Consider the following 57671-nt stretch of genomic DNA (forward strand, 5'->3'; position numbering starts at 1 on the left):
TCACCACCGCTCTAACCATCATAAAGGATCAGATCGCAAGACTCGAAAAAGGTTCAACTGATTTAGGCAACAACGCCCATTCTAACAATAAATTTCATACCGGATAGGTGTCATCATTGAGTGGACTAATACTTATGAGTAGTTAGTTGTATATCTGTGACTTGAATCTCACTCACACTTTCAAGGACGCAAAACGGTAAATGTACTTGCTATGCTTCGTAGTTAAAAAGTTGTTAGGCAGCGTTTTTAAATCAAAGTGTTATATGGACACACATATAAGGAAACCTGAATGTACAAACTGGAAATCTTCTGTCAGCCAGACCAAAAAGACAAAGTGTTGAGCACGCTGCATGAGTCGGGTGTCGATAGAATAGGTAACTACGATCATTGTTGGGCGATTGGTTCTGTGACCGGTTCGCACCGTGCGCTATTAGGGTCTAGCCCTGTTTTTGGTGCGATTGGTGATGTTGAAAACTACCCATTGATGAAAATAGAAATCAACATTGAAAAGCAGTATGTAGAAGGCATTGTTGCTCAGCTAAAAGAATGTTTGGGCTGGGAAGAACCTTTAGTGAATGTGCTCAAACTGTATAACCAAGAATTCGATTTCAGTTAAAAGGGAAGGTAATGAAAATAGCCATATTGGATGATTATCAAAATGCTGTAAAAGATTTGGCGTGTTTTCATATCCTGAAAGAGCATGACGTTATCGTATTGAATGAAACAATCAAAGATCCGGAAGTGCTGGCTGAAAAAATTGCCGATGTGGAAGCGCTTATTTTAATACGTGAACGTACCGAGGTAACGGAAGCGTTGCTTTCGAAGTTGCCAAACTTAAAACTGATCAGCCAAACAGGGAAAATAAGTAATCATATTAATCCTAATCTTTGCCATCAATATGGTGTGGATATCGCAGAAGGAAAAGGTTCACCCATTGCCCCTTCTGAACTTTGTTGGTCGCTAATTATGGCGGCGTACCGTCATATTCCCTCTTACGTTTCTCAACTCTCTCAAGGGATCTGGCAACAGTCCGGATTAGGGTTAGGTCAAACCTTACATGGTAAAACTCTAGGTATTTGGGGCTACGGAAAAATTGGCCAGCGTATTGCCCAATACGCTAAAGCGTTTGGAATGGACGTTTTGGTTTGGGGAAGCGAATCCTCACAGGCAAAGGCGGTAGAACATGGCTTTGATGCTGCGGAATCTAAGCAGTCATTTTTTGAAAGTGCAGATATCGTTTCTTTGCACTTAAGGCTTAATGATGCCACGCGAGAAATTGTAAAACGTTCTGATTTATCGGCGATGAATTCAGGATCGTTATTTGTGAATGTCAGCCGCGCAGAACTGGTAGAGCAGGGCGCTTTGCTTGCAGAACTCACTTGTGAACCGTCGAAATTTGCTGCTCTTGATGTCTTTGAGAGTGAGCCTGCTACTCCAGAAAATGAACCATTAATCGCGCTACCTAACGTGCTGGCAACTCCTCATTTAGGTTATGTGGAACAAGGCAGCTATGAGCTGTACTTTAAGATCGCATTCGAGAACGTGATAGCGTTTGCAAACGGACATCCGCAAAATATCGTAAAGAGTAATAAATCATGAACACTATTCTTCCTCCCGCACTAAAGCTTGGTGACAAAATTGGGTTTTTCTCTCCGTCTTCTCCTGCAACGGTATTTGCGCCCGAACGTTTTGAGCGAGCTAAGAAATATTTATCAGAAAAAGGGTATGTCTTGGTTGAAGGTCGCCTAACAGGTCAATCAGACAGCTACCGTTCTGGCTCTATTCAAGAGCGAGCCGATGAACTGAATGCACTAATTAGAGACCCGGAAGTGCGCTGTATAATGTCGACTATTGGCGGCAACAACAGTAATTCACTGTTGCCTTACATCGACTACGATGCCCTATTAAATGACCCTAAAATTATCATCGGTTATTCAGATGTAACGGCTCTCTTACTTGGTATTTATACCAAAACTGGGCTGGTTACCTATTATGGCCCCGCACTCGTGGCTTCTTTTGGCGAGTTCCCCCCTTTAGTCGACGAAACTTATGCTTCATTCACTCAGTTGCTTCGAGGCTTTACCGGGCTGCCGTATGTGTATGACATGCCCCCCTCTTGGACAGATGCTCGGATAGATTGGAAAACGCAATGTGAAGCCAAGCCAGTTAATCCAAACGAATGGCAGTTTTTAGGTAACGGTGTTGTAACGGGTAGGGTGATCGGAGGAAATCTGAACACAATGGCGGGTATTTGGGGTAGCCCTTATATGCCAATCATTAAGCAAGGAGATATCCTACTTATAGAGGATAGCTTGAAAGGCATTGAAACGATCGAGCGTTCATTTGCTCATCTTAAAGTCTGCGGTGTCTTCGATAGGATATCCGCGATAATTCTAGGAAAGCATGAATTATTTGATGATAAGGGAACAGGTAGGTCGCCATTGGATGTACTGAAAGAAGTGTTAAGCGAGCAACCAGTACCGATACTGAATGGTTTCGATAGTTGCCATACTCATCCAATGCTGGTCACTCCGATAGGCGTTGAGATGTCTATTGATTTTGATAAAGAAACTCTCCAAATAGAAAGCAATTGGATTGCTAGCTAGGCGTTAGCTGAAACGAAAAGAACCTAGCTGTGATGCTTAGTAAACTGGCCCCTAAAATCGGAAGGGGTCATTTGCTTCTTCTCTTTAAACTGGCGGTTAAAGTTAGACAAGTTATTGAACCCCGAGCGCTCTGCTACTAGTGATACCGGAATATCGGAATTGACTAACAATTCGCACGCCTTACCTATTCGAAATTTCTTTAAATGCTCCGAAAAGCTTTCTTTGAAGTGCTTTTCAAACAATCGATAAGCGGAGCTTTCGCTCATGTGAAGCGTTTTGCAAAAGTCGCTAATCTTTATCGGTTCATGGTAATGGCTTTCAATGAATTGCCTTGCAGCTTCAACTCGGCTAAAGCTTTCATCCGGCTGCATTGCTTGTTCGATACCATAGCTTGATGATGATAGTGATGAAGCTGTTTTATCATCCGCTAGCTGTGTTAATGCATCAATCACATTAAGAAGTTGCTGGTGGGCAGAAAGCACTCGGTGGTCTTTCATTTTGTGAAACAGTATTTCCCCCATTTCTTTAGAAAACTCAAGACCATGATAAGAGCGTTGAAGCATGGGCTTGATATGAGCGAGCTCTGGCGCGGCTTTGATCAAATTGTCTATCCAGCTTTGAGTGAACCACAAAATTAACGTGTTATGTGGTTGAGAGGCATGCGCAAACGAACGACCCGAAAGCATGTGAGGTAAGCCAGGTCCAAAAAGCAGTAGGGTATTATGGTCGACTTTTCCAATGTGATCGCCTGCAAAAAAATTACCTTCAAAGCAATCCCCAGGGTCTCGATAAAGGACCAGTTCATATTCCACATGATAGTGCCACGCACAGGCATAGCCCTCTTTAGGCACGTCACAGACATATTCACGGATTTTCCAATTGAAATGAGGTTTATCCCCAATGGCTTCAACAAAAGGTCTCATTCGTTTTCCTTTCTAGGGCTACTTACTTAGTGACTTATATACCCATTACTGTATGAGGCTGTCAAAGTGTAATGATATTTTGAATGAATAGTATCGACACACGACAGATTTCTACCAATCATGTGCATTATATTCAGTAGACTTATTGCACTTACATCGGATACGCAGATTTTGATAAATCTGCGCATGCCGATACTTAGAGTGGCCACTCTTTTAAATTTAAATTTATTAATATCAATGCATTGTGCCTTTTGTACATAAGGGTGCAGCAGTGAGGATCTTGCTATGTGGACAAATAGAACCGCAATTCTGTTCTTGTTTACGACATTCGCGACTGGGCTTTGCGGGTCATTTTTCTTCCCCTTATCTAGCCTGTTTATGGTGGAAGCGTTAAATGCTACGCCCGCAATGCTGAGTGCCTTTTTAGTGCTCTCTGTTTTCAGCTCCGTGGTGGTCTCTCAATTTATTGCTTACCGCTCAGATAGAGGGTGGAAAAGAAAACAAATACTGCTCGTTTCATTTTTTGGCTACTTAGTCACGGTGCTTGGCTTTTCGTTCATCCGCGACTATTACTTGGCAGTGGCCGTCTCAGTGGTATTTGGCAGTGTGACCGGGGCGATTTATGGACAGGCGTTTGCGTTGGCACGTGAATACGCTGATAGGTATTTAAATGATCAAGCGACGACATTTTTGTCTACCTTGAGAGCGGGAATGGCACTGGCGTGGGTATTTGGGCCACCAATCGCTTTCATCATTAAGGCAGAATATGGATTTTCAGCGACCTTTTTGATGTCTGCGGGAATGATCGTAGTCACAATTGCTATTGTTTTCTTTTTCCTTCCTGACGGGGAAATGAAAGAGGAAAAAGTAGAAGATGCACCCACTGCAATTCCCTGGTATCAAAGAGCATCGGTTGTGTTGTTTTGCTTATCCATGCTGATGACCTTTTTTGCTAATGGTTTGTACTTAACAGCGATGCCTTTGTATATCACCAAAGAATTAGGGTTAAGTGAAAGCTTACCAGGCACTTTTTTGGGTATTGCAGCGCTTTGTGAGATCCCAATTATGCTTGCCGCTGGCTGGTTGGCAGCGAAATATGGTGGGAACCGAGTCGTTGGGGTTGCCTTGGTTTGTGGCATGGTATTTTTCATTGGCATTATTAAAGCGACAGAAGTCTGGCAATTGATCGCGATGCAAGTATGCAACGGGATATTTGTGGGGATTACCGCTTCATTAGGCATGGTCATTTTACAAGACATGATGAAAGACCAGCTTGGTGTTGCATCAACGCTATTCTCGAACGTGTTGCAAGGAAGTACGTTGTTGGCGAGCATCTCCATTGGCATTGTTGGCGGAATGTACAACTATTACAGCACGTTTTATTTAAGCTTAGGTGGAACCGTATTAGGGCTGGTTTTCTTGGCTATGGCTGCGCTAAGAAATCGCAGCACCCGTGGTATTGCCCCTGCTTATTGATTGAGTAGGCTGGCGAGCTTTTGTCTTGTGGACTCAGACAGCTCTGCTTCTTTATACAGAGCTTCTGCGACCGCCTGATTCTCCGGCGTATTTTGGGAACCCGACATCAGATATTCAAATAGCATCTCTTTTGTCGGTGTCGGAATGTCGCTACTCATAATCCGGTTACGAAGTTGGTGTTGATAATTTGAATCAAAAGGCAGCAAGTCTGGTGTAGACAAACGTGCATTCACTATTTCTCGCACTACATTTGGATTGCTGTCTTTTATGGCTTGTTCACGAAGTGCTTGCTTCATCTCAGGGTTTCTGGCCAATACCCTCGCAGCCACCATCCTTTCATCAAAATGCTCACTTTTTAAATAATTGGATACTTGGCTATCAAGTGCGCGATCGTCTAGGTTATCAATGGAAACCAAAGTGAGATAAGACGCCCCTTCTGACTGCAAATTTTTACTTAGGTATTGGGCGACGTCACTGCGTAAAGACTCGGATTGGCTTCCTAAAATACCGATGTTGAGCAAGGCAGTTTCAGATATGATTTGATTGCTGTTGTCGCTGGCAGCTTCCAACGCTTGCAAAGCATGAATCGTATTCACATCCCCCATTTTGGATATCGACATAATGGCGCGTAGCCGGTTTTCTTCATCTAATGAATTGTCTTCTATCAATTGTGAGAGGATATATTCCCCTTCTGGGCTTTGTGAGCGCTCCAGCGCAAAGATTAAAAGCGATTGTTGGTCGTCCGTTAGGTTTTGGTTCTGAAGCCAATCTTTCACGCTGTTAAAACCCTGACCAGCTAGATAAGCGCCAATAAGATGGGCGCTGTCTAGGTTGGGTGAACCTGTATATAATTCGAATTGTTCCAAAAAGTTGGCTTCATTCACTGCCTCGTTATTGCTGGCAGTAGCCACGTCTAACCCTTTTAAATATTGATTAACGTTACTTGCGTATTGGTTCATCGACCAATTGAGCGCTATCGTGCTTTTTAGCGGTGAAATATTGGTCTGTTGAACAACGGTCAGTTTTTGGTTCTCATAATCGACGGTACGCGTATGGGTATGCGCTAATGTTTGCGGGAAGCCAGCAGTATCGTGAGTTAACTTCCATTTGTCTTGCTGTTCGATTACCTGATAACTCTGCGAGTCGGATACAGTCCCAAGCCAGTCTCGCTCTAAACTAGATGCATCTTGTCGGACGAAGAAAAAACGGTGCTTTCCATCTGCTAGGGCGAGTGTTTTACTCCCCGAAAAGTAAGAAAACTGAGTCAGTGTGGTATTGATAATGGTCAGCGGGTGAGAAGCGTTTAGCCCCAGTAAATCTACGTTTTCAAAAGACCCCTGAGAAAATTGCGCGGTAAACGTTAGGCGCTTAGGGCGATCTTCCCCTTGTGGGTCGGCTGCCCATTGAATGTTGTATATTTGCCCTAGATATACATTTGGCTGATCGTCGGTCGGTTTCAAAGCCATATTGAATCGGTACGTCATTTCACCCAATTGAGTTTTTGGATTACTCATGGTTGTTGTGAGATCCACATGATAACGATAAACAGGATCGGATTCTTGCGCTTCTTCACTTTTAGCAATTGTTGAGATGGAAGCCGGTTCGCTGTTTTTTTCGGGCGTATAAACTGGAATACTCTCGGAGTTGTCTTGCGTTTCAGGTTCTTCCTGAAATACAAATACTGATGCGCCTACAGCTGCAACAATACCCAGAGATAGCAATAAAATTATCCGTTTCATGTCTCCCCCTCTATCGACGTATCACTTAATTTCACCATACCAAAAGGGAGCGAGCGGTGCGCTCGCTCCCGCTTTGAGTCTTATATATACGTAGTCTTATCGTAAATAGTGTGACTAAATTCCCATATTGGAGACCAGCTGATGAGCGTTGTCTCTGCATTAAGAATGTTCCATACGCCAAACAATTTCACCTGACAGTACAGCCCTATGTTTCCACTCCCGCCTTTTGCACTGGCATCCCATTTAAGCCGCGTGTAGTACTGAAAATCCGTCGAGCTCCCTTCTTTGTAGGTTACGCCAGCCTCTGCATGCGCTTTTGTGCCAACATTCACTAGGTTGATCGCGCCCTTAACGCCTTTTTCTATAGTTTTGACGCCAAAATTCAGCATGGCATAGCCTTTGGCTGTCGCATCGCCAGCTACAAATGGGCGGACGGACGCGTAAACAAAGTCTGGTCGACGCTGTCCATTTATTTCGATTGGCGTGTTTGGTTTGTCAAAGCCACCCACTTCCAAGCCTGCGGCAAAATCTGCCCCTGTTTTCAATACAGCACCAATTTTTACGCCCAGCTTGAATACGCCGGCTGGATCGATCGGTACTTCAGGAATCGGGACTTCAGGAGCGGCAATAGTGTGAGAAAACGTGCGTTTAATGTCTGCCTTTAATAGAGCGTTACATGTCGGGCTAATAGAAAGAGGGGTAGTCGCATTCACGGTTAGAGATAGATGCAGCCCACGCACGCAGTTGAGTTCTTGGGGGTTAAACGATAGGTTAGTGTTTCCAAAGACGGTTCCAATTTTTGTATTATGTGGGCCGACATTTACAGTGAACTTGTTGTCTGTGTTTCCTAGTATTTTCCCTCCCGTATAAGTCACATAACCAGAGGCATGCCGCGTTTGTTGAAACCGACCCACAACGTTATGCACGTTTGCTGAGTGTGTTTTGTTTAAAACGGTTCCAGCATTAACAGTACCAGCGTAGGCAGGGAGAGAAAATATCCCTATTGCCAAGGTACCGCAGACAGCTAATGCCATATTTGAGGCTTTCTTCATTGTCTTATCCTTAATATTAATCCTGTAAGCTAAAGTCAAGAGACCAATGTTTGAATAACAATAAAGGTGTAAAAGGTCTAAATTGAGAACTGCATTTCAAACACCCATTTAACCTAATCAGATTTATATTCCAGTCAACAGGTAACTAACTTATTGTTTATTATAATTAAGATAATAAGCCTATACTTTGGGTGGTATTTTATTCCATTGATTATAAAGAGCTTTATTTAATTCTCTTCAGGAATTAAATGGTTGAATATATTTCAACTAATGTGAGTGAAATCAAATTAAAAATAAAGATTGATAATTATGTTCATCTTGTTTTTGTTTATTAGCTTTACCTGTATTTCATTACGTTAATGTTGAAGTTAATAAAGTGTTTAGTAATGGTAAATAATAAACAACTTCGTTATGCATACTATTGTTTATTATTTGATGGTTATCATGTTTCTATTTAATGTGACTTTAATTCAATATATTAATATTAAATCAATACAAACTTCTTATAACCTTTGAATTATAGTGGTTTTATTTCCCCTAGAATTCTCAAATTTGAATTTCCCTCCAGAAGTTAAATGATTTTGATATATGAAGAAGTGAATAAAATCTGTACCTTGAGGTCACTTGGGTATGTAAACATCCCTTTTTTAGTGACACCCTAAATTAGAGTCTTCCAGCAATTTCAACTTAGCAAGATATTCCCAAGGGGTCAGGTCACCCAGCGAGCTATGGGGACGTTCATCGTTGTATTCTTGAACCCAGCTTTCTGTTAGCTCACGTGCCTCTTTTAACGTTCTAAACACATACATGTTGAGTATTTCATCTCGATAGGTCCGGTTGAACCTTTCAACAAACGAGTTTTGTGTGGGCTTGCCTAGCTGTATGAATTCGAGTTGTATGTCATGTTGTTCCGCCCATTCAGCTAAAGTCGTTGAGATAAACTCTGGACCGTTATTCATACGTAACTGACTCGGATAACCTCGCCAGGCGACGATGCGTTCCAACACGCGAACAACTCTTTGGGCGGGAAGATTCAAGTCAATTTCAATGGTCAGCACTTCACGGTTAAAGTCATCGATAACATTGAACGTCCTGAAGCGTCTACCTGAAGCGTCTACCACACATCAATGAATCGCTCATGAAATCCATTGACCAACATTGGTTGAACGTTTCTGGCACACAGAGAGGTGCAGGCTCTCTTGTTGGTAACCGCTTCTTTCCACGACGGCGCTTATTCAACTTCAGTTCGCAGTAGAGTCGATGTACTCGTTTGTGGTTCCAGCGATACCCCCATCGTTTAAGCACTTTGAATAACATGCCAAAACCATATGCAGGATAACGTTCAACGGCTTCTTGCAAGGCGGCAATCACAGGGGTATCTCGGTGTTTATCTGGTCGATACCGATAGACCGAGTCACTGATACCGACTAAACGACAAGCCCTACGCAGACTCACACAGTGACAATTCTTGACATAATCCACCCACTCTCGCCGAATCGCGGGCTTTACAGCTTTTTTTCGACGATATCCTTAAGGATTTTATGGTCGAGGCTCAGTTCAGCAAACATTTGCTTCAGGCGTCGGTTTTCATCCTCAAGCTCCTTCAGTCGCTTCACGTCTGAGGCTTCCATGCCGCCGTACTTGGACTTCCAGTTGTAGTAAGTGGCATCTGATATGCCATACTCTCGGCAGACCTCTTTGACCAACCTGCCAGCCTCAACTTCTTTCAGAATCTTGACGATTTGCGTTTCTGTATAGCGTGACTTTTTCATCAGCGTTCTCCATTTGGTTTAGTTTAAACCGAAGAACTCTAATTCTAAATGTCCCTAGTTTAGGGGATGATTACAGGTATATTACTTTGATTTTTATGGAAATCTAATTGATGATTAGCCATCAGTTAGATTGTTCTTATCTTTAGTTTCCAAGGAGAAGACTTCAAAAATGCGGGTATTAGTTTCAGGTGCTAACGGATATCTTGGTCGGCATGTTGTTCGTTATATGGAGTTACTTGGATATAGCGTGTCCCGATACTTGAGAGAAGGTCAGTCTCATCGCGATGGAGTACATTCGTCGGACACGTCTTTTTACCACTCTTTTGACTTGGTGGTGAACTGCGCAAGGCCGCATTGGTCTGAGTTTTCACCGAATGATATTGCTCTTGTTGAGCGAAGTACGTTGGCAATACTTAATAGGTTCTGTAAAGCTGGAGGTGTAAAAATTCATACTTCTGGTGTTTGGCTTTTCGGACATGCAAATGAACAAGAATTGAAAGAAAGTATTCTCAAGCCCTTTGATATCGTAACGCCAGATAAAAAAACGATAGAACAAGCGAGGGATAGTGGTTGGCAAATTGTCTATTGTCCTAGTTTGATTTATGGCGGTGAACATTGTCAGCTAAAAAGAATCATAAGGGATTTTGAATCGGGTCAGATCAATATTGCGATGCCTTCCACTGGCTTCAATCAATATGCGCATGTTCAAGACATTGCTGAATTTTATGGTGAGTTGGCATTTTTAGGGTGTGAAGAATCCGATATTTTTGTCGCTGAAGAACAAGGTTACAGCCCACTTGAATACGCATTAATGTTGAAACAACGTGGGGTTGTCCGTGAGATCATAGAATGCAATAGAACGGAGTTTCTAAAACAATTTGGGCAAGACGCATTGGATATTGAGCACTTGAATTTGAAATTGCCAATTCACCCAAGTTTCACCCCAAAACATAGACTTAGAGATTACATTTCTAACGAGCTTATGCTTGAATAAAATGAAAGAAAATAATGCAAACCTCGATGCTCGGTCGTTCTAAATACGACAGGATGGCTCATTGTTTAATGAGGGAAATTTGGTGAGAACGATTTGGGCGGATACATCTTGGTAGATAAGAGAACAAACGGAAGGAGGCGGCGTGAAAATACTCATAGAGCAAGAAACGGCTTTACATCAACCTAGTGTTAGGAATAACCGTGATGAGGTGACTAGGCTGTTGCATCCCGACTTTGTCGAAGTTGGGAAAACAGGGATAACCTATCATTTTGATGATGTGTTAGAAGAAGTGAACGAGGACTCTGAACCTGTGATTCACTCTCAGGATTTTTTGTGTGTCACGCTTAAACCCTCTGTTCAGCTACTGCTTTATAAAACGGCTTTGCAGGATCAACAAGGCGGTTATTTTGATTACGCTAAACGATCGTCAGTTTGGACTTTCTCTGGTGAGAGTTGGCAACTTATTTACCATCAAGGAACGTTATGCTCTGAGTTTGAAATTAAGGATTAAGCTTGGTTTAGGTTTAGGTGCGTAAACTGAATTAAAGCAAGTAGTGAGTACTGCCAGTAGGTTAGAACACAAAGCAGTCAATTGGGGTATAAGTTAAACACAAGGAATCGTGAAAATGGGGAAGCAATTTTCAGAGTTAAATGAAAAGCATATTGAATTCATAGCCGAGCAAAAGATGTATTTTGTCGGCACAGCGAGTGAAACCGGTAGCGTGAACGTATCGCCTAAAGGCGGAGACTCTCTTCGAGTGATTGACAATAAAACCATTGCTTGGCAAAACTTGACGGGGAGCGGAAATGAATCAGCGTCTCATGTTATCCAAAACCCTCGAATGACGGTTATGTTTTGTGCCTTCGAAGGTGCACCTTTGATTTTACGAGCGTATGGACGTGCGCGTGTACTGCATCAGGGAGACGCGGATTGGGAAGAGTACATCGGGAAATTTCCCCCAAGCGTCGCAACTCGACAAATCTTCCTACTTGATATTAATCTGGTGCAATCTTCTTGTGGGATGTCTGTGCCCTTTTACGATTATGTTGCAGACCGAGATGAATTGGCTAAATGGTCTGAGAGACAAGGAAAAGAAGGCGTTGAGAAGTATTGGTTGAAGAAGAACCAGAAAAGTATCGATGGTTTCGAAACAGAGATAGCACAACGTGCTGGGTTATCAAAAGAAGCTTAAGTAATCGGCTCCAGCATTGCTGGAGCACTGTTTTTTACCTGCCTAATCCAACCTTAAAACCCTGTGTTAACCTCGGTTCACTCAGTAAAATTAAGATCGTTATTTTACCGTCGCTAAATCTTGAGTAATCTCTCTCCAGTCCGCTATTTCTTCTTTGTAGTGAGACAGTTGCTTGCTATCCATTAAGTTAATAACTTGCGCGATTTTATCGCTGGCTAATTGCCGATTATGTTCCAGTTTTACTTTGAGTGATTCGGTGTAAAAGCTATCAGGATCATCTAGGATGCGAATAAACATAGATTGAAAGTACTGGACTTCGTCGCGGCGATTGAACAAGGTTTCCATCTCAATGTACATTTTGTCGTTGTGATCTGCCCAATCGAAGTTCGTAATTTTAACGTCTTCAGACCACGACTTGATGATCGCCTTCTGTTTGCTTGAAAGCGAGCCTAACCATGTATCGAGATTATCTTCCATTCTCTCTTGATACACCTCTCGGATCTCTGCCTCGTCCATATCTTTGTATTTTTCGCGATATTCTTCATGATCTTTCGCCGTATTTTCTAGCAATTCATCTACTTGCTTTTGATCTAGTTGGCTGACAAGCGCATAAAGGTTTGGTGACGCTTTCGCGATGACTCGCCTGGCGTGCTGTCTGAATTTCTCGGTATGCATAAATACATAGGCAGCATCGACGGTTTTTGGATCCATCGATTCGAGCTCGTTAAGGTGTTCTATATAGGAAGGGAGCTCTTGAGTTTTGTGCCACTCAATCAGTTGCTGCAAACTAAGTTCAATAACGTCTTCTTGTTCGGAGTTAAGAGAAACGTAATCGTCTATGTATTCCAGAACAATCCAATCCAAATTGCTGTATACGAATTTGGTTGTGCATCCAATTAGCCCAAATGCGAATACAACAGGTAAAAGACGTTTCCAAAACATAGCGATTCCTTGCTAACGAGTCATTGAGGGGATGTGTATAAATATACTTATTCTACGACAGCAGAGATCAATTGGTGTTCCCTGACTTATAGGGGTGTTAATTTCATTATTAGCTCAACAATCCTTCACGATTGGATTACGCATAGCGTTTTATAACTGAGATTAAATTAATAGCGCCCAAGGTGAAACAGGTTTTATATTGCCATTGATTGCAAACTGCATTTGCAAAATGCAAACGCAGTTGTATTTTATGGCGAAATTATGAGAGATAAGTTCGGATTTTAACCGAAAATGTGACGTGAAAAGTTGGCACGGTAGATGCATTAATAAGAGTGACCCTTTTTAAAGCCGAGGGTCACCTAGCCAACTGACGTTGTTAGTGAACCGATATTTGTTCACAAATGATTTAGCCACCCGCGTTTTGCGTGTGGCTTTTTTTTCGTCTGTAGATTATCCCCATCCAATTTTTCTCAATCTTGACAACGAATAGATTCAATTCTATTGTACACCTTATGGTAAACATTAATGACGAACAATTGAGCCACGTCTTTATGGCTCTCGCAGATGAAACACGACGTGAAATGGTACGTCAGTTAGCTAATGGGTCGTTGCCCGTTAAAGAGCTGTCGAACCCAAACAACATTTCTAAATCTGCGGTAACGAAACACCTTAAAATTTTAGAGCGAGCAGGGTTGCTGACTCGGCAAGTGGTTGGGCGTGAGCACATATGCTCTTTGAACCCCGATCCATTGGTTGAAGTGAACGAATGGCTAGCCTTCTACCAAACTTTCTGGGAAGACAAATTTGATGCACTAGAATTTTACCTAGACAAGCAACTAACGGAGAGCGAGTAACGATGTCGGCTCATCGCGGTTATGCAGCTTTAAAATTACAACGAGAATTTCGTACTGATGGTAAAACTCTTTTTGAGGCGTGGACGCAATCGGCGATGCTCAGTCGCTGGTTTGGACCCAAAGAGCACGATGTACTGACGGCTAGCATTAATGCCGTGGAAGGCGGGCAATACAAGATTGTTCTGCGTTCGCCAGAGGGTGGTGAGATCAGCCACTTTGGCGAATATGTTGTCGTCGACCCACACGTACACCTTGTTTTTACTTGGGTGCTTGCAAACCAAGATTGCAGTGGCTGTGCGGATCAAGACACATCCACGTTAGTGACTTTGCGGTTTGAGCCGTTGGATTCGAAGCTCACTCGGTTGACCTTGCTTCATGAAAAGTTACCTGACCAGAAAGCCTACGAAGGGCATAAGTTCGGCTGGTCGAGTAGTTTAGACAGCTTAGAGAATATTCTTCAAAGCAGCAGCCAATAAGTATTTGTCGAAACTAAGCACTGGATTAGTGCTTTTTTTTGAAGTGAATAGTACACCTTTTGGTGTACATAACTAAGGAAAGTAACATGGAAAATATACATCACCACATTGTCATTGAATCGACCCCTGAAAAATTGTTTCAAGCGATCACGTCTTCTGAAGGCTTGTCTTCATGGTGGACAAAGGCAGAAGCGACACAACAGATAGGCGAGAATCTTTCGTTTTTCTTTGGTCCTCAATGCGACCACAAAATGGAAATGCAGCTGATCTCATTAGAAGCGAACCGAAAAGTGGTTTGGCAATGCGTAGAAGGACCATGGGCAGATATGGGGCATTTCTCTTTTGTCATTAAAGAAGACGATCGAGGTGCAGCGCTGAGCTTTACTCATGAAGGGTGGTCAGAGATGGGCGCCTTTTTCGGACACTGTAACTGCAAGTGGGGGTTATTTCTTGGTTTTAGCCTAAAAAGCTACTTAGAAACAGGGAAAGGAGTGCCTCACCCAAATGAGCAAAATATTTAGAGTAGTGATACGAAAGCGACTTTGTAGCCAACATATTTGGCTTCATCGACCCCCCCCACTTTCGAGTTTGAAAGTGGGGAGGTTTTGAATCCAGCATCTTGAGGTCACTTGGGTATACATCACCATTTAATAAAATATGAGTTGATTTGTTTCGATATTTAGAACAAAGATTAGGAGAACTGAATTTTTGTGCTTAGGAGTACTTCCGTGAAACTTCAAAATACCTCTCTTTTTAAACAACAGTGTTATATCAATGGGCAGTGGATCGGGGAGGCTGCAGAAAAGCAACCTATCTTCAATCCCGCCACTGCAGAAAAAGTGGGTGAAGTGCCTGTACTTGGTAGAGAAGAAGCTGAATATTGTATAGAAGTCGCGAGTAAAGCACAGAAAGAATGGAAAACACGCACCGCCAAAGAACGATGCAATCTATTAAAAAAATGGTTCGATTTGATTCAAGCAAACAGCGACGACTTAGCGACGATCATCACGACAGAACAAGGCAAATCGATTAATGAAGCGAAAGGCGAGGTGGCGTATGCCGCCAGTTTTATTGAATGGTTCGCGGAAGAAGCCAAACGCGCCTACGGAGAAACCATTCCCGCCCACAAAACCGATGCCAGAATTGTAGTAACCAAAGAACCCATTGGTGTTGTCGGAGCCATCACGCCTTGGAATTTTCCCGCAGCCATGATCACACGAAAATGCGGTCCGGCCTTAGCGGCAGGTTGCAGCGTGGTCCTTAAGCCTGCTCCAGATACTCCTTTTACTGCATTGGCTCTCGGTGTGCTGGCGGAAGAGGCTGGTATCCCAGCTGGTGTCTTTAATATTATTACTGGTGATGCAGCAGGGATAGGTGGCGCACTGACCGATAGCAAAACCGTTCGAAAAGTGTCGTTTACTGGGTCTACCCAAGTTGGGAAGCTTTTAATGTCCCAATCGTCTGGCTCAGTGAAAAAACTGTCTTTGGAGCTTGGCGGAAATGCCCCTTTCATTGTCTTTGAAGATGCAGATATCGACGCAGCTGTTCAAGGCACGGTGATTGCGAAGCTGAGAAATGCCGGCCAAACTTGCGTGTGTGCCAACCGTATTTTTGTTCATCGTGATGTGCAAAGTGAATATGTCGCTAAGCTCAAGGTCGCGTTTGAAAAGTTGAGTGTCGGTAATGGCATGGATCCAACCAATCATATTGGGTCAATGATCAATCAAGGCGGTATCGACAAAGTGTACGCTCATTTAAACGATGCGCTAGAAAAAGGCGCAACGCTAGAACTCGGCTCGAAGCAAAGACCAGCCGATCTTTTCTGCTCTCCCATGATTGTAACGGGAATGACCGATGACATGAGAGTAGCAAGTGAAGAAACGTTTGGACCTCTTGCCGCGATATTTACGTTTGACAGCGAAGGTGAAGTGATCGAACGAGCGAATCAAACGGACGCAGGTTTGGTGGCGTATTTTTACTCGCAGTCGCTAAGAAGAAGTTGGCAGGTCTCAGAACAGCTGGAGGCTGGCATGATTGGCATAAATGAAGGGTTGATCTCTACCGAAGTAGCGCCCTTTGGTGGGGTAAAAGAATCTGGGCTTGGTCGTGAAGGTGCGCGCCAAGGCATTGAAGATTATCTAGAAACTAAGTATATGCTGATGGGCGGGCTATGAGATTAACTGCTGAGTGTATTGGTGAAATTTGCGACAATGTTACAATTTTTTAACATTTATTGTAAGTTGTGACATTATTGCCTTAGTAATTAAATAATTTGCTTCTATTCTTGTTGTTGTTTTTATAACACACAAGAGAAACTATAAAATGAAGAAGTTAATCTGCTCTCTAGCATGTCTTATGGCATGCGTTTCTACAGGCGCCTCAGCCGCCATTTCGCAACACCCCGTTATCCTTATTCACGGTTTTAATGCCGACCAGTTGAGCGAGAAACCAAACGCTCAACAGGTGGCATTAGCGGGTGAAGAAGGTTGGCGATCGTATTGGCTTTCTCGCTCTGATGAGCGTATCGATTGGCCTTCTCATGAACGGATCCAAGGCAAAATTGCATCAGATTATGTTTGGCCAAAACTTCAATCACTTTCTCGCAACAACACCTGCGCGAACGGCTGTATTTTTGTCACACATTCTACGGGTGATCTCATTGCACGACACATTTTGGACAACCAAAAACGCTGGCTTGAAAACGCAGGCTTAACGCCACTCAACATCGTCGCAACAGTAGATTTTGCGGGTGCAGGCGGTGGTTCAGAATTGGCCGATATTGCGATTAATGCAGCAGAGGGCGGCGGTGCAGGTAACTGGACACTTAGACAAGCTCTGTCATTGTGGTTGGGCATGGTACCGACATCGGGCAATACCGGTGTCTTGAACGATTTAAAAGTGGCAAACGCGCGACAGCTTTCCGCGGTACCAGATAGCCGAGTCCCACGAGTACGTATTGTTGGTGACAGCTCAGATTTCTGGGGGCTCACTGCTGGCTTCTTACCAGGGCACGATGATGGTGTAGTCGCTGCGCATTCCAGTTGTGGTGCAAAATCAGCTGGCAGCTACAACAGTTGCTCTGCATTTGTCGGGCTTAATGGCAAGCTTACTGCTCAGTCTCGTGGTGTAACCCGCTTTATGGCGCAGCATTACCCTTTGCTTATGGGTGAGGATTATTCTCACAGCTCCCTTATCGATAACAAGCACGAAGGCAAAGTGACGACGGCACGCGCCAATTTAAGCTTAAGTAACGGCAAAACCATCACTGTTAATACAGAAGATCAGAGCTCTTGGTGGTCGAGCAGCGTGTATCGTTATGTCCAACACTCAGACTCCCAATCTATGTCTCAGTTAACGTTCAACTTGCTTGAGAGCGCGCAGTAAAGGTGTCTTATATTGAGTATTGCACAGCAGGTAATCGGGTTCTGTGATTTGGCAGAGCCCTGTTTTTCTCTTTCTTTGACCGAGATTCATTTATGAAAGTGTTTGGCTCTGCATATTTGTCAGGAAATGTTTATGTTAGAAGCTTTGTCATTATTGTAGCCATTATTCTAGTGGCCTTGGTGACGTATCTGTCGTATGACAAAGACACCATTAAGGGCAGTAGCTCCGAAAAATACAGCCAACCCAAACAAGAAATGGCGGTGAAACCCAAAGAAAACATGACCGAGGTCCCCCAATTTGAGCAGCCCGATCAGGCTACGGATCTCGCAGAGCAGCCAATTGAATTAGAGGCACCAATAAAGCAGCAATTTTCGTTGATAGCGAGTGCTTATAGCGAAGAGCTGAAGCACCCTTCGTACTCTCCGCCGCTTAACGACGACAGCCCAATTACCCTTGATCCTAATCGATACCATAAAGTGGAATTGCCTATTTTAGAGGGTAAGCACAAAGCGGCATTGAGGCTGGAACAATATCGTTATTTCTACCCTAACCCGGTTCGCATCGCGATAGATTCACCACTTGAGATCCAGCAAGTATCGTTTGATTTATGGGGAGTCGAGAACGGGAAAAGCATTGCTAGCCAAACCGTTAACCGCGCAGAAGCTACATTTAAATCGAGCGAAGATTGGCCAGAAGAAATCCGTGTAAAAGCCAAAGTTACGTTCGCACAAGGGGATGATGTTCTGACAGGCGATTTTCGCTTCTACGTGCCAGTTGGAAAAATTACGGGCGTAGACACATTAGGTAGCGAAGGTCCCGACATGCTTATCCCTGTTCAATTGGATGTCAAAAAGAGTGGGACGTTCCGACTTCGAGCCAGCTTATTCTCGGCAAGCGGTAAGCCAATTGCATCGTTACGTGAAACAAAGACGTTAGCAGAAGGCAGCCAAGAGATTCATTTGAAGGCGCACAGCAGTGTTTTAAAGAACAGCTTGTTAAAGAACAGCACCTTAAAAAATGGTACTCAAAAAGGCGGGAATACCGAGTTTGAATTACGTTATCTTCAATTGGAAAAACTGTCTGATTTTCCCGGTCAGAAAACAGGTTTTGGCGTCAGCACGCAACCGTCGTATTCGTTAGGGTTATTTGATGTTTCCCAACTGAGTGATGAGCCATACCAGCCGTCAGAACAAGAGAAAGCACGCCTCGAATTCCTAAAAAAATTAGGGCAGTAAACACCGTTCAGTAAGCATTGAAATCTCAAAATGTGGATTGTGCCTAATTCACAGTGTGGTGTTATGTAACAGATTGATTATTTTTGATAAAGTCGTCCGATACGTTTCGGAATGGGTTAGGGCGACAACATGAAATTGATAAGGAATTCGCGGCTTCGTTATCAAAAGGACAAATCCGATAAAGTCTACGAAGTGGATCTTGTCGAGCTTACATCAGGCGAGCCTTCAAGGTATTTGGTGAATTTTCGGTACGGTCGAAAAGGCAGTACATTACGAGAAGGCACCAAAACCCGAGATCCAGTCACACTTGAGCAAGCGGAAAGGCTGTTTGATAGTGTGGTTGTTTCGAAGGTAAACAAAGGCTACCAAGATCAGAATGCACTCTCGTCCTACACTTCTCTCCAACCTAAGCAACCGATCTCCCAATTTAACCACAACACGTTAATCAATCGCATTGAACAAGAATCCAGCCCGTATGAGCTGGGTCGGCAGATTTGGCGTTTACGCCCCGTGGCGAATCCCGAAGTGGCGTCCTTGATAGCCAATAAGCTAGGCAGTGATACTTGGCAATTGGAATACGCTATTTTGTGGGCATTGGGAAGAGTAGGTAGCGAAGCGAATATCGATGCCATTAAACCTTATCTATCCCATCAAGATGTTCGTCTCGCCACCATCGCATTGGAATCGCTAATTTCACTCTCGCCTAAATCTGAGCGCAAACGCATTTACGTGGAGATCAGTGGCTTCGAACTCATTTCTGTGGAAGAGTTTGTCACTCAAGTTGATGATTTTATTGCCCAAAGAGCGGCGAAGGAAAGCATTAATCTGTTGTTGAAGAAAGCGTATCTTCAATCCGTTTTTGATGAAGAGATGCATCAGTCATTACGAGATGTTCTCGCCAAAATTCCATACGCCCCCAGTGCCTTCCAAGGTATTCGCTACATTCTAAAAATGAGTGAATTCCGGCTGGATGCCAATATGTTTGCCGCCGCATACTATCGTTTGGAGCAAAGTAACCCGTATTTCCAAAGAGCTTGGAAATACCATTACTCGCCTAAACATGGAAGGCTGGACATTGAGAATGAACTGTCGTCCCCAGAATCTAAACTCGCGCACTCCCAACATACTCATAACTACCTGATTCGTAGACAGTGGCGAGTGTTAAAACAATTGGGGGTTAATGAAAGCCCTGATTTCGTTCGGCTTGCGACGCAGCTTTTACTTCAATTTAAAGACAGTGACGGCAAGAAGCCCAAAACGTCAGAAATCTACGAATACGATCAAAATTGGCGTCGTCACGTGAAGGTCGTGAATCACTACGATGAATTTGCTCGTTACTCCACATTGAATGCGTTGCTGAGAAGTGAGAACCCGCGTTATAAACGAAGCGATGCGGGGTACGTTTGGAAACTGAGCCCTGATGTTGTGTTTGAAGGTCGGGGTGAAGCGTTTGCTCATCTTTGGGACCAAGTTCCTCATAGTTTGCTTGAGTTAGTACTAGGTAGCCAATGTGAACCCGTATGTGATTTTGCTGTTCGCGCGTTGCAAGACAACACAAGTTACTCCGACGCGTTGAGTGACGATATTTTGGTGGGCATATTGGTTCGTCCGTACACTGCCTGCCAGAACTTTGCGTTACCACTGTTAGAAACCTACTTAAAGCACCACGCCTTAAGCACAGAATGTTTGATTACGTTACTCAACAGTGACGTAGAAGTCGCTCAAAATCTGGCCTTAGATCAATTAGATAAAATCCGAGACTTGTCGAAGTCAGTCGATGTATTGGCTGCGCTTCTTTTGATGGGGCAACCATCAGTACACAAGTGGCTCGAAGAGCGAATGAAGCGAACAGCGCTGTTTAGAAGCGCTCAGAGTGAACTGCTCATGAGCCTTGTCTTAACGCTAACGGATCCGCACTCCGAGAGTAATTCCATTGAGACATTCGAGCATGCGGAGTGGTTATCCAAATGGCTTAATTTACATTGTAAAGATGCTATTTCAACGCTTTCGTTATCACAAATTGAATTACTGATTCTCTCTCAACATTCACCGAATGTGCTGATAGGTTGCGAATTTTTGATGGCTGTTGATGTGGAGTGGGCACAGATACCCGCCACGATTTTTGAAGTGATTGAAAACAGCCGTTCTCATAAAATTCAATCATACAGTGTCGCTTTACTGTCGAAACAAAGTGCCGAAGAGCTGGTCGACAATTTATCTTATCTGCTCAAACTGCTACTCAAAAACAACCTATCACAGCGCCAAGCTATCTTGAAAACGTTGCCCGCGACTTACCAGCGTGGCAGCCAGCACCGCCCTCTTGTTTTTGGTAAGTTGGTTGATCTTCTCCACAAGCGCGAACTTGATAGCGATTTACAGCAAATGATTATCGGCTTTATTCGCCAAGAGTTTGAACGTGAGCTTTCGTTGAACTCTCTGGATGAAGTGATGAGTTTGGCTACCGCAGCATCGGCAATGGCACATGATCTTGCTTATGACGTTTTTGCCGACAGTTATAACGCACGCCAGTTAGAGCGAACACTCACGGCAAGCCAATGGTACTCGCTTGCTCAAAGCAGCACCTTTGCCCTTAGAGCATTAGCCATTGAACAATACGAGCGAACACCAACAACCTTATTGAATGCGAATGAATCGCCAGAAGAGCCGGAACCTGTATTAACGCTACTCAATAGCCAATGGCAAGATGTACAAGAGTTTGCGTTCGAATTTTGCCGCAGTCAAATGACGTCAGAGCATTGGAACCCAGAGTCGATTGTTGCCGTATGCGATAACCCTGACGAGCGAGTGCAAGCCTTTGGGCGAGAACTTTTACAACGCTTCTTTGATGAATCGGAAGGCAAACAATACCTGCTTAAACTCAGCCAACACCCTGCTGCAAACGTCGAGCTGTTTGTTACCCAATTACTGGCACAGTACGCCGCAAATGATGAAGGTATGTTATTGGCACTGAAGCCCTATTTTGTTTCGGTGCTGAGCCGAGTTAACCGTGGCCGTGTAGCAAAAGACAGAGTATTGAAATTTTTAACCGAACAAGCGGATTGCAGCGCTCTGGTTACGGAAATGGTGTCGGATATTTTGGTACGCCAATCGTTAACATCGGTTCAAAAGGACAAAGCCCAAATCCTCAAAGCCATGTTGCACTTGAAAAAGACCAATACCCATCTCGACATGCCCATGAAAGTGACTTCTCCTCCCTCAGTTATATCTAAAGAAGGCAATAAGTCTAAAGAAAGCACTTGGTCCAATGGGGGTGGTTCAACACCAGAGAAGAAAGCCACGGAGAGCGAATCATGAAAGTAAGTTATCAATACGCATCCAAAAGCCAAGTTCGCTCTGGCTCCCAATCTACGGATGTTGCCTTTTCTCCCGATACATCGAGAGCACCTACGTTTTTCGTTGGGGAAGTAAAGGAAAAACGCGCTTTCAGAGAGGCGATTTCAGCTCTCCATGATGTGGTGATTTCAGATATGCGGTTTGCGCCAAGAAACCGAGACGAATACAAGATTTGGTTGGCGCAAGAAGAGGAAAGGTTACTTGCAGAATTTGTTAGCCGCCATGGCGAAGTAAAAGAAGAGTTAGAGGCGGTAAAAGCCGAACTTTCTTCGATGGGCAAAGCGTCCAGCGAGATCATGGCTCCGTTCTATAAAGCGCAAGACCAATACTTCAAATACCTATACAAGCACGATATGGATGCTTGGTATGTGCTCGACCCAGTAATTACCGTTCACCCTGATCAGGTCTTTTTTGAGTGTTTTTCCGAAGACGAATCAAGCTATGGAAAACTCAGCTGCAACTACGACACCTTTGAGCACGTCAGCGATAAGGAATATGGGACAACGAACATTGATTATTCCCAAGGGCTATACGACGAATTCCAAAAAATTCGTGACTATCGGAAGACGCAGCTAAAAGTCGACCCTGATGGATTTAATGTACAGACCAGCGGCAGCGACGCCTTTGAGGAAAAGAAAATTGATTTACCCGACTCTTGGGTAAGAGGCTTCTTGCAAGTTAGCTCCGCCATGACACTTCCGATGGTGAAATTCTGTCTGCATCCGATGGATATTCACAACATTTGCTCATTACTTAAACGCAAGAAGGAACGGGTCGGTCCGCGCTCCATGCGTTTCGAGCTGGTGCCAAACAAGCCCATTCAGATTGTGATGGAACCTTGGGGGGATGTCGTCACCTGCGCACGATCCTTATACCGTGGAGATGAAGCGCGCACTATTCGAACATGGGGGCGTCGACGTATTTTGATTCTAGAGCGTTTGTTGCCCATCGCTGATAGCTTCGACGTTTGCTTGCTTGGCGATGGGATGCCGTCGTTTTATGTCGCGAACATGGGTGGGATGACTTTTACATTGGGTTTATCAGGGTGGAGCGCGAACGATTGGTCGGCGGCAGGGCAGTTCGATCTATTAGCCCCAAGAGATACCGTTGACGAGCTAACCAGCCAGCGAGTCTATTTGGCGCTTCAAGAGACTCAGCAAGAGAGTGCAGCAAGTTTAGCCTCTCGGCTAGCGCTGGATGTGAGTGTGGTGAAATCGGCATTGGCACAATACAGTCAACTTGGGCAGGTGTTGTACGATTTATCGTTAGATGTTTATCGTCTTCGTCATCTTTACAATCAGCCCATCGCGTTAGAAGAAATCCGTTTCACGAATGAACGAGAGCAAAAGGCGAACAATTTCGTTGAGGCTAACTTGGTGTCGGTTACACAGCTAAACCAAGGTTCAAAAGGCACTGAGATCATTGGGCTGACGCTTGATAACGGGAAAGAATTTCAGTCTAAGCTTCGAATCGACCAAGACCAGAGATTGGTTGAAGGTGAATGCCAGTGCCATTTTTGGCACAGTAATAAATTGAGGCAAGGACCGTGTGAGCATATGTTAGCGCTTCGCTTACAAGCCACAAGAGAGCAACATACAGAGGTGACGGCATGATAGTTATCTCCCTCTCAAAATTCAGTTCTGTCTCAACTTTTTTACTTGCAGAACAAAGAACTAGCAATACAATAGAACACTACAGCAGCGCGGCAGAAGAACCTTGCATCTCGAATGGTGGATCACCATTCAGGTATAAAGACTGCCCACGCATCACTGATGCTATCTTTACTGAGCCGTACAGTCACCTATACCGCTATTGCGGTGTGACTTCACAGAAGTCAATGAGCGGTATAGGTAACGTACGGCATCGAGTTGATAACCTCAGTACTAAGAACTCTTCGAAGGAATATCTTGTCGCGCTGCGTTCCTTTTTTCGTTTCCCCGAACCTTGCTTAAAGACGTTCCGTTTAGGTGCACCCCATCTAAAAATAAAGCTGAAACCGTCGCTTTCACAGACTTATATGTTGCGCGCCATCCTAGGATTCACGGCTGAGGAGGTGGCTTATGTCTGATTCTTCCACTCGCTCAACGTCTCGCTCAAACTCTTCCAACGCAAGCCATCAGGAGGCTTCGGTGACCGATTCTGCTCCAAAGCTGACGCGTCAGCAAATTTACGATCGCATTCGAGAAAGCAGCAAGGATGAATACATTCTTCAAGAAATGATTCGCCTTGGGTTCTGGAACAAAGATGACGAACAGCCAAGTCTGACTCAAGAATTTATTGAGCGCCGCTCCGAACTCACAAGAAAGCTTAGGGAGCTAAGCGATCTAGATTCGTTATACGCTGACCCTGAAAAAGCATTAGAAGCTCTGCATAAAGAACGCAAAAAAGCGGCGTTAGAAAAGCGAGAGCAAACTCGTCAAGCACTGAACCAAAAACGCTATGACCGAGCATTGGCTTGGTATAACCAGCAAAAAGAGACTTTCACTTGGTTAGGAGATGACGTTTCTCTCGGGTTAAAAAACAAAGAGAACGATGATGACAGGCTTGAAGAACGAGAGTTGCCAACGTTTGAAAACATCGCAGCCCTAGCCGGAGCAATGGGTATCTCGGTTTCAGAACTTCGATTTTTGGCATACCAAAAAGACGTATCGAACGTCAGTCATTATCAACGATTCAGCATTGCTAAGAAAACGGGTGGGCTTCGCCATATTTCGGCGCCAATGCCGCGGTTAAAGCGCGCGCAATACTGGTTGTTAGACAACATCCTCGCAAAGTTGTCTGTGCACGATGCTGCCCATGGTTTCGTGACGGGCAGAAGCATTGTGTCTAACGCCCAGCCACATGTCGGTAAGGCGGTGGTTATCAACATGGATCTGAAGGACTTCTTCCCTAGTATCAGCTACAAACGGGTAAAAGGATTGTTTCAATCCCAAGGGTACAGTGAAGAACTTGCCACTGTTTTTGGGTTACTGACGACAGAGCCTGAAACACAAGAGCTGGAAATGGATGGTCAAACTTGGTTTGTTGCTCAAGGTGAACGCAGACTGCCGCAAGGTTCACCTTGTAGCCCTGCGATTACCAACGTGATGTGTCGCCGGTTAGATGCCAGATTGCAAGGCATGGCTGACAAACTCGGGTTTGCTTACACCCGCTATGCCGACGATTTAACGTTTTCCACCGACAGCGCAGAGAAAGCCCAAGCACTTTTATGGCGTGCAAAACAAATCGTTGTGAGTGAAGGTTTTATTCTTCATCCAGATAAAACCCGTGTTATGCGAAGGCACCAAAAGCAAGAAGTCACAGGCGTAGTTGTTAACGAGAAGCTCTCGATAGACCGCAAAACTTTGAAACGCTTTCGCGCTACGCTCAAGCAAATCGAGCTTGATGGTCCTGATGGTAAGCACTGGGGAGCAGGTGAGCTTTTCGCATCAATGGAAGGCTACGCCAATTTTGTTGCGATGGTGGATGCCGAAAAAGGCATTCCGCTGCAAAAAACGTTGGTGCATTTGAAGCGTCAGTACGGTGTCACCACCAAGCATGGCAAAGTGACTGAACTAAACAAGCGCTTGCTACGAGTGAAAGCGGCTAATGGGGAGAACCCCAAAGAGGGCTGGTGGCAACCGGAAGAGAAACCGGCGCCGGAATTGGAGCTAACACCTAACCAGGTTGCTGAACGCAAGCGAGCGATCAAGCGACAGAGAAATCAGGAACAAAGAGAGAATCAAGGCACGAATTCTGAGTGGCAAGATGCAGATTTCAATCAGGATAACGAAGCTAACCAAGGTGACGGCTGGAGTGATCTCGAATCGGATGCAAAGAAAAAGTGGACGACGCGAGAGTACATTCTCGGTTTACTGTTCTTACCAATCGTATTGGTCATGCTGTTCTTTAAAGCACCTTGGAATATCAAATGTATTGTTGTTGGTGTGCTCTGGCTTCTGTACCTCTATCTGAATTAAACTACGCCTAATTTTTGTCGTAGCAGGGAACCCAAGTGGAACTGTTTAATATCGAGTTTTTAGGAAAACCATTAAGGCTAGAAGGCTCAATGGCAGGCTGGCAACAGCTGTATTGGGATAACACGCTAGTCTCGCAATTGGATGCCAATGCAGAAAGGCTGGATCATAGCCATGCGTTTCAATTAACCAGCGGCGAACAGGCAATAGAGTGCCAAGTAAATGTTGATTTAAAGTGGCAGCCTTTCCATATTCAATATGAAGCGAAAGTGGACAACCAATTAGTGGCGCAAGGGCAACGAGACGCCAAAGATATTGAAAGGCAAACACCCGTTGTACCTGTGAAGCAGGAACGAAAGTTCAGTGTCGTCGGGCTATTTGCTCTTGGCATGAAAGCGTTAAAAAGCGCAAAGGTGATCAAAGGTGTACTCGCCGCATTGAGTTTGGCTGCCTATTCTTGGTTTTTCTCGTTTCAATTTGCCTTAGGTTTGTTGGCGTGTTTGATGTTCCACGAATATGGGCATATTCGCGCCATGAAATTCTTTGGCATGAAGACCAAAGGCATTTATCTGATTCCATTTCTGGGTGGGCTCGCACTCAGTGACGAGAAAATTAACACCCGCTGGCAAGACGTGGTGATTTCCATCATGGGCCCGACGTTTGGCTTAGTACTATCGATGGTTTTATTGGTGGTGTATTGGATTACCGGAGACGTGTTCTTTGCTGGTCTCGCCGTGTTTAATGCGTTCCTTAACTTGATTAATTTATTGCCTGTGTTGCCATTGGATGGCGGGCACGTACTCAAGAGTATCAGCTTCTCATTCAACAGTGTCGCAGGGCTGGCGATCTGCATTGTGGCCGCCGTCGCAGGCATTATTGCAAGCTACACATTTGGCATGGCTTTGTTCGGTTTCCTTTTGATTATGGGCAGCATCGAAATCATCGTGGAATGGCGAACGCGACATAACAGCCATCTACTTCCTTTAGATCGTTATGGGCAATTGGTGTCTTTTGTCTGGTACGTAGCGCTGGTTGCCGCGCTGGTGGGCATCATGGTTTATATTGGGTCAAGTGGCGATCAGTTACTGAGCTTGCCACTCCAAATATTGGCAAGTTAGTGCATTCAAACAGCCTAGTATTTTGAGGGTTGTTGGCTATAGCATTGCGTAAAAACAGAAAAGATGAGGTTGCGACCTCATCTTTTTTTATCTCGGTATTTTGAGCAATTTTTAATGTTTGAGAAATAATGGTGTACTTCGCTCCCTTCAATATCTGATTAGGGTTTGGTTGATTGGGATGTAAGCTCCGTCACATTCTATAAATTTTGATTCATAAAACTGAAATATTTCTCTTCCAGCTCAGGTCTGAGTTCTGAAGTTGGGCAATTTAGTACTCGCTGAAATGCTGTAGTTACGGTAAGTTGAATATGGTTCGATACTGATCTATTCAAATCAATTATAAATAAAGGGAATGTTATGCAGTCTGCTCTCTATAAGCGTGCAGTTATTATCGCTGTTATTGTCGGCTCCATCTTAAATCTTATTAATCAATTCGATGCGTTGCTTGGTCCTGCGGATTTCAATGTAGTGAAGGCTTTGCTTACCTATTGCGTCCCTTTTATTGTGTCTATTGTTAGCAGCAAGATCACATTGAAATCGGTCGAGAAAAACATGGTTGCGCCTGAATGCCCTGAAGATACTGCAGGCTTGGTTTGTCGGGATACGTTGTCTGAAGCGCGTGGCAAGGTGCAGTCGATGAGATCAAACGCAGGAAATGTGAATCAGGCTTCTAGAAAGCGTTTGGCGTTTGCGGAGTCTGTGGTTGATCAAGCTCATGAGGTGACGTCGGGTTCCTGTGAACTGGCAAAATTAGCGGAAGTGTCGCAAGAACAAATTCACAGTGTCCACGGTAACTTCAACTTGATGAACAAGCGTCAAACGGAGTTTATGGCGGAATTCTCGCAAGCATCTGAGTGGGCAGATAACCTAAAAGAGTCCATAGATAACCTTAGCCAGCAGTTTTCTCAAATCGAAAATATGGCGTCGTCCATCACCTCCCTTTCTGATAAAACGAATTTACTGGCACTGAATGCGTCCATTGAAGCTGCGAGAGCGGGAGAATTTGGTCGCGGTTTTGCTGTTGTGGCAGAAGAAGTTAAAGGGTTGGCGAACAAATCTGGTGAAGATGCCCAAAGAATTAATGCATTGATGGGAGAGCTCAGTTCAACCAGCACCAAGCTCGCCGATGATGCAAAATTGTTTGCTGAATCCATGTCGAAAATGCAGGAAAACACGAGTCATGAAGAAGCAGAGCAGGTGGCGGTTTCTATTGATCAAATTCGTTCCGCTGCAACCGATGTTCATGATCGTGCTCAATGGCAGATTGCAGAGATGGAAAAAATGGCAGAGAAGGTTAAGCAGTTAGCAGAAGATGCCAAAGCGGCTGTAGATGGCTCAGCCAATAATATGGAATTAAGCGACAGTCTACTCACGGACTTACAGCACGTCGTTAAAGCATCATAAAGAAACGTTATATACCCAAGCGTCTAGAGTTCACTTGGGTATAACGCTAAAACCGACATTAGAATCGGTCTCAATGCAGTTTGAGGCCGATTTTTTACGCCTAAAGATAAGGATATAGGCGGTAAGAATTGCCAGCCTTCTTTGATTCCATTAAAGTAATTTCTAATTAAGAATCTTAACTTAAAGTAAAGCAATGGATAAAGTGGATAACATCTTGCGTCAGTGGCAAGAACAACGACCTGATCTAGATACCTCATCAATGGCCATTTTAGGCAGAATAGGGCAGCTGCGCGGTCATATTGCGCCAAAGCTGAAGAAAACGTTCGCGGAGTTTGGGCTCAACTCAGGTGAGTTCGATGTGTTGATGACGTTGAGACGCTCAGGGGAACCTTACACACTTTGCCCTCACAATTTGTTGCAATCGATGATGCTGACATCGGGAGCCATGACCAATCGTATCGACAAGCTAGAGAATAAAAACCTAGTGGTTCGAAGCGCTGATCCAAATGACAGAAGAGGCGTTCAAGTGTCGCTCACGGAAGAAGGGTTAAAGCTGGCGAATACTGCGTTGGAAGCTCACGTTAATAACAGTGAATCGCTGCTAACATCTCTTAACAAAGATGAAAGAGAAGCGCTGTCTGCATTGCTGAGCAAACTACTTTCTGCGCAAGAGCAATCGGAATAACATCTGTTCGGTTAAAAAAGCGAAATGAATCAAGGCGACCCTTAAGTGGTCGCCTTGGTATTTTTAAGGTGAGAGTTGCGTTTAGGTTACAAGCTTCTTTGGTATTTACCGCTGTTTTGAAGCATAGGGCTAAAGCTTCGAAACGTTTAGCTGGAAGTCGACAGAAAACTCCGGCTGTTCATTTGACAGATGAGTGGGCACTTCTTTTGGCCGGTACACATCGGTAAACCTAAATGAAAGTTGGTGATTCAAATGATTGAACACTTGCTTCTGATCCGTTGTTATCAAAGTATCATTTTCATTATCTATGGAGATAAAAACTTTCCCATCAATGAGTTTGAAACTGAGCGTGACGGAGTTTTCTGCAAGAGCAATATCAAACGTGTGTCGGATGTTTTTGGCGGTTAAAAATTGAAGACCATTCGCGTCAACGTAGCGGTCGAATATTTCAGGTCCATCCGGCTGATGCTTGATCTGGGATTCTTTTCGGCATTTCAAACATCTAGGAATGGCATCTTCCTCGTTCCAATCGTCGACAAATTTTTGATTGAAATGCAACACACCATTAAGAACTGAAAACTGATTGTTTGTATGTTCCGATTCCGCCTGAGAGCAAGCAGTTAACCCGCCGACGAAGAATAGGGCCATTATAATTTTATGCATCAGTTATTGGTTCCTTGCTTGTTCTAAACGTTCAAGAAATGCTGCTGATGGTGTCTCTTCTATAATGTATTCCTGCAGGTCATTGGACAGGTAATCTTGCGGCTGGTTTGGCATGTTACGGCTGTATGAAGAGCGAGAATCACCCGTATTACCGCTTGGTGTGTTTTGGAATCTTAAGCTTACCGCCGCCCAGTCGTTAAAGTCGTTCAACACTGTTTTACCGTTGTTTTGGTTGGATGCACTGGTGTTGGTTAAGTCCAATGAAAGCGCGGTGTCGTTGGTGTCACCATCGCAATTAAAATCCACTCTGTCGGTAACACTTCTGCCTAAACCTTTTGTTTCATCTAAGCTGTTTTCATCTAGAGGTGAACCAGAGCCGTCGGAATAATCGATTTTGAAATTGTCAGGCGCTCCAAAGGGACCATTGATAAGATCGCTTGCTCTTGTGGCATAACCTTGTGGGGTCGTTCTACACTTAGAATTCGCTAGTTCATTATCGTAATTGCGTAAGTGGTATCTATCTCCCTCGTTTTGCCCTAGTACTGAAAGACCATCAAGTTGGTACATGTAATTCATTATGCTGTAATAGTTTGGCTTGAAGTTAAGGTTTTCATTACCGCCATGTCGTAGCCCGAGGTTGTGTCCAAACTCGTGCATAATAGTACTAGCTTGATAATTGATGAGCTTGTTTTGGGCACTAGGATTACGACTATTGAGTTTCCATTTTCCAAGCGTGATCAGTGAATCATTTCCGTTGATTTCAGCGATACCTGAAGACCCAGCGGTTCCATTGGCTTGTTGGCTATTGGCCAATAGCATGTAATAGAAAACTAAGCGGCGGCGAACATCCATATGTTCTATCTTGTAGCTTTGAAGGGTGGTGGAATTGTAATATCTGTTCATACCAATGCTGGCTGAATAAGGTACCTGATTGCCTCCGCCTAAATTATGATCCTGTCCATGAAGCGCACCGGTATCGAAGTGCAACGAGTAACCTCGGTTTTGAAAGGCGAATTTCACTTTATCTAGTGCTTCTTTTCTCGGGATAATACCTTCATCTGCACTCTGGCGGTTGTTATTCGTTGCGTCCATGTAATCAATTTCAATGAAGATATCGGTTTGCCCTTCTCTGGCTCCCCAGTTGTACATGTTCATGCCCGCGTAAGTGCTATCTGGACGCTCTGCACAGTCAGGAATATTGTCGTTATCACTATCGGCTGTACAGTTGTTCACATCGTTCTTTCCACCTGGTGTTGGAAAGGTAATAACAGTCCAATCTTCCGCTTTGTTGGTGTCTGAGTGGTTTTCAGCACGAGCCAGACTCTTGCCAAGAGTTCGTGGTAAACGTTCAATCGTTGACGTTCCTGTCCAGCTTTTGCTGGAAGTTGGTGATGTGTAGTTGCCACCAAATCGGACAAAATCCGCAGTTTTTTGTGATGCTATTTGGACAAGTTCGATAAAGCCGTTATCTGTCCAATAAGGGACATGTGAATTTGCAGTTAACGTGATCACTTGGCTGGAGCTGCCAGTCTCTGCATAATCGTATTCCACATCACGCGCTTGTAACAGGATATAGGCACCCGCTTTGAGTGTTTGTTGTGGCAAGGTAAACGTATGGCTACTTAATACTGAGCCGCTTGAGGTTCGCGCTCCTGATTTCAACGAATAATCACTCAGATCCACATCTTTGGAGCCAGTATTGTAGATTTCGATCCAACGCCGATCGTCAGTGTACTGTGACGTTGAAATTTCGTTGATAACAAGTGATCTGATGACTGAGTGATTTGGATCATTCGGGTAATAGTCGGAATTGTCTCCAACGCCATCCCCATCGCTGTCCTTTTGTTCGTTTGGATTGTCAGGGAACGCATCTGCATTATCGCCAACGCCATCCCCATCCGAATCTTTCGATTCAGCAGCATCATTTGGGAAGGCATCACTGTTATCGCCTACTTTATCGCCATCGGTATCAGCGTATTCTTTAGCGTCGGTAGGGAACAAATCTGCACCAACAGGCCATGCTCCGTGAGTATTTGGGTTCCAATTGGCTGCAGACAAGAAGTTGCCTTGCGAATCCGTATGATCCCAATAGCCATCATTGTCCCTGTCATTTCGAATCACCGCCGTAACAGTTCCGTTTTGGCTGGTTAACTGGACGGTCTTGTTTTCAAAATCAGTCGTTGAGTTACTTTTCTCTGTTTTAATCAGAGCCCCAATCGCTTTGACCTTCGATTCGATAGTAGTGTCTGACGATTGCTGCCTAGCATTGGCAACGGATTGATTTTCCGGCATTAACGATGTTTGCACCAAAACGCGAGCCGCAAACGCGACATCTGAGAGTTTTTGGGATTTGTAGTCTTTCAGTAAATCGTCCAACTCGATTTGCAAATCGGTTGCAACTTCTTGCTTGGCGATTTCAATTGCAACACCGCGATCCATTTTTTGTTTAAGCAGCGTGGTTATGGGAGTAACGATAAGCTCCCCCGCAGGTGCACTGAGAAGGAAGTTTCGAGTCACCGGAGCGAGGTTATCTTCATCTATTGTTGTGCCCTTAATAGCTTGCACAACGACAGAGTAGGAAGATGGGGAAGTAATGTTTGAAACATCTAACGTCGCTTCACCATTGAGCCCCGTTGTTGCGGTTGGCTCATTGGTATCGTGCGCAAAGTTATTGTTGAGGTCGAGCCACACCCTAGCATTTCTCAAGTACCCATCAATCGCGGTAACGTTCAGTTTGCTGGTGGTATTCCCTGCCGGTCCAGTTTGTCCATTTGCTGAGCCGTCACTGCCACCGCCACATCCTACGAGCGCAATCGTCAGAGAAAGTGCGCTGAGTTTTAGATATTTTCTAGCCATGAATTCCTGTTTAACTTCCCCGTTATAGCCACGTTTCGATATTACTATGATTTTTGTTAATGCGGTGTAAGTATTGGTAACTGTGAGTGGTGATCTCATTATAAATATTTATAGTGTGAATACGTGAGCTTATACACTAAGAATTACAGTGTGAGGTGATTGGGCTCAACAAGGGAAAAAGACCTCAATGAGAGGTCTTTAAAATAGATAAATATTTGATAATGCCAGCCGAATTATAGGGGTTGGCACCTTGGGCAGTTAGGTGGCGGAGTCGGTGTGCCCGGGACGTGGACATAGCCTAGCGATAAGCTGTCGGAGTATTTACCATCAGATAAGCTGATCGAAACGCTGTTGATACCGGCATTCGCTGGTACAACACTGATCACTTTTGAGCCACTTAGGCTACTCAAACTGTATGATTTTGATGCTGTACGCCCGTAAAGATCATCACGTACGCGAATGGTTAGACGCGCATTTACGCTTGAGTCTTTTGCTGCAGTCGAGTATTTGTCTACCAAATACTGAATATTGGCTTTCACACTACCAGAAGATTGATACGCATCACCGCTGATGATCCTTGGTTTCTTCTGTACCCAAACCCCTTCAGCAGAACACATTCCGCTGGCTCTGTTTATCCAAACTAAACCGTACCCATACGTTTTAGAGAACTTCATGTTGTGGTATGAGTTTGCATCCCAGTTGGATTTATCTTTCCCAACGTAGCCAAATTCTGAGTTGTTAAAACGCACATACGCCAAGCGATCAAACAGATTGCCTTTTGCTCGGAATACTTCGTTTTGAGCGACGTGTTTTGGCACTTCTACGCGCAAGTAGTCGAACGAGTTAAACAAGTTAACCAGTGCTTCAAAAAAGTCTTGATACTCTTGCTGGTTCTCTTGGTAGTCCGGGTCTTGATAGATATCGTAGCCGTTGTCTACCGCTTGCTGTACGTCTTCAGATTTAAAGTCATAAGACTTAACTCGTCCGTATTCACAACCAGGTGGAAGATCCAACGTTTTTGCCTGAGATGTCAGTGAGGTGGATGCAAGCGCAATAGCCGCAATAGGGAGGATGTGCTTATTTTTCATTAACTTATTCCTTGTTAACTTTCTAGCCAAAAGCAAAAGTGAAGAAACTTCACATGATGCGTTCGCATACAGATTTAACTGAGGAAGGAGTTTAATGATAGAGCAATCAAGCGAGCTAGGCTTGCAAATGAGAGCACTTCTTACTTAATCGGCAGAGGCTCTCATTCGCTTTCACTCCATATTCATAAATGTTCACAAAACAAACAGTGTTGGTGACTATGAAACCAACACGCTTTGTTGGGTTTATGCGATTTCATTTCGATAGGGTTCCATACCTATTTACTCTATAAGTATCCTTTCCAATCAAGGAAACCCAACCAACTTAGGCAAATACAGTGACAAACTCGGGAAGAAGGCGATGATGAACACCGCGATCACCGAGGTAATCACAAACGGATGAATTCTTGCTGTTATCTGTTCAACCGTTGATCCACCAATCCCTGATGCGACAAAGATGTTTTCTCCAAGGGGCGGGGTGGCAAAACCAATCGACAATACACACACGACTACAATGCCGACATGAGTTGGATCGGCACCCAGCATGTACATGATCGGCAACAACACTGGCACAATGATCATGATGGCGGCTAAGGTTTCCATAAACATACCAATGAAGATGAGTAAGCTGATGGTTAGCGCCCATACCAGATACATATTGTCGGTTAGGCTAAGCAGAGAATCGGCGACGACTACTGGAATTTTTTGTTCAACCAGAAGACGACCAAATACTGTTGCCGCGAACAGAATCAACAAGACACGACCTGTTATCCATGTTGTGGTAGAAAGCGATTTGATGATGCTTTGAAAGGTGAGTTCTCGGTGTAGAAACAACCCAACAAAAAGGGAGTAAAAAATCGCCACCACGGCCGATTCGGTCGGTGTGAAAATACCGCTGTAGATACCACCAAGAATAAGAAAGGGGGCCAAAATGGACCAAATACCATGCCTTGCCGCTGTTCTTATTTCTCTCGAGTCCCAATCTTCTTTCAGCCCTTTGTAGCCGCGTTTTTTGGCAATAACATAATTAGTTGCCATGAGCGACAGCGCCATAATCAAACCAGGGATCACACCTGCGACAAAGAGCTTAGGAATGGAAACCGTTGAAAAATTACCGTGCTCGGCAATCGCTTCGGGTGGTGGCATTAACCCCATGGAGGAGATACCAAAAATCACAAGTGGGATAGACGGCGGAATGATGATACCAAGCCCACCAGAGGCCGCAGTGACGGCGGAGGCGTAGCTTTTTTCATAGTCTCGCTTCACCATGGCTGGAATCATGAGCATACCAACCGCGGCAGTGGTAGCCGGACCTGAACCGGAGATTGCGCCAAAAAACAGGCAGGCCACCACGGTTGCCATGCCCAAACCACCCGTTACAGGTCCAGCTAAATTTTCTGCGATATCGACTAGCCGTTTAGAGATGCCTGCCGCTTCCATTAATGCCCCAGCTAAAACAAACGCTGGTAGCGCCATTAGGGGGAAATTCCCAACCGAGGTAAAAGCGATTTGCACTAACGCAATCGGGTTTTTATCAAGTAGTAGGTAAGCCGCCATAGAGGCGCCAGCCAACGAGACGGTAATTGGGGCTCCCAATATCAGCAGCACTAAAAAGCCGCCAAATAGAATCAGAGTTAAATAGGCTTCCATGCTTAGGGCTCCATTTACTCAGCCTTGAAGGCTTTGTTTTTCGAAAATTTGTTTTTAAGAAAATCGTTTTTTAACGATTGTTTTTGAATCTCTTCGCTTTCCGGGTCTGTTGCTTCAATGCCAAGCACCAGTTTTTCGTAGTTATTCCATAGAATGCGAACCGACATTAAGAAGAAAGCGATGGGCAAAATAAGATAGAAATACTTCATTGGAATCCCTGTGGTTTGAGACTTCCAAAACAGGTTCATTTTGTTGAAAACAAAGTCGTAACTCAGATATACAAAATAAAGATTGAACGCTACCCAGATAAGGTCGGCAATGGTTTCACAAATGGTTTTGACTATCGGTGGGAAGAATCGAAAATGGAAACTCACACGGTTATGTGCTGACATCTTCGCTGCAACAACGGCGCCCAAATAAGCAAACCAAACGAACATGTATGTGGCCACTTCATCACCCCAAGGTATGGAATATTGGAAAGTCTGCCGCAATACAATTTGCGAAAAGAGAAGAATCACAAACGAAGCCAGTAACAGGCAGCATGTGTATTCCTCAATATTGTTTAGATGTTTTCTCAATGACTTCATGGCACGAGTCTCTGCGAGCTAGAATGGCATCCAACGAATAGGGTTAGATGCCATTGTGTAGGGACGAATACCGTCTAAATAGACGTATTCTGTGTAAGGCGTTTTTATCGTTATATGCGCTCTAAATTGGCGCTGATTAATGAATTAACGACCGAGAGATTTCAATGTGTCATCCAGTTTTTCTTTGCCGCCAATGCTGGAATAAAACTTTGGCCATACTTTTTCAGTCACCTTATTCATCCATTCTTTTTCGCCGTCGGCTGGCTCTGTAATTACCATACCTTTAGCGACTAAGTCTTTGCGGATTCGGTCTTCCGATTCCAGTAAGAATTGGTAGCTGTGTTCGGTTGCTTCTTTACCTGCCGCAAGTATCGCTTCTTGTATGTCTTTGGATTGTTCTTGGAATATCGACTCACTGACAATCAGCGGCTCGATCGAAAAGATGTAGCGAATGTTGGTGACATACTTCTGAACTTCATTGAATTTCATTGCGTGAACAGTGATGTAAGGGTTGTCTTGACCATCGACCACGCCTTGCTGTAATCCGGTGAAGGTTTCCGACCATGCCATAGGCGTTGGGTTAATTCCCCATGCTTGATAAGTCGAAATCATGATGTCGTTCTTCGGGACTCGGATCACCAACCCTTTCAAGTCTGTCAGTGTTTTCACTGGGCGCTTGGAGTTGGTTAGAACACGAAACCCTGAATACGCCCAACCCACAATTCGAACGTTTGCGTCGCGAATGGTGTTTTTCACTAACTCATTTCCAACAGCGCCTTGAGTCAGTTTTTTGGCTTCTTCCGCACTTTGAATCAGATACGGCATGGTGAGCAAACCCACCGACGGAGAAAAGGGGGTCACGTTATTGATCGCGAGTACGGAAAAATCGAGCAAGCCGATGGCTGCGTTATTGACGGTGTCTTGTTCGTTGCCAAGCTGACCATTAGGAAACAAATCCAATTTCACACTGCCATTGGTTTTCTTTTCCATCAGTTCGCTAAATTTGGTGCCTAATTCCCATTGTGTACCACCAGCTGCGTCACCCAGTGCCATTTTAAAGGTCTTGGCAGAAGTGACGGGAGCTGCGATTGCGACGGCAATCAATGCGCTCCATGAAATGAATTTCGATTTGGTAAGTATCATTGTTTTAACCTTTCTTCCTTGTGCCTGTTATGCGTCCGTTGCTGGATGAAGATGTTTCCGCAAGACGCCCCGATTAAACGTGCGTGTTGTTCTCCTTAAGAAAATGCGTAGTGAATAAATAGGTTTGCAGTGAATCGCCAAAGAAGAGCGAGTTACAGCACTTCGTCTTTTAGGTGATACCACTTGTACAAGAACCGTTGCCCCATGCGGCGAAACGGAGCAAATGCCTCCGATTCCACCACTTCCCGAAGGTTTGGGAACGGCAATTTGGATTGAAAAATAGGGAGGTCGAGGTTTTGTCCTTCTCCTGCGATCCATTGGGCGAGCCGCTTACCTGCTTGCGCGGAGTACATCACGCCATTGCCGCCATAGCCTAGTGCGTAATAAATCGATTCTTTATAGTTCGGCTGGTAAATCCTAGGCATCATGTCGTGGCTAACATCAACCCAGCCCCACCATGAATAATCGACCTCTATCCCGGTTAAAGCGGGGAATTTACGGTGTAAATCGTTAACAAGAAATTGTTTGTACTTCTCTTCTGGTGCAGATTTGCCGGTTATCGCACTGCGCGAGCCAATTTGTACTCGGTTGTCTGGTAACAGGCGATAGTAATGACGTAAAACCCGTGTATCTGTTAAGACTTGTTTGGTTTTGAAATTGCATTCATCGATTTCTGCATCGGTGAGCGGGCGAGTCACGATGGAGTTAGAGAGTATAGGCAGCAGGCGGTTTTTGAGTTCTGGGTGCAACCCTTGTGATGTGTAACCACCTGTCGCAACGCCAACGGCTTGGGTTTTTACAATGCCACCCGGTGTTTTGATGTAATGGACGTCACCTTCAGATGTCCACCCGATCACAGGGCTACTGGTGTGTACTTTCACGCCTAGACGCCGTGCTTTTTCCAAATAACCGAACGCTAGTTTTCCTGCATGAATACCAATGCCTTCTGGTTCGTGCATGGCACCAGCCGCTTCTTTATCGTCAACAAAGTCGCGCTTTACCGTCGCAGCATCAAGAATTTGTGCGTCGTAATTAAAGGTATCGCGAAGCAACTTGGCTTCTTTTTCTAGTGTCGGCATGACCTTACTGCGATGCGCAATATAGAGATGACCGCCAGGTTGGGGTTCACAATCGATGTCTTTAATAAGATCTTTGAAGGTTTCCATACCATCAAGGCATTCGCGGTGCATTTTTAGTGCGGTTTCTAGCCCCCAACGCTCAATCCATTGGGAGCGTTTTAAGCGGCCACTGGCACATTGTGCTTGCCCCCCGTTGCGTGTGCTGCACCCCCAACTGGCGCGGTTGGCTTCTAAGACTGTGGCTCTGATTCCATAGTGTTCCGCAAGATAAATGGCTGCGGTTAGCCCTGTATAGCCTGATCCAATAATCACGACATCCGCATCAGTATCCGACAGAATTGGACCATCATCTTGAGGTGGTTCGCCCGCCGTTCCTATCCAGTAAGTAGGTGCGTAGGCTTGGCCAGTACCTGGATTTTGTCGTGTGAGTGGATCGTAGCTAGGGTCGTAGGCTTGCCGGCTCTGCTCTTTTTCAGAAGGCACAGACGCAGCGCCATTCAATACGTGCGGATTCATGGAATCTGAGTTCATGTCTGCCTCCGGATACTATTTGACGTCGCCACTGACGACAGGACGATCTTTACGGAAAGCGTTCTTAACCTGAATTTTTCCATCTTTTACCGTAAACACATCCACCATACGTGCCTCAATTCGGTCACCATTGGGTGTGGTTGCGCAAAATGTGGATTCAGTAACAGCGCGATCGCCAGAGACAAAGTGAACAGGATCTTTCCATTGAACATCTGGGAAGTTTTTCCATACCACAGCGAAAGCGTCGCGAAGTACTTCTTTCCCTGAGAAGGTGTTCCCCTGTAGCTCGGCACCTGCTGCGGTGTGGAACACGCAATCGTCAGTCACGAAACTTAGTAAAGCCTCAATGTCGTGGGCATTCCAAGCATCGCTAAAACCTTGAAGAGTTTGGATTGTTATTTGATCTTGATTGCTAGTGTTCATTTTCTGTTCCTTAAAAAGTGGGCAGAACAAACATGAATCGATGAGAGAAAGATCAGGGTATGAATTCAGATTCAACAGCTGTTTGTTTTGCTAGATTACAGTCTTATTATTTCAATATGCGATACATAACGTTCCATATTGAGATATAGATACCAATAATTAACAAGTTTTTTACAACGTGACGGGCATCGCCAATCCATAAACTGAGAAATGAATTGGTGACACCAGCCAGCGCTCTTTAGACGTAGTCTTTGTATTTATCTAAGTGGCGTACGGGTGTAGACAGCGCATCGCGGCGGAATGGGTCGCCTAATTCACGTGTACACATGATTTCGATAATGGTTGTCTTGCCTTCGTTCATCTGCATATCGATGGCTTTTTGCAAAGTTGGACCAACATCTTCCAATTTATCGACAGTGATCCCTTCTGCACCCATTGAGCGAGCAATTTCTGCAAAACTTTGGTTATCCAGTTCGCCAGCAACGAAACGACGGTTGTAGAAATCCACTTGGTTTTTCTTCTCTGCACCCCATTGGCGATTATGGAAAACCACGGCAGTCACAGGAATATTGTGGCGTACGCAAGTCATGGTCTCGACTAAGCTCATGCCCCAAGCTCCATCACCGGCGTAAGAGATCGCTGGGCGATGTGGCGCTGCCACTTTTGCACCAATGATGGTTGGGAAGGCATAACCACAGTTACCAAAACTCATGGCCGCAAAGAAGCTACGTGGTTTTTCAAAGCGGAGGTAGCTGTTGGCAATGGAGTTGATGTTACCGATGTCGGTCGACACCATGACATCTTCCGGCATGGCTTTTTCAAGCTCGCGCAGAACTTGTCTTGGGTGAAGGTATTCGCCACCAGAGAAAGGCGTTTCTTGCGCGTTTTCTTCGATCATGTCTAGGCTGAACTGGTCTTTTTCGTGCGTCCAGCCATCCAGTTCTTGTTCCCACGCCGTTTTCTCAGCCTGAATTTTCTCGAAGCGTTCTTGCTTGTTTGCATCACAAGTTAACGTGCGACCTTCTAAACGTTGGGTCAGCGCGACAGCAGCGGCTTTTGCATCACCACAAATACCCACAGAGATTTTCTTAACTAATCCCAACATTTTGTTGTCGGCGTCGATCTGAATGATCTTGGCGTTGGTTGGCCAGTAATCCATGCCATGTTGTGGCAGAGTACCGAACGGACCAAGACGTGAGCCAAGCGCAATCACGACATCCGCTTGAGAGATCAGCTTCATCGCGGCTTTAGACCCTTGATAGCCTAGCGGACCACACCATAGTTCATGGCTGGCAGGGAACGAATCGTTGTGCAAGTAGCTGTTCACGACCGCAGCACCTAAGCGTTCTGCCAGTGCTTTACACTCTTCAATAGCGTCGCCCATAACGACACCACCACCGGAAATGATCACTGGGAATTTGGCTTGAGCTAAGATGTCTGCTGCATCATTTAAGCTTTGTTCGCCACCTGCACCTCTATCGAGACGAGCGGGTTTCGGGATTTCACATTGAATATCGCCATAAAAATAATCGCGTGGGATGTTGAGTTGCGTCGGACCCATCTCACTCATTGCGCGATCAAAACAGCGACCAGTGTATTCCGCCATGCGCGAAGGGTGGGTTACGTGCCCTTGGTATTTAGTAAATTCTTGGAACATAGGAAGCTGGTTACATTCCTGGAAACCACCTAGTCCCATGGTAGTAGTGCCGGTTTCTGGTGTCACAATCACCACTGGGCTGTGCGCCCAATAGGCGGCGGCGACGGCGGTAACACAGTTACTGATACCCGGTCCATTTTGTCCTATCACCACACCATGTTCGCCAGAAACACGTGAGTAGCCATCGGCCATGTGTGCCGCACCTTGTTCGTGAACGACTGGGATTAAACGAATGCCAGCAGGGGCAAAAATATCCATGGCATCCATAAAAGCGGATCCCATAATGCCAAACATGTCTTGTACATTGTTTGCTACCAATGTTTCTACAAACGCCTCTGAAGGCGTCATACGCGTTTTTCCTTCAACCACGTTTCTTGTGTTTTCGCTCATCGCTGTCTCCTTGACGAAATAGAATAAATTTCAAAAATTGGAACAATACATTTCGTTAACTGAAATTTAACATTACTCTAAATGTGCAATTTTTGAACGTCAATGGAAATATTTAAAATGGAATGATTTGTTCCATAAAATGATATTCATCTATCAAAAACGAGAAAGAATGGTGTTCAACTTGTGAGCGCTGCGAAAGAATAGAAACAAGTGAATGAAAAGGATTGCGTGATGGATATGAGAACAGAGCGAGTCACCACCCGCTACTCTGTTAGGGATACGTTTGGGATTGATGTGGATCTGGACGTGATGGGATACCCACATCCCACACAGGATGTGCCTGAAATTGATATGGCGTATCAATTTAATCCTGAGGTGACGTTAGCGATACTCGCAGGGTTTACTCACAACCGTCGTACGCTGATTCAAGGTAGGCATGGCACGGGGAAGTCGACTCATATAGAACAGGTTGCGGCACGATTGAACTGGCCTTGTATGCGAATAAATTTAGACGGACACCTCAGCCGTCTCGATTTAGTCGGTAAAGACGCCATTGTATTGAAAGACGGTAAACAGGTGACGGAGTTTCAAGAAGGCATTTTGCCTTGGGCGGTTCAAAAACCCATGGTTCTAATACTGGATGAATACGACGCAGGGCGACCAGACATAATGTTTGTTATTCAGCGACTGCTTGAAAAAGAGGGCAAGCTTGCCTTGATGGAGCAAAACCGTGTCATTACCCCACACCCGCAATTTCGACTGTTTGCGACGGCTAATACCGTAGGGCTTGGAAACGTCAACGGTTTGTACCACGGCACCCAAGTATTGAATCATGCGCAGCTCGATAGGTGGAATTTAACAGCGACGCTCAATTATTTGCCTGCTAAACAAGAAGCGCAAATTGTGTTGGCTCGCGTACCAGAAAAAAACACACCTCAAGGAAAAACCATCGTGGAACATATGGTGCAGCTCGCCAATCTTACGCGACAGGGTTTCGAAACGGGTGATCTTTCCAGTCTTATGTCGCCGCGCACGGTGATGACTTGGGCGGAGAATTGTGAAATTTTCAAGGACTGTGAGTTGGCGTTCAAACTAACGTTTTTTAATAAGTGTGAGGAATCGGAACAAGCCCTTTTGGAAGAATACTATCAGCGTTGCTTTGGCCGGGAACTGCTTAATCAAGAATTACCCGAACAAGAATCGCTAGGGTCGATGCGTAACGATGAATAGCGGAAAACAGGCGATTAGCCAGAAACAACGCAATCAACAAAATCGAGAACACTTATTGGTGACGTTGCGCTCACTTTCAGGGTATTCCGATATTGAACTGAAAGGGGATCGTTTGTTTCAACGCTCGCAGCCGTTGGTGACGCTTGCTCCCCATTTGCAGTTGAGGGATTTTGGAAGCGTCATGCACCTTGAACAAGAAAACACGTTGGAAGATGAAAGAGCAACTCAAAGAGGACTCGTCGACGGGTGGGTTGCTCATCTCACTAACACCAATCAAGTTGATTTTTTAGCAAGCCGGCCAACACACCAAATAGCTCGCTGGGTATTTGATGCGCTAGAACAGCTTCGAGTGGAATCGTTGATTTCAAAAGAGTATGAGGGGATGAGCGTCAACATAGAGATGCACTTTGAGCATTGGTCTCGACAATATGAAAAGGCAGGGCTGCTGGAAAGCCAAGTGGGTATATTGTTGTTTACGTTATTGCAAATGGTGCGTTCTCGAGTTCAATCCTTACCTATCTCCGAGATCATTGAAGAACAGATAGAGTCAACAAGAATGGCGTTAGCGCCTCTTATCGGAACTCCGCTTTCCAAACTAAAAAGATCAGCAAATAGCCAGCTTGAATACGCTAAGTTTGCGAACGATATTGCGCAAGTGATTGCGAATTTAGTAGACAGCACACTAGAGGATGAAGATGCCAATCAACCGCCTACTCGTAATCGCATTGCCTTTGATTTGCTGGTGGAAAATGATGGCGAGATTGAGTGTGAATTACCTGTCGCCCAAGCAGGGGCGAGTACTTCTGTTGAAGGGAGATCATTAGGGTATCAGGCTTTTACCACCGACTATGATGAAGAACGTTTTGCTGCTTCGTTGGTCAGGGCTGTATTACTGGCCGAGTTTCGGGAGGACCTTGATAAACAGTGGATGCAGTCGGGTATGTCCATTCGTAAAGTTGCGCAGAGAATGAAAGAGCGGTTTTCCACTCCATGCGAACCCCAGTACCAGTTTGGTGAGGAATCGGGTTTGATTGACGGGCGCAGGCTTAGTCAGATCGTGACGAGCCATAACGAGAAGCGTGTATTTTATACTCGCCCTCAAATGTTGAAGCCAGACATGCAACTGACGATTCTCATTGATTGTTCTGGCTCGATGCGCAATTCAATTCGTTCTGTCGCACTGATGGTTGATGTCCTAGTTAGGGCGGCGCAATTATCTGGGGTAAAAACGGAAGTATTGGGGTTTACCACGCGTTCATGGAATGGGGGGCGAGCGCAGCAAGATTGGTTAAAGGCGAGAAAGCCGAAGTTACCCGGGCGGCTCAATGAACTGAGGCACCTCATTTTTAAAAGCGCGTCAGAGAATTGGGTGAAATCGAAACGACAGATAGCCGCCATGATGAAGCACGATTTATTTAAAGAAGGGATTGATGGAGAGGCCATACTCTGGGCTCAGAAAAGATTATCGAATAGCCAATGCCAGAAGAAGGCGCTATTGGTGATATCCGACGGCTGCCCTATGGATACCGCAACTCAATTAGCGAACGATGATACTTATCTCGCACGCCATCTTTCATACGCCATTACACAATGCGAACAAGAGGGAACGTTAGTCACAGGTATGGGGATAGGGTTGGATTTGAGCGCATTTTACACTCACCACTTAGCCGTCGAGCTAGATCAGGACACTAACACTCAGACACTCTTCAATTTGATCGACAAAATAGCGCACTGACCTTTAACCGTACTCATATTTTAGAAAGCTCGCTCTTTAAATAGCCAACTCTTTAAACCTTCACTCTTTAAAGAACTCTGCCCTATTACAGTGTTTGCAAATACTCTCTTGGCGTAAGCCCAAAAGTCTGTTTGAAGCGACTAGAAAAACGGCTTTCCGATTTATAACCACAGGCTAAGGCTACAGACAGCTGGCTGCGAGTTTTTTGCATCAAACCTAATGCGTAAACCATTCTTACGTTAGTTAGGACTTGCCTAAACGTTGTATTTTCTGCAGCAAGCTTTCGGTTTAGTGTGGCTCGGCTGGTAAAAAAATGCTCGGCTACGGTTTCTATCTTGTAGTCTAACCCTGGGTTACTACTTAGGTATTGCGCCAGCTTTTCTTTAATCTGGTTCGGCTGTTCAGGAAAAAGCTTATGAAGTTCGCCCGTATTTTTGAGTTCAGCATACATGCCGTACAAAAACTGCCGTTGCGTGTCTTCAGCTAAATTTTTGCCTGTCATTTCAAATAACGTATTGAAGCAGTACTCAAGTTGTGGGGTGGTTTTTATGCGTAGGGTATCGTCATTCGTTTGGGTACTGGATTGCTTTACCCAACTCTCGGGAGGGGGATCTAGCAGAGTAAGTGTTCTGGAATAAAACGGCGTATGTGTGGGTTCATTAACAAATGTTAGGTATTGGCTGGCAGGCGTGACCAGCCAATCTGAAGACGTATAGCGGAGCGTTTCCTAATGCCACCAAAGGCGTTTTTCACCTTGAGCAACCCAAATGATCGTTGGTGCGTAAATCAGCACATTTCTGAGTGGCTGAGATTTCTTTGCATGAAAATGCCCAGCTTGTACCAGAGATTGAGTCATTTGAGTTTGCTCCATACCATGTAATTCAGTTTGCTTAACGCACGTAAGTGGCGGTTAATGTGGCTTTGCCAAGCGATGAACTGTTCAGCATGTAGCCCACAATGGCATTGGATGCATTGTCTGGTGCCGCAAGGTTTTCTGTTGGCAGTGCCCACACAGTGAATTGGTATCTGTGCATGCCATGTCCTTCTGGGGGGCAAGCACCACCAAACCCAATCGAACCGTAATCATTTTTACGTTCTTTTCCTGCAAATTTAACCTGCGTAGATGCACCGCGCTTAATGCTTGTCACTTCAGCGGGAATGTCTGTCGCTACCCAGTGCCACCAACCGCTGCCTGTCGGTGCGTCTGGGTCATAGGCGGTAATTGCAAAGCTCTTGGTGCCTCTTGGGGCGTCTTGCCAGCTTAATGCTGGAGAAAGGTTATCGCCTTCACAGCCAAAGCCTTTGAATTCGAAAGCTTTATCCATTCGACTTCCTTCCTGAATGTCACTGCTGCTCAGTGTAAACGCCGCGCTATTAAACGAAGCAGCTGCAAGCAAAAGAGCAAGATATTGAGTTTTCATTCGTGTTCTCCTTGTTTAGGGTCGATTGACTCATGTTGTCTAAGGAAAACTTTACGTGGATTGAGAGTAGCGCAATGAACATAACGGCTCAAATTTTTAATGAATAAGGTTATTTTGAGAGGTTATGCTATTTGGGCATGAGGCTCACGCGCATTGAATAAAAATCTTTATTGGGTTCTATTTATCGGATAACCTGCCGAAAACTATTAAACCGTCAAAGTGAGATTTATGAAACCAGCTATTATTCACGAGTGGGATATCAGTGAAGCTGAAGCCCTAAGTCTGCAAAAAGAACTTTCTGGGAAAGTAACACATACGGATGATTATAAAGAGATTCGATTTATCGCTGGGGTCGATGTTGCCTATTCTAAAAAAGACGACATGCTCGTTGCTGCCGTCGTTATTTTGGATAGTAAAACTTTAGAAGTGGTAGAAAGTTCAATTTCCGAAGGCTCGGAGCAATTTCCGTATATACCAGGATTGTTTTCTTTTAGAGAGATCCCACCACTGATTGAAGCTTTTGAAAAACTCAATATTCAGCCAGATCTAATTGTATGTGATGGTCAGGGTTACGCTCATCCACGTCGATTCGGACTGGCGTGTCATTTGGGTGTTATTTTTAACAAACCATCGATTGGGTGTGGAAAAACACGCTTAATTGGTACTCACGGAGAGGTTGGAATACATCGAGGTGAAAAGACTTGTTTGACAGAAGGGCACGAGATTATTGGGAATGTTCTTCGAACCCAAGATCATATTAACCCTATTTATGTTTCTGTAGGGCATAGAATATCACTGAGTTCAGCTTGTGACTGGGTTTTGAAGTTATGTCCAAAATATCGGCTTCCCGAGACAACTCGACAAGCCGACCAGTTGGTGAATAAGGTATTATCTAGCAGATAGCTTTCGCATTTTTTCTAGATATTGGTGCAAGTTAGACCCGACCTCTAGTTCCCTTTCTTCAATCAAATGTCCATTTTTGTCCCATTCGATATAGTTGAGCTCGACGCCATGCTCGTAGGTTCCCCGAGATTTACAGGTACTATTTTCATACCACTGTGAGATCAGCATAGAGTTGTTACCGGAACATTGCGTCCACTCTTTCGAAAGCTGACCATTTTCATGCCATTCTTTACACTTTCCCTCAAGGAAGCCATTCACATAGGAATGTTCTTCTTTTAGAGTGCCATTTGAGTAGGTTGAAAAAACAACGCCAGTGAACAAACCACCATTGTAAATAAGAGCATCATCTTCGAATTCTAACTCTTCTTCGGTTACACGCATAATCATCGAGCTCCTATTTTAATCTACGTACTGTACATCACCTAGAATCCACTTACAGTGTATACACGGCGGCTTTATTTCCCCTACAAAACCTTTCTTTTGTGTTTCCATTGTAAATACAGCGAAGTCATCTAGAGTCGCACTTGGTCTTTGATTGAGAAGATCATTAACAGCGTAGACCTCAGCATGAGAGCCTTTTCCTTTTGAGAAAGCGTACTCTTCAAGATCAGCATCAGGGATGTTGAATCTTTTATCCAAAATGTTGTGTAAGTTTGAAGGTTGAGTGCCTTCAAAGTTATTAACATAAGGTTTGGATATCGTACCTGATTCGAGATCTTGTGCGACAGATACTACCGGGCCAATTTTTCTTTTCCCAAGCTTATCGACCTCTTTTAGTTTCTTTAAGTGGCTTCTGGCGATGCTCTTAAGGTTGTTAGCTTGCTCTGAGGTAAAGGTAAGGTTGGGTTGCGGTTTAGGCTCACCAATGGCACTAAATACCTTTCCATTTCGGCCCAGCATTTCTGGTTGTGTTTTTGCATTGTCAAACAGTCTGTATACCCCGTTTCCTCCGTTTTCTTGGAATACAGGAACAGCTTGCCCATTATGTTCCGCTAGGAATACGTGATCTCGACGTATGAGATTAGAGCGAACTCGGTTACCATTCACATCCGCAAGCCTCTTAAATCCTTTGTACTTTTGATCTGTGACGATAAAACGACGCCCATCATGTTCAATGATTGCTCCAGCCTCTTCAGTAAAGCCCCTAGTGATTGCTCCATGCTGTGCATCAGCAAGCAACTCTAATTCACCCGAATACTGACCTGCTTGAGTTGCGGCAGTGGCTACTTCGTTGAAGTTCTCTATGTTGAAGACGTTTGTGCGATGAAGCCTCTTGGCAACGTTAAGTATATGTCTTGACTCTGCGAATCTTGCACCCTTTTGGACTTCGGTATCGATCCCGCCGCGAATTCTGATCCTAAGGTCAACTTTTTTAGTAATGGCGTTGTATTCGCCAAGTTCGAAATTAGTTGCCCAACGACCAGATAGTGCTCTAACTTCATTGCCTACAACACCAGCAGGGTTGAAGCCTGCGTCAATGTTTGACCAACCAACGTACCCGCTTCCACTTTGAATTTCTTGCTGTAGCGCTGAGTTAAACTCAGCCTCCCAAGATGCAAAGACTTGTTTCATCGCTTCGCCGGCATTTTCTGCAATTGGGTAGAGTTCACTTCCCTCTACAAGCGCCATTGTTTCTACAATAGGAATATTGATAGCGTGCAGGATTTCTTCAGAGGCCGCGCCTTCTTCAATAGCTGTAATTTCTGGAAGCTGAGTGAAAATAGTAGCATCGGCTGCTTCTAGTAAAGCAATGCCTCCTGGGTTATGTACTACTGCAATAGCCGCAGCTTCGGTCTCTGCAAAGAGTACGGCGGCATCCGTTCCTATCGCTTGTGCAGCGGTAGCAACTGTTGCCCCACTTGGCAATGTGATATTTCTGCTCGCAAGCTTTCTGCGAGCGACATTGACTACACGTGTTGACCGATGCCATGACAGAGGGCGGACTAAAGTTGTTAATGGTCGAATTGCACGACCTATTGTCCAAAGTGCTCCAATCGCGGCACGTTTCTCGCGTGAAGCTCTTTCTGCGCCATTAGCGAGCTCAAGGTTGATGTCGGTATTAGTTATTGCGAGACTTTCGGCAGTCGAAAGAGGAGCGAATGCCATTAAGCTGCTGCTTACGGCAGCGCATAACAGGGCTTGTTTAAACTTGATATCTCTCATTTCTTGTCACCTAATTTTTTTGATTTAATCACTCTGAACATTCGGAGGCTTGGTGTTTGAACCCAAAATAATTAAATTAACTAATTTTATAGTTCATTTTATAAAATTAATTATATTCGCTTGGTTATCAATAAGGCTCGGTGGTGCGTGTCTTAAATACTGAATTGATGTTTGAGTTTGATTGTTCATGACATTGAGAGTGTGAATTGCCTTCCAGCAAATTTTTTGTCGGTATTGAGTTTTTTATTTCAACAAAAAACGAAATTGGTTAACTAGAGAAATTGCTTTGGTTTGGTAAACTGGCTGTGAAAACCAGCCTCTTAAGGAGAAGAAATGAAGCTGTTTGTATTTGAACATTGCCCGTATTGCATTAAAGCAATGATGGTCGCTGGCTTGAAAGGTCTTGACGTTGAAGAAGTGTTTTTGCAAAACGACGACGTTGATGCCCGTATTGAAAAAGTGGGTGCGAATATGGTGCCGATCCTTCAAAAGTTTGATGGTAGCTATATGGCAGAAAGTTTGGATATCGCGAAATATTTGGATGAGTCAGATGGTGCTTCAGTTATTACCGAAGGTAAACTTGGTGACAAAATTAGTGAGATATTAGCGCAATCGTTTGAGTTTAGTGGTCCTTTGCTTTACCCGCGCTGGTTGATGATTGAGTTACCAGAGTACGGCAGTGAATCAGCTAAAACGTGGTTTACCAAAAACAAATCCGCCATGATAGGGATGAGTTTTGAAGAAGCCTTCTCTAAGTCTGATGAATACTTACCAAAAATGAATGCACTGCTTGAAAAGCTGGATTGGCTGACATTGCCTTCAGAGCGAGGTAATACCATCAGTTACGACGATGTGAACTTATATCCGCACCTACGTAATCTAACGGTTGTGAAAGGTATTCAGTTCCCGCTGCGCGTTCGACAATACATAGATGAAGTCACTGCGCTTACTAAGATCCGCTTGTTCGATTCAGTCGCCGTGTAGGTAGCCTCTAAACTTCGCATTTAGAGACTATGTCGATATATAACGAAAAATCCCGATTTGATCGGGATTTTTGTTTTTGGGTGGCTGTTATTCTAAGCGAGAAAATGTTTGCCGTTATTGGCACCCATCCGAGCCACAAATCATGCTTGCAATAACATCTGGGTTACTTAGATAACCCATATGGCTTTCAAGCGCGTTAGTAACAAACCAAAACCAAGTGCTTGTATTACTTACTTTTACATTGTGTACAGTCACTTGGCTGTTACTTGATGTCGCAGTGGTACCGTAGTTGCTTACGGGGTAACTCAATAAATCACTGGGGTCGGTATACGCAACGACGTTAATTTTTGATCCCCCGTTTTGCTTGCTTTCAATCGAATCTGATAAGGCGGCGGCTAAGCTATTTGAGTAAAACTCCTCTTGCTCTGTTTTAGCGCTTCTATTTGTTTTTATGGGTTTGCAATTGTTCAAGGGGCTTAAGAGTGGAATTTGGTTCGATGCCATAAAAACGGTTGATGATTGAGCCATAAGCGACTTGGTGATCGATTGATTTACAGTGTAATCAGAGTGCTGACTTGGATGAGGAGCGCACATTAGTACATCTCTGAGCACCTTGCTTCCTAAGCTGGATGAAATAAAGAAGATTCGGTTCTTGATGGTGCTGGATTCTGGATTCATCTCTTGAACTTTAGCCATCGATTTCGCAAGGTACTCTCGGATTTTTATGCCCTTAGATCCAGCATAGGTAGTGACATCTGAAAAGCACCCAGAAACCAAAGTGTCTTTGACTTTTTTATTTAAATAGGCTGATTTGCCTTGAATATCCAGCTCGCCAGAATTTCGAATCTGATTCCAGTCAGAGTAGTGGTATGCGTAGAATTTCAACTCAGATTTTTCATCACTGACTTCGTACTCTCTAAGATAGGGAAAGCCCGTTGATGTACTTCCATTGGGGAAGTAATAGCCCAAGTCTTTTTCTTCTACAGGACCGTGGTACCCAGCCTTTTCTACTATGCTATTAATCGGTTTTCGGGCCCAGTCGGACGGTTTTTCACACATGCCATGAACCATAACAATAATAGTTCGGTAAGAAATGCTGTTTGTTTTGTTTGTCATCAACCCTTCAAACGTGGCTGTCTTCTCCATTTCTGGAGGAGAGTATGGAGATGTACACGCTGTTATAAGTAAGCAGATGGCGATTAAAAATAAATGTTTCATTTTGATATCCCTATTCTTTTACGTCCAATATTTCTTTAAGTTTTTTGGATAACTTTTCTTTGCTATCATCTTTTTTATTTTCAAGCGCTTCAGCCAGTTTTTCTAACGCTTTTGCAGAGATTGATTTGTCTATTACGGTTAAAGTAAGCGTTATTTTATGAGTCTGGACAAATACTCGATCTACATCTTTAGGCGGTCTAATACCTGACAGTTCGCCGAAAGAAATCTGGCTACTGGGAGTCGTTGTCGGGATGTCCAAAGTCGCAACTTCACCGTCAAAAATGGTATTGATAGAGATAGACTCTTTATTGCGTGTATACGTAACCCAGTTCAAATTCAAAGTAGCAGCACCTTTGAAGGCTTTTGCTGTATCTTCTTTGTTCTTAACTAGGTGATGCCATTGATAGGGAAGGACACTAAATGTTTCGTCAGCTAAAGAATGACTATTAACGGACGCCTTATAGAAGATTGGCGATGTGGTTAAAGTGATCGGTATTATTAATTTAGGGTCAGTCTCAGCAGAGCTTAGCTGAATCGACATCGGGAAAGTAAGTTCTTCAATTTTTGTTACTTTCTTCGTGGATTGATCCTTGCCTTTTTGTTCTTTTAAGTCACATTGAAACAGGTACTCACCTTTATAAACCTGAACTTTTTTCTTCAGTTCCTTTTCTAATTGCCTATCTACAGCATCGACTAAAAAGCTGGCGACTTGATCAATCAAAAAAGTTTTTATTAGCGGTTCAGGAATAAAGTTGCTGCCCTGTTCTTGGCAGAAAGAAGGTAAAGGGGCGGTATTCGTAAACTTCATGTCTACGTTTTTAGATTCAATCAATGCGGTACTGGTACAGCCAACACCCAGTATCGCGCAGGATGCGATAAGTGTTTGGTATATATTCATTGACTTTCACCTTTTTAAGTTCGTTAAACATTATGCATAGGCACAAATTTAATAAGGAGATTGGTGTCAAATATTTGTTATCTTTTTGTTAAATTTTGATTGACTTGTTCTAATGGTAAGTCGTTTTTATGAGTGGTAAATGGTGAATCACATGATACGGGCGGCAGTATCAATGTGTTCAACAAGTATGCTCTGAATGGAGAGCGTAAGACAATCAGCAAGTGGCGGCTGATAATCTAAAAGCTGACGAGAAAGTCGCCGATAATTTGGTTGCTCGAGTTGGCAATGATGCCTTTACTGGTGTGCTCATCGTACGAAAATTGCAGATTTAAATCAGATACTTTGCCTTTGGTTAGAACATTGCGCAGCAAAATATCGCTATTCATTTGGTGGGTCGTGACTCCCCACTGGGTGTTACTTTTAAAAATATTGAATTCTATTCTCATTTATTTCCTCTTCGTAGAGTTAGATTTTTCAGTTTTGTTGCGGCATTTCTGAAACCAGAAACGGTGTCGACCAATCGATTTAGACATGGTTTTTCCTTTTTTCTATTCACTAGGGTCTTTTGACCTATAGCAGCTAAGTTTTGTTCAAGCTGAAATTGGCTGAACGTTTGAATGCGCGTAAACGCATACCAATACCTTCATTAAAGTATTCGAATGTTTCACTTTGATGTTACTTAGGTATATTAGGACTGTATGTTTCTAAAATAGTTCTATGACACGATCATCATAATGATGGATACGTTAAAACACAGAAAGAAATTGAAGTAGTAACAAAGAAGGTTATATAGCTGAAGCGGTGATGCGAGGTAAAGCCGGAGGGCTAAACGAGCAAGCCGCTAAGCTTGCTCGTAAAAGCATAACTTACGCAGGAACTACGTTAGCAGCCTGAAGACCTTTTTGGCCTTGCTCTACTTCAAAAGTCACTTTCTGACCTTCGTTAAGAGTTTTGAAACCTTCAGAAGCGATAGCACGGAAGTGAACGAATACGTCAGCACCGCCGTTATCTTGAGAAATGAAACCGAAACCTTTCTCTTCGTTAAACCACTTTACAGAACCAGTTACTTTGTTAGACATGGAATGCCCCTTAAATATATTGAATTAAATAGGTTCGCTATAAGCGAATGCACTGAAAGCCGGAATTATTTAATTTGACGATGAAGCTAAGGGTGTAACAGAGGGTTCAACAGTTACGAAGGAATTCTGAAGACTTGCTTTGACTTAATGTTTTTTTTAAATAACTCTATGTGACAGAGCGCACGCAATATTACATCAGAGAGAGGCGTTGTAAAGGTTTATTTTCAATAAAATGCTTTTATTTTTGGGATTTTGGGCATTTCCGCATAAAAAGGACACTTTTTGTGCATGCTCACGAAGGTGCGTATGTGCTTATCGTTAAGTTTCCCCCATTAGCTTCTAGGTCTCTCGTTTGTCGCATCACATAAAATACGAGAGCCGCTAACGCTGCGGCTCTTGTTTAGTTTTAATCGGGTTACTGTTTACCGTCTTCGAAATCAGCATCATGGTTGGATTGAGGTTGTGCATTTGCGGCTTTTGCACTTCGTTCATACCAATTGACGTGTCGAGTCATCACCATAACCAAACTTAAGACGACAAAGCACAATAGTGTTCCCATCAGTAGGGCATAGCTTTCTGCTTGCAGCAGCCCGAACAACAATCCGTACAGAATGAGTAAACTGATTCCAAAGATGCTGCCATGTTTACGGTTATTCAGCATACCGCCCACGTACACACTCAATAAGGCAGTGGACGCAACGGCAGACACTAAGTATGACCAATTGAAGCCAGTATGCTCACTAAGGGAAATCAGCAACAAATAGAACAGCGCTAGAGCAAGACCCACAAAACCGTACTGGATTGGGTGAATAGGGCGCGCTTGGAACAGCTCTAATAAGAAGAAGCTAGCGAATATAAGGGTAATGACCAGCAGAGAATAGTTTACGGCGCGATGGGATTTAAGGTAATGGTCGACAGGGTCAATCAAGTCCACACCCATTTGCCTGCCGTTAAGTTCGTAACATTCGGTATTGTCTGACATGCATTTATCAAACAGTTGGGTAATGTTGGTTGAAAAGTTGTTGGTTGCCCATTTAGCACTGAAGCCGGTTTCTTGGATATCGGAAGAAGTAGGTAAATAATCGCCAATAAAACTCGGGTGAGGCCAGCTAGAGGAAAGCTTAACACTGGTATTGTTGCCAATCGGGGTGATTTGTAGATTACCCATACCTTGTAGCAAGAAGTTCAAATCAAATGTTAGCGGCTTAGATGTATCTAAAGTATCGATGTCCAGTTTGCTGTGGAAACCTTGTGTCATTTGGTTCATCCCAGTACCTGGTTCAACTTCGATGGATTGTCCACCTAGTGATAACTCCCCTAAGTTGATTAACCCTCTGCTGTCAATGATGCCCACCACCATGCTGATCTTATCTATTGTGAATTCGCTCAAATCATCCAGCGAAGAGAGATCAAACTCCCCATTGAGGTCGGTCTGCGCTTGATAAAGGCGAGCTTTATAGATCCCTCTGTATTTCTCGAAACTTTCAAGATGAGACGTCAGGTTAAAGGTATCGGGTAAAATGAACGCCTGACGCTCGATCATGAACTCTTTGTCTTTATTAGTGATGGTTTCCGTGTACTGAATATTGATGAAAGGTCCCATGATGCGCTGCTCACCGCTGCTGCTTCGAGCGATGTCTTGCTGAACTTCCTGCTGTCGATAGGAACGCTCAGAAATAAGGTCTTCAATCATGGATACTGGAATCTGCAGTAGCAGAAATAAAAACAGCACAAAGCCAAACTTTATGCCGAGTTGGTTGTTCATAAATTTTTTCATTTCACTCTCCTTAAACGTTATTCGCACTCTAAAACAGCAACTTGGAGAGTGAATGGAGGTTATGTGGAGTTTTTATGGAGTTGCTAATGCCTTTATGGGGTAGAAACGCTTTTTAGGGGTTGGAAGCTGCAGCGTGACTTTGACCCCGCCCTCGACGTTGGCTATCTCGAGTGTACCACTGTGCAACTTAGCGACTTGCTCAACGAAGTTAAGCCCCAACCCAGTGCTTTTCACGCCACTTTCCCTAGGCAGTGAGTAAAACCGTTCGGTGATTCTTTCTAGGGCGTAGTCAGGAATGTGCGGCCCTGTATTGAACACCGTGAGCACCGCATTTCCACCACTGTACGAGATACACCAATGAATACTGCCTTGTTCAAAAACAAAATCGAGGGCGTTTTCCATTAAGTTGAATAATGCCTGTTTCAATAAGAAACTGTCGCCGCATACGGTTAACGGACTGTCTGACGCGCTTGGTTCACTCGCAGTTATTTCGCATGATGCCGATTTTTTACTGAGCTTGGCGTCTGAGGCGTGCACAACTTCTTCCAACATCATGAGTAGGGGAAGTGGCTGCGTATTTTCCAATTGAGGCATTTTTTCTAACCGAGCTAACTCCAACAGTTTATCGATAAGCAATTGCATTCGGTTGCTTTCGCGTTCTATGTTGCCAGCGAAACGGCTTATTTTTTCTTCCGGTAGCGGCATCTGCAAGATTTCGCTCGCGCCTTTAATGGCAGAGATTGGGCTTTTGAGTTCGTGGGTGAGTGTTTGAACATATTCTTCAACGTAGTGTTTTCCGTCGAGCTGATTGCGCATTTTTTCCAGCGCATTACTGAGCGTGCCGTATTCATAAAAGATTCGGAAAGTCGGTTTGGTGACTTTTTCTCCGCGGCCCATTTTTTCTGCGTAATCTTCGAGTTTATGTAGGGCAGAGTGAATACGCCAAGCGATGAGCGCACCGGCGAGCAATACCAGCCCCGTCATCCACATCATCCAGAATAAGACATTTCGTTTTGAAAGGTCGATAAAAGGCTGAACACTGCGATTAGCTTTCGCTACCGTAACGCTGCCGATAATTTCTCCCTGATGGTAGATGGGGGCGGCGACGTGCATAACCGTAGAAAGAGGATCTTCGGGGTTTTCGGTTGTACTGCGAGCCCCATATTTTCCGCGTAACGTTAAGTACACGTCATTCCACTGAGAGTAATCTTTGCCCACATCTTGTTGCCAAGAATCGGCGATAACGATGCCATTTTTATCGGTGATATAGATTCGATGATTAATGACTTTTTTGCCGATTTCCCAGATTCTCGCTTCCGGTTCTCGCTTACCATAAGCTGTCAGTAAATTGGCAAATCGACTTTGTGTCATTTCACCATTTGCAACTTCTTCTTCCGCCAGTACAGCAAGCAAATTCGCCATGTCGACTAACGTTTCTTCTGTCGCTTGGCGCACGGTCGGTTTCAGTTCTTGAATGACCGTTTGGCTAACGATATAGGCAGTCATGCCCACCAACACAAAGTAGAGGAAGAAGAGACGAATCCCGAGGGGGATTTTAGGCCAATTGGACGTTTTGTCGGTCATGTTAAGCCTTACAACGGTGTGATTTTTGAACGCAATAGTAGTATCCGAACCCTCTTTTTGTACAAATTCTATCTGTCATACCAAAGGGTTTGAGTTTGTTGCGAATGGCTTTAATGTGAGAGTCGATATTACGTTCGTAGATGGCATCTGGCGCCATGTCGGCAGCGATCATGAGCTGTTCTCGGCTAAGTACGTTGGTCGATACATCAATCAACTTGTGAAGGATTTTGAATTCCACAGCGGTTAGCCCTAGGTTTTGGCTGCCTACACGGTAATCAAAATTCTCGGGGTATAAGTCTTGGGTGTTCTCGACCGATTTTTCCGCGTCAGGTTGGGGGGAAACCAATGAACGAAACTTAATACGAAGCTTGATTCTCGCGAGCATTTCCCGAGGGCTGAAAGGTTTGGTTACGTAATCATCAGCCCCGATTTCTAGTCCGACAACTCGGTCTATTTCATCATGTCTGGCGGTTAAAAAAATGATAGGGATCGCGGAAAAATCGCGAATGGTTTTACATAGCTCAAAGCCATTTCCATCCGGTAGCCCCACATCTAGAACCAATAAATCTGGGTTTTGTGCTTTTAAATGGGCAAGCCCTTCGCCAGCGGTTGAAAACCAGTCCACTTGATAACCATCCATTTCCAAAACGTGGATTAAATTTTCAGCAATAGCGGGTTCATCTTCAATGATCAGGATATTCAAAATTTGGCTCGATTCAGGTTTTATATCGCGCAATTATACCAGCCAAAAGTAAAGCATGGGGCTGGTGTGTTAGCTGCAGTCACATATCTGTGTTTAATTAGATGAGTCACTTGGGGAGCATGTCTATAAAGAACGGCATCATCAAGCGCATGGCGATCAGAAACAACACTATCGATATCCCTTTTCTCATGGTATTAGGGGAGATATTCGTTGGATATTTCTGTGTTAAGTAGGTCACAACCATCACTAAGGGAATCGCCGCGGCTGAAATGGTCAGAATTTCAGGAGTGAGTTGGTTTTCCCATGCAAGAAGCACCGTTCGAGAAACCGAACTGCAAAGAAAGGTGGAAAGCAACAGCGCACGAATATGCTCCATTGCCATAGGTTGGCGATAAAAGTGGTAAACAAGTGGAGGACCGCCCAGTCCGAACATTCCGCTACAGAGCCCCGATGTAAAGCCAGCAAAAGAGAAACTACGAACACTTGAGAGCTCTTTTTTTGCTGCCGCTCGCCAAAATAAACTGATGGCGCTGTACAAGATGATACAGCCCAACAAAAACTCCAAAGTACTTATCGCTTCACCACTTAGATGGTTCAAGCCCAGTAGACCAATATAGATACCAGGCATAACACCTAAAATGGTGAACACCCATTTACGCCAAGGTGTTTGCCGACCAACACCTTTTAACGCGACCAGACAATTTCCAATGGTTATCAAACTGATGATGGCAGCGATAACAGGCAAACTG

At 44.3% G+C, this 57671-nt stretch carries 47 protein-coding genes and 2 pseudogenes (1 of these 49 running past the window's edge); 23 read left to right on the top strand and 26 right to left on the bottom strand.

What is annotated here, in order from left to right; all coding sequences use genetic code 11:
- The first annotated feature begins 289 nt into the window (after positions 1-289).
- From Q8W40_RS06015 to Q8W40_RS06025, 3 genes are read left to right on the top strand one after another with little or no spacing between them, the layout of a single operon-like run.
- Positions 290-616, top strand: coding sequence for a hypothetical protein (locus Q8W40_RS06015; RefSeq protein WP_101110464.1), 327 nt, complete (start codon positions 290-292; stop codon positions 614-616).
- A gap of 11 nt (positions 617-627) precedes the next feature.
- Positions 628-1599, top strand: coding sequence for a D-2-hydroxyacid dehydrogenase family protein (locus tag Q8W40_RS06020; RefSeq protein WP_305396320.1), 972 nt, complete (start codon positions 628-630; stop codon positions 1597-1599).
- On the top strand, positions 1596-2606 hold the full coding sequence (locus Q8W40_RS06025; RefSeq protein WP_305396321.1) for a S66 family peptidase: 1011 nt from the start codon (positions 1596-1598) through the stop codon (positions 2604-2606). The genes Q8W40_RS06020 and Q8W40_RS06025 overlap by 4 nt, the downstream gene beginning before the upstream one ends.
- A 23-nt stretch (positions 2607-2629) precedes the next feature.
- Here Q8W40_RS06025 and Q8W40_RS06030 read toward each other — a convergent pair whose 3' ends face one another.
- Positions 2630-3529, bottom strand: coding sequence for a helix-turn-helix domain-containing protein (locus Q8W40_RS06030; RefSeq protein ID WP_305396322.1), 900 nt, complete (start codon positions 3527-3529; stop codon positions 2630-2632).
- Between the two features lie 285 nt (positions 3530-3814).
- Between Q8W40_RS06030 and Q8W40_RS06035 the strand changes: the two genes are divergently transcribed.
- The gene (locus tag Q8W40_RS06035; protein ID WP_305396323.1) at positions 3815-5005 is read left to right on the top strand and encodes a sugar efflux transporter; all 1191 of its coding nucleotides are present in this window, start codon (positions 3815-3817) and stop codon (positions 5003-5005) included.
- Here the strand turns inward: Q8W40_RS06035 and Q8W40_RS06040 are convergent.
- From Q8W40_RS06040 to Q8W40_RS06050, 3 genes and pseudogenes are all read right to left on the bottom strand, one after another.
- Positions 4999-6744 (bottom strand): HEAT repeat domain-containing protein, encoded by a 1746-nt coding sequence (locus Q8W40_RS06040; RefSeq protein WP_305396324.1) that lies wholly within the window; start codon positions 6742-6744, stop codon positions 4999-5001. The two genes, Q8W40_RS06035 and Q8W40_RS06040, sit on opposite strands and share 7 nt — an antisense overlap.
- Positions 6745-6824: 80 nt before the next feature.
- Positions 6825-7796: a hypothetical protein gene (locus Q8W40_RS06045; RefSeq protein ID WP_305396325.1), complete on the bottom strand. Its 972-nt coding sequence runs from the start codon at positions 7794-7796 to the stop codon at positions 6825-6827.
- 647 nt (positions 7797-8443) lie between these two features.
- Positions 8444-9568, bottom strand: a pseudogene (locus Q8W40_RS06050) (IS3 family transposase).
- Between the two features lie 169 nt (positions 9569-9737).
- Between Q8W40_RS06050 and Q8W40_RS06055 the strand changes: the two are divergent.
- The 3 genes from Q8W40_RS06055 to Q8W40_RS06065 all read left to right on the top strand — a co-directional run bounded on the left by Q8W40_RS06055 (position 9738) and on the right by Q8W40_RS06065 (position 11755).
- Positions 9738-10562, top strand: a complete 825-nt coding sequence (locus tag Q8W40_RS06055; RefSeq protein ID WP_305396326.1) for an NAD-dependent epimerase/dehydratase family protein — start codon at positions 9738-9740, stop codon at positions 10560-10562.
- A gap of 142 nt (positions 10563-10704) precedes the next feature.
- Complete coding sequence (locus Q8W40_RS06060; RefSeq protein ID WP_305396327.1) at positions 10705-11073, top strand: nuclear transport factor 2 family protein; 369 nt, start codon at positions 10705-10707, stop codon at positions 11071-11073.
- A gap of 115 nt (positions 11074-11188) precedes the next feature.
- On the top strand, positions 11189-11755 hold the full coding sequence (locus tag Q8W40_RS06065) for a pyridoxamine 5'-phosphate oxidase family protein (protein ID WP_305396328.1): 567 nt from the start codon (positions 11189-11191) through the stop codon (positions 11753-11755).
- Between the two features lie 99 nt (positions 11756-11854).
- On the opposite strand, the gene Q8W40_RS06070 is transcribed toward Q8W40_RS06065, so the two are convergent.
- Complete coding sequence (locus Q8W40_RS06070; RefSeq protein WP_305396329.1) at positions 11855-12697, bottom strand: DUF6279 family lipoprotein; 843 nt, start codon at positions 12695-12697, stop codon at positions 11855-11857.
- 512 nt (positions 12698-13209) lie between these two features.
- On the opposite strand from Q8W40_RS06070, the gene Q8W40_RS06075 reads away from it, so the two are divergent.
- From Q8W40_RS06075 to Q8W40_RS06130, 12 genes are all read left to right on the top strand, one after another.
- The gene (locus Q8W40_RS06075; protein WP_101110429.1) at positions 13210-13551 is read left to right on the top strand and encodes an ArsR/SmtB family transcription factor; all 342 of its coding nucleotides are present in this window, start codon (positions 13210-13212) and stop codon (positions 13549-13551) included.
- A gap of 2 nt (positions 13552-13553) precedes the next feature.
- Positions 13554-14027 (top strand): SRPBCC family protein, encoded by a 474-nt coding sequence (locus tag Q8W40_RS06080; protein ID WP_305396331.1) that lies wholly within the window; start codon positions 13554-13556, stop codon positions 14025-14027.
- 86 nt (positions 14028-14113) lie between these two features.
- Positions 14114-14548 carry an SRPBCC family protein gene (locus Q8W40_RS06085; protein ID WP_305396332.1) on the top strand — a complete coding sequence of 145 codons (435 nt, stop codon included), beginning with the start codon at positions 14114-14116 and terminating at the stop codon, positions 14546-14548.
- 207 nt (positions 14549-14755) lie between these two features.
- Positions 14756-16201, top strand: coding sequence for an NAD-dependent succinate-semialdehyde dehydrogenase (locus tag Q8W40_RS06090; protein WP_305396333.1), 1446 nt, complete (start codon positions 14756-14758; stop codon positions 16199-16201).
- Between the two features lie 148 nt (positions 16202-16349).
- Positions 16350-17411, top strand: a complete 1062-nt coding sequence (locus Q8W40_RS06095; protein ID WP_305396334.1) for a hypothetical protein — start codon at positions 16350-16352, stop codon at positions 17409-17411.
- Positions 17412-17503: 92 nt separating this feature from the next.
- Positions 17504-18646 carry a hypothetical protein gene (locus tag Q8W40_RS06100; RefSeq protein WP_305396335.1) on the top strand — a complete coding sequence of 381 codons (1143 nt, stop codon included), beginning with the start codon at positions 17504-17506 and terminating at the stop codon, positions 18644-18646.
- A gap of 129 nt (positions 18647-18775) precedes the next feature.
- Positions 18776-21961, top strand: a complete 3186-nt coding sequence (locus tag Q8W40_RS06105) for a hypothetical protein (RefSeq protein WP_305396336.1) — start codon at positions 18776-18778, stop codon at positions 21959-21961.
- Positions 21958-23613, top strand: coding sequence for a hypothetical protein (locus tag Q8W40_RS06110; protein ID WP_305396337.1), 1656 nt, complete (start codon positions 21958-21960; stop codon positions 23611-23613). Before Q8W40_RS06105 ends, Q8W40_RS06110 begins: the two co-directional genes overlap by 4 nt.
- Before the next feature lie 447 nt (positions 23614-24060).
- Positions 24061-25959: a reverse transcriptase family protein gene (locus Q8W40_RS06115; protein WP_305396338.1), complete on the top strand. Its 1899-nt coding sequence runs from the start codon at positions 24061-24063 to the stop codon at positions 25957-25959.
- Between the two features lie 35 nt (positions 25960-25994).
- Positions 25995-27074: a site-2 protease family protein gene (locus tag Q8W40_RS06120; RefSeq protein ID WP_305396339.1), complete on the top strand. Its 1080-nt coding sequence runs from the start codon at positions 25995-25997 to the stop codon at positions 27072-27074.
- A gap of 357 nt (positions 27075-27431) precedes the next feature.
- Positions 27432-28478, top strand: a complete 1047-nt coding sequence (locus tag Q8W40_RS06125; protein WP_305396340.1) for a methyl-accepting chemotaxis protein — start codon at positions 27432-27434, stop codon at positions 28476-28478.
- 193 nt (positions 28479-28671) lie between these two features.
- A complete protein-coding gene (locus tag Q8W40_RS06130) occupies positions 28672-29163 on the top strand; it encodes a MarR family winged helix-turn-helix transcriptional regulator (protein WP_305396341.1) in 492 nt (163 codons plus the stop codon).
- Positions 29164-29292: 129 nt separating this feature from the next.
- On the opposite strand, the gene Q8W40_RS06135 is transcribed toward Q8W40_RS06130, so the two are convergent.
- The 9 genes from Q8W40_RS06135 to xsc all read right to left on the bottom strand — a co-directional run bounded on the left by Q8W40_RS06135 (position 29293) and on the right by xsc (position 41227).
- Complete coding sequence (locus Q8W40_RS06135; protein WP_305396342.1) at positions 29293-29826, bottom strand: hypothetical protein; 534 nt, start codon at positions 29824-29826, stop codon at positions 29293-29295.
- Between the two features lie 3 nt (positions 29827-29829).
- Entirely contained in the window at positions 29830-32682 is a 2853-nt protein-coding gene (locus tag Q8W40_RS06140) for a lamin tail domain-containing protein (protein ID WP_305396343.1), read from the bottom strand.
- 233 nt (positions 32683-32915) lie between these two features.
- A complete protein-coding gene (locus Q8W40_RS06145) occupies positions 32916-33770 on the bottom strand; it encodes a hypothetical protein (protein ID WP_305396344.1) in 855 nt (284 codons plus the stop codon).
- Positions 33771-34073: 303 nt separating this feature from the next.
- Positions 34074-35417 carry a TRAP transporter large permease gene (locus Q8W40_RS06150; RefSeq protein ID WP_126608137.1) on the bottom strand — a complete coding sequence of 448 codons (1344 nt, stop codon included), beginning with the start codon at positions 35415-35417 and terminating at the stop codon, positions 34074-34076.
- Between the two features lie 14 nt (positions 35418-35431).
- Positions 35432-36004, bottom strand: a complete 573-nt coding sequence (locus Q8W40_RS06155) for a TRAP transporter small permease (protein WP_305396345.1) — start codon at positions 36002-36004, stop codon at positions 35432-35434.
- Between the two features lie 144 nt (positions 36005-36148).
- Positions 36149-37147 carry a TRAP transporter substrate-binding protein gene (locus Q8W40_RS06160; RefSeq protein ID WP_305396346.1) on the bottom strand — a complete coding sequence of 333 codons (999 nt, stop codon included), beginning with the start codon at positions 37145-37147 and terminating at the stop codon, positions 36149-36151.
- Between the two features lie 152 nt (positions 37148-37299).
- Positions 37300-38742, bottom strand: coding sequence for an NAD(P)/FAD-dependent oxidoreductase (locus Q8W40_RS06165; protein WP_305396676.1), 1443 nt, complete (start codon positions 38740-38742; stop codon positions 37300-37302).
- A 30-nt stretch (positions 38743-38772) separates the two neighbouring features.
- Entirely contained in the window at positions 38773-39180 is a 408-nt protein-coding gene (locus Q8W40_RS06170) for a nuclear transport factor 2 family protein (RefSeq protein WP_305396347.1), read from the bottom strand.
- Between the two features lie 238 nt (positions 39181-39418).
- Positions 39419-41227 (bottom strand): sulfoacetaldehyde acetyltransferase, encoded by a 1809-nt coding sequence (gene xsc, locus Q8W40_RS06175; RefSeq protein ID WP_305396348.1) that lies wholly within the window; start codon positions 41225-41227, stop codon positions 39419-39421.
- Positions 41228-41458: 231 nt separating this feature from the next.
- Here xsc and Q8W40_RS06180 point away from each other — a divergent pair, with 231 nt between their 5' ends.
- Together Q8W40_RS06180 and Q8W40_RS06185 are read left to right on the top strand one after the other, a co-directional pair.
- A complete protein-coding gene (locus Q8W40_RS06180; protein ID WP_305396349.1) occupies positions 41459-42457 on the top strand; it encodes an AAA family ATPase in 999 nt (332 codons plus the stop codon).
- Positions 42450-44192 (top strand): cobaltochelatase CobT-related protein, encoded by a 1743-nt coding sequence (locus tag Q8W40_RS06185; protein WP_305396350.1) that lies wholly within the window; start codon positions 42450-42452, stop codon positions 44190-44192. The genes Q8W40_RS06180 and Q8W40_RS06185 overlap by 8 nt, the downstream gene beginning before the upstream one ends.
- 85 nt (positions 44193-44277) lie before the next feature.
- On the opposite strand, the pseudogene Q8W40_RS06190 reads toward Q8W40_RS06185, so the two are convergent.
- Both Q8W40_RS06190 and Q8W40_RS06195 read right to left on the bottom strand, forming a co-directional pair.
- Positions 44278-45048, bottom strand: a pseudogene (locus Q8W40_RS06190) (helix-turn-helix transcriptional regulator).
- Positions 45049-45082: 34 nt separating this feature from the next.
- On the bottom strand, positions 45083-45613 hold the full coding sequence (locus tag Q8W40_RS06195) for a YbhB/YbcL family Raf kinase inhibitor-like protein (RefSeq protein ID WP_305396351.1): 531 nt from the start codon (positions 45611-45613) through the stop codon (positions 45083-45085).
- A 228-nt stretch (positions 45614-45841) separates the two neighbouring features.
- Here Q8W40_RS06195 and nfi point away from each other — a divergent pair, with 228 nt between their 5' ends.
- Positions 45842-46516: a deoxyribonuclease V gene (gene nfi / locus Q8W40_RS06200; RefSeq protein WP_305396352.1), complete on the top strand. Its 675-nt coding sequence runs from the start codon at positions 45842-45844 to the stop codon at positions 46514-46516.
- Here the strand turns inward: nfi and Q8W40_RS06205 are convergent.
- Positions 46502-46903 (bottom strand): toxin-antitoxin system YwqK family antitoxin, encoded by a 402-nt coding sequence (locus Q8W40_RS06205; RefSeq protein ID WP_104403185.1) that lies wholly within the window; start codon positions 46901-46903, stop codon positions 46502-46504. The two genes, nfi and Q8W40_RS06205, sit on opposite strands and share 15 nt — an antisense overlap.
- A gap of 12 nt (positions 46904-46915) precedes the next feature.
- Positions 46916-48679 (bottom strand): YwqJ-related putative deaminase, encoded by a 1764-nt coding sequence (locus tag Q8W40_RS06210; protein ID WP_305396353.1) that lies wholly within the window; start codon positions 48677-48679, stop codon positions 46916-46918.
- A 333-nt stretch (positions 48680-49012) separates the two neighbouring features.
- Here Q8W40_RS06210 and grxB point away from each other — a divergent pair, with 333 nt between their 5' ends.
- Complete coding sequence (grxB, locus tag Q8W40_RS06215; RefSeq protein WP_305396354.1) at positions 49013-49663, top strand: glutaredoxin 2; 651 nt, start codon at positions 49013-49015, stop codon at positions 49661-49663.
- Between the two features lie 114 nt (positions 49664-49777).
- On the opposite strand, the gene Q8W40_RS06220 is transcribed toward grxB, so the two are convergent.
- The 8 genes from Q8W40_RS06220 to Q8W40_RS06255 form a co-directional block, all read right to left on the bottom strand.
- On the bottom strand, positions 49778-50881 hold the full coding sequence (locus Q8W40_RS06220; protein ID WP_305396355.1) for a hypothetical protein: 1104 nt from the start codon (positions 50879-50881) through the stop codon (positions 49778-49780).
- Between the two features lie 10 nt (positions 50882-50891).
- On the bottom strand, positions 50892-51779 hold the full coding sequence (locus Q8W40_RS06225; protein WP_305396356.1) for a hypothetical protein: 888 nt from the start codon (positions 51777-51779) through the stop codon (positions 50892-50894).
- Positions 51780-52015: 236 nt separating this feature from the next.
- On the bottom strand, positions 52016-52225 hold the full coding sequence (locus Q8W40_RS06230) for a hypothetical protein (protein WP_305396357.1): 210 nt from the start codon (positions 52223-52225) through the stop codon (positions 52016-52018).
- A 420-nt stretch (positions 52226-52645) separates the two neighbouring features.
- Positions 52646-52858, bottom strand: a complete 213-nt coding sequence (cspE, locus tag Q8W40_RS06235; RefSeq protein WP_101110364.1) for a transcription antiterminator/RNA stability regulator CspE — start codon at positions 52856-52858, stop codon at positions 52646-52648.
- A 415-nt stretch (positions 52859-53273) separates the two neighbouring features.
- Positions 53274-54635, bottom strand: a complete 1362-nt coding sequence (creD, locus tag Q8W40_RS06240; protein WP_305396358.1) for a cell envelope integrity protein CreD — start codon at positions 54633-54635, stop codon at positions 53274-53276.
- Positions 54636-54707: 72 nt separating this feature from the next.
- Entirely contained in the window at positions 54708-56219 is a 1512-nt protein-coding gene (gene creC, locus Q8W40_RS06245; RefSeq protein ID WP_305396359.1) for a two-component system sensor histidine kinase CreC, read from the bottom strand.
- Position 56220: 1 nt separating this feature from the next.
- A complete protein-coding gene (locus Q8W40_RS06250; RefSeq protein ID WP_305396360.1) occupies positions 56221-56922 on the bottom strand; it encodes a response regulator in 702 nt (233 codons plus the stop codon).
- A gap of 106 nt (positions 56923-57028) precedes the next feature.
- A protein-coding gene (locus tag Q8W40_RS06255; RefSeq protein ID WP_305396361.1) for a sulfite exporter TauE/SafE family protein crosses the window boundary here: on the bottom strand, positions 57029-57671 show its 3' portion. The gene runs 113 nt beyond the window's last position; the window shows 643 of its 756 coding nt (coding positions 114-756); its start codon lies beyond the right edge, outside the window; the stop codon is at positions 57029-57031.

Origin of the sequence: Vibrio penaeicida, assembly GCF_030689305.1 — a bacterium.
Classification (GTDB): domain Bacteria; phylum Pseudomonadota; class Gammaproteobacteria; order Enterobacterales; family Vibrionaceae; genus Vibrio; species Vibrio penaeicida_B.

Bases quoted from the DNA above. Each gene is read 5' to 3' on its own strand.
- Q8W40_RS06150 (WP_126608137.1), bottom strand. From the start codon at position 35,417: ATGGAAGCCTATTTAACTCTGATTCTATTTGGCGGCTTTTTAGTGCTG.
- Q8W40_RS06130 (WP_305396341.1), top strand. From the start codon at position 28,672: ATGGATAAAGTGGATAACATCTTGCGTCAGTGGCAAGAACAACGACCT.
- Q8W40_RS06035 (WP_305396323.1), top strand. From the start codon at position 3,815: ATGTGGACAAATAGAACCGCAATTCTGTTCTTGTTTACGACATTCGCG.
- Q8W40_RS06125 (WP_305396340.1), top strand. From the start codon at position 27,432: ATGCAGTCTGCTCTCTATAAGCGTGCAGTTATTATCGCTGTTATTGTC.
- Q8W40_RS06160 (WP_305396346.1), bottom strand. From the start codon at position 37,147: ATGATACTTACCAAATCGAAATTCATTTCATGGAGCGCATTGATTGCC.
- Q8W40_RS06085 (WP_305396332.1), top strand. From the start codon at position 14,114: ATGGAAAATATACATCACCACATTGTCATTGAATCGACCCCTGAAAAA.
- grxB (WP_305396354.1), top strand. From the start codon at position 49,013: ATGAAGCTGTTTGTATTTGAACATTGCCCGTATTGCATTAAAGCAATG.
- Q8W40_RS06070 (WP_305396329.1), bottom strand. From the start codon at position 12,697: ATGTTTTGGAAACGTCTTTTACCTGTTGTATTCGCATTTGGGCTAATT.
- Q8W40_RS06185 (WP_305396350.1), top strand. From the start codon at position 42,450: ATGAATAGCGGAAAACAGGCGATTAGCCAGAAACAACGCAATCAACAA.
- Q8W40_RS06140 (WP_305396343.1), bottom strand. From the start codon at position 32,682: ATGGCTAGAAAATATCTAAAACTCAGCGCACTTTCTCTGACGATTGCG.
- Q8W40_RS06115 (WP_305396338.1), top strand. From the start codon at position 24,061: ATGTCTGATTCTTCCACTCGCTCAACGTCTCGCTCAAACTCTTCCAAC.
- Q8W40_RS06100 (WP_305396335.1), top strand. From the start codon at position 17,504: ATGAAAGTGTTTGGCTCTGCATATTTGTCAGGAAATGTTTATGTTAGA.
- Q8W40_RS06225 (WP_305396356.1), bottom strand. From the start codon at position 51,779: ATGAATATATACCAAACACTTATCGCATCCTGCGCGATACTGGGTGTT.
- Q8W40_RS06080 (WP_305396331.1), top strand. From the start codon at position 13,554: ATGTCGGCTCATCGCGGTTATGCAGCTTTAAAATTACAACGAGAATTT.
- Q8W40_RS06210 (WP_305396353.1), bottom strand. From the start codon at position 48,679: ATGAGAGATATCAAGTTTAAACAAGCCCTGTTATGCGCTGCCGTAAGC.
- Q8W40_RS06145 (WP_305396344.1), bottom strand. From the start codon at position 33,770: ATGAAAAATAAGCACATCCTCCCTATTGCGGCTATTGCGCTTGCATCC.
- Q8W40_RS06055 (WP_305396326.1), top strand. From the start codon at position 9,738: ATGCGGGTATTAGTTTCAGGTGCTAACGGATATCTTGGTCGGCATGTT.
- Q8W40_RS06180 (WP_305396349.1), top strand. From the start codon at position 41,459: ATGGATATGAGAACAGAGCGAGTCACCACCCGCTACTCTGTTAGGGAT.
- Q8W40_RS06065 (WP_305396328.1), top strand. From the start codon at position 11,189: ATGGGGAAGCAATTTTCAGAGTTAAATGAAAAGCATATTGAATTCATA.
- Q8W40_RS06045 (WP_305396325.1), bottom strand. From the start codon at position 7,796: ATGAAGAAAGCCTCAAATATGGCATTAGCTGTCTGCGGTACCTTGGCA.
- Q8W40_RS06220 (WP_305396355.1), bottom strand. From the start codon at position 50,881: ATGAAACATTTATTTTTAATCGCCATCTGCTTACTTATAACAGCGTGT.
- cspE (WP_101110364.1), bottom strand. From the start codon at position 52,858: ATGTCTAACAAAGTAACTGGTTCTGTAAAGTGGTTTAACGAAGAGAAA.
- Q8W40_RS06105 (WP_305396336.1), top strand. From the start codon at position 18,776: ATGAAATTGATAAGGAATTCGCGGCTTCGTTATCAAAAGGACAAATCC.
- Q8W40_RS06015 (WP_101110464.1), top strand. From the start codon at position 290: ATGTACAAACTGGAAATCTTCTGTCAGCCAGACCAAAAAGACAAAGTG.
- Q8W40_RS06155 (WP_305396345.1), bottom strand. From the start codon at position 36,004: ATGAAGTCATTGAGAAAACATCTAAACAATATTGAGGAATACACATGC.
- Q8W40_RS06205 (WP_104403185.1), bottom strand. From the start codon at position 46,903: ATGATTATGCGTGTAACCGAAGAAGAGTTAGAATTCGAAGATGATGCT.
- Q8W40_RS06020 (WP_305396320.1), top strand. From the start codon at position 628: ATGAAAATAGCCATATTGGATGATTATCAAAATGCTGTAAAAGATTTG.
- Q8W40_RS06040 (WP_305396324.1), bottom strand. From the start codon at position 6,744: ATGAAACGGATAATTTTATTGCTATCTCTGGGTATTGTTGCAGCTGTA.
- Q8W40_RS06165 (WP_305396676.1), bottom strand. From the start codon at position 38,742: ATGAATCCGCACGTATTGAATGGCGCTGCGTCTGTGCCTTCTGAAAAA.
- Q8W40_RS06195 (WP_305396351.1), bottom strand. From the start codon at position 45,613: ATGAAAACTCAATATCTTGCTCTTTTGCTTGCAGCTGCTTCGTTTAAT.
- Q8W40_RS06030 (WP_305396322.1), bottom strand. From the start codon at position 3,529: ATGAGACCTTTTGTTGAAGCCATTGGGGATAAACCTCATTTCAATTGG.
- Q8W40_RS06110 (WP_305396337.1), top strand. From the start codon at position 21,958: ATGAAAGTAAGTTATCAATACGCATCCAAAAGCCAAGTTCGCTCTGGC.
- Q8W40_RS06075 (WP_101110429.1), top strand. From the start codon at position 13,210: ATGGTAAACATTAATGACGAACAATTGAGCCACGTCTTTATGGCTCTC.
- Q8W40_RS06095 (WP_305396334.1), top strand. From the start codon at position 16,350: ATGAAGAAGTTAATCTGCTCTCTAGCATGTCTTATGGCATGCGTTTCT.
- Q8W40_RS06135 (WP_305396342.1), bottom strand. From the start codon at position 29,826: ATGCATAAAATTATAATGGCCCTATTCTTCGTCGGCGGGTTAACTGCT.
- xsc (WP_305396348.1), bottom strand. From the start codon at position 41,227: ATGAGCGAAAACACAAGAAACGTGGTTGAAGGAAAAACGCGTATGACG.
- nfi (WP_305396352.1), top strand. From the start codon at position 45,842: ATGAAACCAGCTATTATTCACGAGTGGGATATCAGTGAAGCTGAAGCC.
- Q8W40_RS06230 (WP_305396357.1), bottom strand. From the start codon at position 52,225: ATGAGAATAGAATTCAATATTTTTAAAAGTAACACCCAGTGGGGAGTC.
- creD (WP_305396358.1), bottom strand. From the start codon at position 54,635: ATGAAAAAATTTATGAACAACCAACTCGGCATAAAGTTTGGCTTTGTG.
- Q8W40_RS06025 (WP_305396321.1), top strand. From the start codon at position 1,596: ATGAACACTATTCTTCCTCCCGCACTAAAGCTTGGTGACAAAATTGGG.
- Q8W40_RS06170 (WP_305396347.1), bottom strand. From the start codon at position 39,180: ATGAACACTAGCAATCAAGATCAAATAACAATCCAAACTCTTCAAGGT.
- creC (WP_305396359.1), bottom strand. From the start codon at position 56,219: ATGACCGACAAAACGTCCAATTGGCCTAAAATCCCCCTCGGGATTCGT.